At 62.0% G+C, this 56158-nt stretch carries 55 protein-coding genes (2 of these 55 only partly in view); 29 read left to right on the top strand and 26 right to left on the bottom strand.

Annotated elements, in window-relative coordinates; genetic code table 11:
• A protein-coding gene (locus J3364_RS07295; protein WP_349557699.1) for a SulP family inorganic anion transporter crosses the window boundary here: on the top strand, positions 1–1208 show its 3' portion. The gene continues 550 nt to the left of window position 1, outside the view; only the last 1208 of its 1758 coding nucleotides appear in the window; its start codon lies off the left edge, out of view; the stop codon is at positions 1206–1208.
• Positions 1209–1477: 269 nt separating this feature from the next.
• On the opposite strand, the gene J3364_RS07290 is transcribed toward J3364_RS07295, so the two are convergent.
• Genes J3364_RS07290 through J3364_RS07280 form a run of 3 tightly spaced genes read right to left on the bottom strand, consistent with a single transcriptional unit; the run spans position 1478 to position 6380 of the window.
• Entirely contained in the window at positions 1478–2581 is a 1104-nt protein-coding gene (locus J3364_RS07290; protein ID WP_349557698.1) for a DUF4340 domain-containing protein, read from the bottom strand.
• Positions 2582–2584: 3 nt separating this feature from the next.
• Positions 2585–5479: a Gldg family protein gene (locus J3364_RS07285; RefSeq protein ID WP_349557697.1), complete on the bottom strand. Its 2895-nt coding sequence runs from the start codon at positions 5477–5479 to the stop codon at positions 2585–2587.
• Positions 5472–6380, bottom strand: a complete 909-nt coding sequence (locus J3364_RS07280) for an ABC transporter ATP-binding protein (RefSeq protein WP_349557696.1) — start codon at positions 6378–6380, stop codon at positions 5472–5474. Before J3364_RS07280 ends, J3364_RS07285 begins: the two co-directional genes overlap by 8 nt.
• A 388-nt stretch (positions 6381–6768) precedes the next feature.
• Between J3364_RS07280 and J3364_RS07275 the strand changes: the two genes are divergently transcribed.
• From J3364_RS07275 to J3364_RS07260, 4 genes are all read left to right on the top strand, one after another.
• Entirely contained in the window at positions 6769–7749 is a 981-nt protein-coding gene (locus tag J3364_RS07275) for a helix-turn-helix transcriptional regulator (protein WP_349557695.1), read from the top strand.
• 122 nt (positions 7750–7871) lie between these two features.
• Positions 7872–10001 (top strand): TonB-dependent siderophore receptor, encoded by a 2130-nt coding sequence (locus J3364_RS07270; RefSeq protein WP_349557694.1) that lies wholly within the window; start codon positions 7872–7874, stop codon positions 9999–10001.
• A 151-nt stretch (positions 10002–10152) separates the two neighbouring features.
• Positions 10153–10707: an isochorismatase family protein gene (locus J3364_RS07265; protein ID WP_349557693.1), complete on the top strand. Its 555-nt coding sequence runs from the start codon at positions 10153–10155 to the stop codon at positions 10705–10707.
• A 76-nt stretch (positions 10708–10783) separates the two neighbouring features.
• Positions 10784–12142, top strand: a complete 1359-nt coding sequence (locus J3364_RS07260; protein ID WP_349557692.1) for a nicotinate phosphoribosyltransferase — start codon at positions 10784–10786, stop codon at positions 12140–12142.
• A gap of 18 nt (positions 12143–12160) precedes the next feature.
• On the opposite strand, the gene J3364_RS07255 is transcribed toward J3364_RS07260, so the two are convergent.
• The 6 genes from J3364_RS07255 to J3364_RS07230 all read right to left on the bottom strand — a co-directional run bounded on the left by J3364_RS07255 (position 12161) and on the right by J3364_RS07230 (position 20161).
• The gene (locus tag J3364_RS07255; protein ID WP_349557691.1) at positions 12161–12436 is read right to left on the bottom strand and encodes an ACT domain-containing protein; all 276 of its coding nucleotides are present in this window, start codon (positions 12434–12436) and stop codon (positions 12161–12163) included.
• Positions 12433–14154, bottom strand: a complete 1722-nt coding sequence (ilvG, locus tag J3364_RS07250) for an acetolactate synthase 2 catalytic subunit (RefSeq protein ID WP_349557690.1) — start codon at positions 14152–14154, stop codon at positions 12433–12435. Before ilvG ends, J3364_RS07255 begins: the two co-directional genes overlap by 4 nt.
• A gap of 303 nt (positions 14155–14457) precedes the next feature.
• Positions 14458–16296 (bottom strand): protein kinase domain-containing protein, encoded by a 1839-nt coding sequence (locus tag J3364_RS07245; protein WP_349557689.1) that lies wholly within the window; start codon positions 16294–16296, stop codon positions 14458–14460.
• A gap of 67 nt (positions 16297–16363) precedes the next feature.
• On the bottom strand, positions 16364–17959 hold the full coding sequence (locus tag J3364_RS07240) for a dihydrolipoyllysine-residue acetyltransferase (protein WP_349557688.1): 1596 nt from the start codon (positions 17957–17959) through the stop codon (positions 16364–16366).
• Positions 17960–17985: 26 nt separating this feature from the next.
• Positions 17986–18963 carry an alpha-ketoacid dehydrogenase subunit beta gene (locus J3364_RS07235; protein WP_123632776.1) on the bottom strand — a complete coding sequence of 326 codons (978 nt, stop codon included), beginning with the start codon at positions 18961–18963 and terminating at the stop codon, positions 17986–17988.
• Position 18964: 1 nt separating this feature from the next.
• On the bottom strand, positions 18965–20161 hold the full coding sequence (locus J3364_RS07230; protein WP_349557687.1) for a thiamine pyrophosphate-dependent dehydrogenase E1 component subunit alpha: 1197 nt from the start codon (positions 20159–20161) through the stop codon (positions 18965–18967).
• 625 nt (positions 20162–20786) lie between these two features.
• Here J3364_RS07230 and J3364_RS07225 point away from each other — a divergent pair.
• From J3364_RS07225 to J3364_RS07185, 9 genes are read left to right on the top strand one after another with little or no spacing between them, the layout of a single operon-like run.
• Complete coding sequence (locus J3364_RS07225) at positions 20787–22856, top strand: type VI secretion system Vgr family protein (protein WP_349557686.1); 2070 nt, start codon at positions 20787–20789, stop codon at positions 22854–22856.
• A complete protein-coding gene (locus J3364_RS07220; RefSeq protein WP_349557685.1) occupies positions 22853–23797 on the top strand; it encodes a DUF4123 domain-containing protein in 945 nt (314 codons plus the stop codon). The genes J3364_RS07225 and J3364_RS07220 overlap by 4 nt, the downstream gene beginning before the upstream one ends.
• Complete coding sequence (locus J3364_RS07215; protein WP_349557684.1) at positions 23794–24699, top strand: VRR-NUC domain-containing protein; 906 nt, start codon at positions 23794–23796, stop codon at positions 24697–24699. Before J3364_RS07220 ends, J3364_RS07215 begins: the two co-directional genes overlap by 4 nt.
• A gap of 33 nt (positions 24700–24732) precedes the next feature.
• Complete coding sequence (locus J3364_RS07210) at positions 24733–25695, top strand: type VI immunity family protein (protein ID WP_349557683.1); 963 nt, start codon at positions 24733–24735, stop codon at positions 25693–25695.
• Positions 25688–26062, top strand: a complete 375-nt coding sequence (locus J3364_RS07205) for a hypothetical protein (protein ID WP_349557682.1) — start codon at positions 25688–25690, stop codon at positions 26060–26062. Before J3364_RS07210 ends, J3364_RS07205 begins: the two co-directional genes overlap by 8 nt.
• A 25-nt stretch (positions 26063–26087) precedes the next feature.
• The gene (locus tag J3364_RS07200; protein ID WP_349557681.1) at positions 26088–27050 is read left to right on the top strand and encodes a type VI immunity family protein; all 963 of its coding nucleotides are present in this window, start codon (positions 26088–26090) and stop codon (positions 27048–27050) included.
• Positions 27043–27417, top strand: coding sequence for a hypothetical protein (locus J3364_RS07195; protein WP_349557680.1), 375 nt, complete (start codon positions 27043–27045; stop codon positions 27415–27417). The genes J3364_RS07200 and J3364_RS07195 overlap by 8 nt, the downstream gene beginning before the upstream one ends.
• 26 nt (positions 27418–27443) lie before the next feature.
• Entirely contained in the window at positions 27444–28406 is a 963-nt protein-coding gene (locus J3364_RS07190) for a type VI immunity family protein (RefSeq protein ID WP_349557679.1), read from the top strand.
• Complete coding sequence (locus J3364_RS07185) at positions 28399–28839, top strand: hypothetical protein (protein ID WP_349557678.1); 441 nt, start codon at positions 28399–28401, stop codon at positions 28837–28839. The genes J3364_RS07190 and J3364_RS07185 overlap by 8 nt, the downstream gene beginning before the upstream one ends.
• Here the strand turns inward: J3364_RS07185 and J3364_RS07180 are convergent.
• Entirely contained in the window at positions 28821–29996 is a 1176-nt protein-coding gene (locus J3364_RS07180) for a GNAT family N-acetyltransferase (protein ID WP_349557677.1), read from the bottom strand. The genes J3364_RS07185 and J3364_RS07180 overlap by 19 nt on opposite strands.
• Before the next feature lie 87 nt (positions 29997–30083).
• Complete coding sequence (locus J3364_RS07175; RefSeq protein WP_349557676.1) at positions 30084–30629, bottom strand: Spy/CpxP family protein refolding chaperone; 546 nt, start codon at positions 30627–30629, stop codon at positions 30084–30086.
• Between the two features lie 218 nt (positions 30630–30847).
• Here J3364_RS07175 and J3364_RS07170 point away from each other — a divergent pair, with 218 nt between their 5' ends.
• Both J3364_RS07170 and J3364_RS07165 read left to right on the top strand, forming a co-directional pair.
• Positions 30848–31534 (top strand): response regulator transcription factor, encoded by a 687-nt coding sequence (locus tag J3364_RS07170; RefSeq protein WP_349557675.1) that lies wholly within the window; start codon positions 30848–30850, stop codon positions 31532–31534.
• A complete protein-coding gene (locus J3364_RS07165) occupies positions 31531–32865 on the top strand; it encodes a sensor histidine kinase (protein WP_349557674.1) in 1335 nt (444 codons plus the stop codon). Before J3364_RS07170 ends, J3364_RS07165 begins: the two co-directional genes overlap by 4 nt.
• Here J3364_RS07165 and J3364_RS07160 read toward each other — a convergent pair.
• Positions 32821–33033 (bottom strand): hypothetical protein, encoded by a 213-nt coding sequence (locus tag J3364_RS07160; RefSeq protein WP_349557673.1) that lies wholly within the window; start codon positions 33031–33033, stop codon positions 32821–32823. The genes J3364_RS07165 and J3364_RS07160 overlap by 45 nt on opposite strands.
• Positions 33034–33118: 85 nt before the next feature.
• Here J3364_RS07160 and J3364_RS07155 point away from each other — a divergent pair, with 85 nt between their 5' ends.
• From J3364_RS07155 to J3364_RS07115, 9 genes are all read left to right on the top strand, one after another.
• Entirely contained in the window at positions 33119–33739 is a 621-nt protein-coding gene (locus tag J3364_RS07155) for a YigZ family protein (protein ID WP_349557672.1), read from the top strand.
• A gap of 76 nt (positions 33740–33815) precedes the next feature.
• A complete protein-coding gene (locus J3364_RS07150; RefSeq protein WP_349557671.1) occupies positions 33816–34337 on the top strand; it encodes a DUF4136 domain-containing protein in 522 nt (173 codons plus the stop codon).
• 13 nt (positions 34338–34350) lie between these two features.
• On the top strand, positions 34351–34701 hold the full coding sequence (locus tag J3364_RS07145; RefSeq protein WP_203141562.1) for a putative signal transducing protein: 351 nt from the start codon (positions 34351–34353) through the stop codon (positions 34699–34701).
• 44 nt (positions 34702–34745) lie between these two features.
• Positions 34746–35105, top strand: a complete 360-nt coding sequence (locus J3364_RS07140; protein WP_328797805.1) for a translation initiation factor Sui1 — start codon at positions 34746–34748, stop codon at positions 35103–35105.
• A gap of 26 nt (positions 35106–35131) precedes the next feature.
• The gene (locus J3364_RS07135) at positions 35132–35890 is read left to right on the top strand and encodes a glutathione S-transferase family protein (protein ID WP_349557670.1); all 759 of its coding nucleotides are present in this window, start codon (positions 35132–35134) and stop codon (positions 35888–35890) included.
• A 77-nt stretch (positions 35891–35967) separates the two neighbouring features.
• Positions 35968–37221 carry a D-amino acid dehydrogenase gene (locus tag J3364_RS07130; RefSeq protein ID WP_349557669.1) on the top strand — a complete coding sequence of 418 codons (1254 nt, stop codon included), beginning with the start codon at positions 35968–35970 and terminating at the stop codon, positions 37219–37221.
• 91 nt (positions 37222–37312) lie between these two features.
• Positions 37313–38179, top strand: a complete 867-nt coding sequence (locus tag J3364_RS07125; RefSeq protein WP_349557668.1) for a DMT family transporter — start codon at positions 37313–37315, stop codon at positions 38177–38179.
• Positions 38180–38280: 101 nt separating this feature from the next.
• On the top strand, positions 38281–38946 hold the full coding sequence (locus J3364_RS07120; RefSeq protein ID WP_123632762.1) for a glutathione S-transferase: 666 nt from the start codon (positions 38281–38283) through the stop codon (positions 38944–38946).
• On the top strand, positions 38933–39340 hold the full coding sequence (locus J3364_RS07115) for a hypothetical protein (protein WP_203141567.1): 408 nt from the start codon (positions 38933–38935) through the stop codon (positions 39338–39340). Before J3364_RS07120 ends, J3364_RS07115 begins: the two co-directional genes overlap by 14 nt.
• 46 nt (positions 39341–39386) lie before the next feature.
• On the opposite strand, the gene J3364_RS07110 is transcribed toward J3364_RS07115, so the two are convergent.
• From J3364_RS07110 to ppnP, 3 genes are all read right to left on the bottom strand, one after another.
• Entirely contained in the window at positions 39387–39905 is a 519-nt protein-coding gene (locus tag J3364_RS07110) for a DUF2780 domain-containing protein (RefSeq protein WP_349557667.1), read from the bottom strand.
• Between the two features lie 189 nt (positions 39906–40094).
• Positions 40095–41741, bottom strand: a complete 1647-nt coding sequence (locus J3364_RS07105; protein ID WP_349557666.1) for a fatty acid--CoA ligase — start codon at positions 41739–41741, stop codon at positions 40095–40097.
• A gap of 155 nt (positions 41742–41896) precedes the next feature.
• Positions 41897–42178 carry a pyrimidine/purine nucleoside phosphorylase gene (gene ppnP / locus J3364_RS07100; protein WP_123632758.1) on the bottom strand — a complete coding sequence of 94 codons (282 nt, stop codon included), beginning with the start codon at positions 42176–42178 and terminating at the stop codon, positions 41897–41899.
• 66 nt (positions 42179–42244) lie between these two features.
• Between ppnP and J3364_RS07095 the strand changes: the two genes are divergently transcribed.
• A complete protein-coding gene (locus tag J3364_RS07095; protein WP_349557665.1) occupies positions 42245–42751 on the top strand; it encodes a DUF4112 domain-containing protein in 507 nt (168 codons plus the stop codon).
• Between the two features lie 15 nt (positions 42752–42766).
• Here J3364_RS07095 and J3364_RS07090 read toward each other — a convergent pair whose 3' ends face one another.
• The 6 genes from J3364_RS07090 to J3364_RS07065 are packed head-to-tail and all read right to left on the bottom strand — an operon-like array spanning position 42767 to position 48566.
• Positions 42767–43099, bottom strand: a complete 333-nt coding sequence (locus J3364_RS07090; RefSeq protein ID WP_349557664.1) for a Na+/H+ antiporter subunit G — start codon at positions 43097–43099, stop codon at positions 42767–42769.
• A gap of 17 nt (positions 43100–43116) precedes the next feature.
• Positions 43117–43386, bottom strand: coding sequence for a K+/H+ antiporter subunit F (locus J3364_RS07085; RefSeq protein ID WP_203141572.1), 270 nt, complete (start codon positions 43384–43386; stop codon positions 43117–43119).
• Positions 43383–43874 carry a Na+/H+ antiporter subunit E gene (locus tag J3364_RS07080; protein WP_502882489.1) on the bottom strand — a complete coding sequence of 164 codons (492 nt, stop codon included), beginning with the start codon at positions 43872–43874 and terminating at the stop codon, positions 43383–43385. Before J3364_RS07080 ends, J3364_RS07085 begins: the two co-directional genes overlap by 4 nt.
• A 5-nt stretch (positions 43875–43879) precedes the next feature.
• Positions 43880–45403 carry a monovalent cation/H+ antiporter subunit D gene (locus J3364_RS07075; RefSeq protein ID WP_349557662.1) on the bottom strand — a complete coding sequence of 508 codons (1524 nt, stop codon included), beginning with the start codon at positions 45401–45403 and terminating at the stop codon, positions 43880–43882.
• Positions 45400–45771: a Na+/H+ antiporter subunit C gene (locus J3364_RS07070; protein WP_349557661.1), complete on the bottom strand. Its 372-nt coding sequence runs from the start codon at positions 45769–45771 to the stop codon at positions 45400–45402. Before J3364_RS07070 ends, J3364_RS07075 begins: the two co-directional genes overlap by 4 nt.
• Entirely contained in the window at positions 45771–48566 is a 2796-nt protein-coding gene (locus tag J3364_RS07065) for a monovalent cation/H+ antiporter subunit A (protein WP_349557660.1), read from the bottom strand. The genes J3364_RS07070 and J3364_RS07065 overlap by 1 nt, the downstream gene beginning before the upstream one ends.
• Positions 48567–49217: 651 nt before the next feature.
• Between J3364_RS07065 and J3364_RS07060 the strand changes: the two genes are divergently transcribed.
• Positions 49218–49472: an EF-hand domain-containing protein gene (locus tag J3364_RS07060; protein WP_349557659.1), complete on the top strand. Its 255-nt coding sequence runs from the start codon at positions 49218–49220 to the stop codon at positions 49470–49472.
• Between the two features lie 334 nt (positions 49473–49806).
• Complete coding sequence (locus J3364_RS07055; protein ID WP_123632749.1) at positions 49807–50127, top strand: EF-hand domain-containing protein; 321 nt, start codon at positions 49807–49809, stop codon at positions 50125–50127.
• A gap of 83 nt (positions 50128–50210) precedes the next feature.
• On the opposite strand, the gene J3364_RS07050 is transcribed toward J3364_RS07055, so the two are convergent.
• The gene (locus tag J3364_RS07050) at positions 50211–51023 is read right to left on the bottom strand and encodes a crotonase/enoyl-CoA hydratase family protein (protein WP_349557658.1); all 813 of its coding nucleotides are present in this window, start codon (positions 51021–51023) and stop codon (positions 50211–50213) included.
• Positions 51024–51110: 87 nt separating this feature from the next.
• Between J3364_RS07050 and J3364_RS07045 the strand changes: the two genes are divergently transcribed.
• The gene (locus tag J3364_RS07045; protein WP_349557657.1) at positions 51111–53165 is read left to right on the top strand and encodes an oxidoreductase; all 2055 of its coding nucleotides are present in this window, start codon (positions 51111–51113) and stop codon (positions 53163–53165) included.
• A 4-nt stretch (positions 53166–53169) separates the two neighbouring features.
• Here J3364_RS07045 and J3364_RS07040 read toward each other — a convergent pair whose 3' ends face one another.
• The 4 genes in view from J3364_RS07040 to J3364_RS07025 are tightly spaced (at most 18 nt apart) and all read right to left on the bottom strand, a layout consistent with a single transcriptional unit that may run on beyond the window.
• A complete protein-coding gene (locus J3364_RS07040; RefSeq protein WP_349557656.1) occupies positions 53170–54714 on the bottom strand; it encodes a polyamine aminopropyltransferase in 1545 nt (514 codons plus the stop codon).
• A gap of 3 nt (positions 54715–54717) precedes the next feature.
• Positions 54718–54942, bottom strand: coding sequence for a hypothetical protein (locus J3364_RS07035; RefSeq protein WP_123632745.1), 225 nt, complete (start codon positions 54940–54942; stop codon positions 54718–54720).
• Positions 54943–54960: 18 nt separating this feature from the next.
• On the bottom strand, positions 54961–55539 hold the full coding sequence (locus J3364_RS07030; RefSeq protein WP_349557655.1) for a hypothetical protein: 579 nt from the start codon (positions 55537–55539) through the stop codon (positions 54961–54963).
• Between the two features lie 3 nt (positions 55540–55542).
• Positions 55543–56158, bottom strand: the 3' portion of a protein-coding gene (locus tag J3364_RS07025) for a DUF350 domain-containing protein (protein ID WP_502882488.1). The gene runs 224 nt beyond the window's last position; only the last 616 of its 840 coding nucleotides appear in the window; its start codon lies off the right edge, out of view — the gene reads right to left on this strand; it ends in the stop codon at positions 55543–55545.

Here is a 56158-nt window from a genome sequence, read left to right as displayed (position 1 = left end):
TGATGGGGGTGGGCACCCTGGCGTTCCTGCTGCTGTGCCGCAAGCGGCTGAAGCCCCTGCTCAAGCGCTTTGGAGCCGGAGACCGGCTGGCCGATATCGTGTCCAAGTCGGCGCCGATCCTGGCAGTGATGGTAACGACGCTGGTTACCTGGGGGTTGGGACTGGCGCAGCAGGGGGTGAAAGTGGTCGGGCATGTGCCGGCGGGATTGCCGGATCTGAGCCTGCCCTCAATGGATCCGGGGTTGTGGCGGGAGCTGTTCGTCGGTGCGCTGCTGATCAGTATCGTTGGCTTTGTGGAATCCGTTTCCGTGGGCCAAACCCTGGCTGCAAAGCGTCGGCAGCATATCGACCCGGACCAGGAGTTGATTGGTCTGGGCATGGCCAACCTGGGTGCCGGAACGTCTGGTGGCATGCCGGTGACGGGGGGCTTTTCCCGCTCGGTTGTCAACTTTGACGCCGGCGCCGAAACCCCGGCGGCGGGCGCCTTTACGGCCATCGGGATCGCTCTGGCCACCGTCACCCTGACGCCGGCCATCGCGTTCCTGCCCAAGGCCACGCTGGCGGCCGCCATTATTGTGGCCGTATCCACCCTGATCGACCTGAAAGCTCTGGTCCGCACCTGGCGCTACTCACCGGTGGATTTCGTCGCCATGCTGGCGACGATTGTGCTGACGCTGACGTACAGCGTTGAAGCGGGCATCCTCGCGGGTGTCGGGCTGTCCATCGGGCTGTTCATGTATCGCACCTCTCGGCCGCACAGCGCGGTGGTTGGCCGGGTGCCCGGGACCGAGCATTTCCGCAACGTACGCCGCCATCAGGTGGAGACACACCCCAACGTGGCCATGCTGCGGGTGGACGAGAGTCTGTATTTCGCCAATGCGCGCTTTCTGGAAGAGTGCGTGATGGATCTGGTGAGCCGGCAGCCGGAGCTGCGGAATGTGGTGCTCGTTTGTGCGGCGGTGAACCTGATCGACGCCTCCGCACTGGAGAGCCTGGAAGCGATCAACGAACGCTTGCGGGACAGCGGCGTGCGCCTGCACCTGACGGAGGTGAAGGGACCTGTGATGGATCGGCTTGGGAAAACCGACTTTCTTAAGGCGCTTAGCGGCCGGGTGTTCCTGAGTACCTATGAGGCGTGGGATGCGTTGACGCATGAGACGCTGGTGGAGGCCGATCCCAAGGGGGTGCCGTTAGCGGTGGGCCCATAAGGCGCTGGAGATTCGTAGGTTGGGCTGACGCAGGAAGCCCAACATCGAGTGGTCCATTTCCAGGCCGGACGGCTCTCAACGCGACTTGTGTGGCTAAACCCAGGATGGAATCAGGTAGCCCGTTATTGTTGGGCTTCCTGCGTCAGCCCAACCTGCGTGTGGGGCACTCAATGCGCTGGCGAGTGACGCCCCCTTATTGATCCAAACAAAAAAGCGGGTGCCCATCCTCAATGGTGCACCCGCTTTCTGTTTGCGAGGACGGGGCCGGCTTATTCTGCCGGTTCGTCGTCCGCTTTCTTGGCCATTGATGAGGTCGTTGCCTTATCGGCCGCCGGTTTATCGTCCTTGGCGGCCACCAGCAGTGTGTCGGGCGAAGCCGCCTTCACCAGCGTCTGACCCAGCGCTGCCGTGATCCGGAACGTGCGGTCCTGATCGGACACGGACAGGAACCAGGACTCAGGCTTCGGCGTCTTGTCGGGCTTGGCCTTTGCCTTGGCGTCGTCCGCGGAGTCTGGCTTCGACTCTGCCTTGGCAAACGTGTAGGTCACCGTTTTACCGTCTGACTTGTCGAGCTGGATCGTCAGCGTCGGGTCGGCCAGGGCCTGTTTGGCCGCATCGGCATCCGCCAGGGACTGGATCCGCAGACCGGACAGCTGCCCCGCGAGGGTCGCCGCCGCCCTGGTGTCCAGCGCCTTGCCGGCGGGCAGGTTATCCACGTGCCACGGCGCCGGTGCTTTGCCTTTATCGGTGTTGTCGCTGTCCGACTTGTCCGCCGGCTTCTTGGTGGTTTGCGTCAGCTTCAGATCACCTACTTCCACCGCAGCGATCTTGTCGATTGGCGTGGTCAGGATCTCCTTGTCCAGCCAGCTGTCGCTGTCCACCGGCGCCTGGTAGGCGGCCAGCTTCACCCGGTAGATGTTGCTGTCACCCTTGAGGCGGGCGTAGGACTGGTCGGTTCCCGGCGAGCTGCCCAGGTAGACTGTGGCCACATCCTGGCCGTCACGACGCAGCACCAGACGACGCTTGAAGTCGTCCTTGGCCACCTTGAAGCGGCTTTGGGCGCTGGGTGAGGTCGCCACAGGAATGCCCTGTTTGGCCGCGACCAGCGCGTCCACCAGTTGGTTGGCCTGATCGCTGCTGGCCGGAAAGCCCTCAAGGGAGGGCAGTTGCCATTGGTCACCCTTACGTTTGATAGTCAGGGACGAGTCCGGCCCGTCCGCGATGACCATCTCGTCCAGGTTATCCAGCGACGTGCTCAGCAGAGGCTGGTCCGGCGACACATCACTGATGTCTTTGTGGGACATGTTCAGGCCGAAGGCCAGCAGGACCTGGACCCCCAGCAGAACGGCGAGTATTCGAACTGTTTTCGCCATCACTTAAACCTCCGCAAGAATCCGTTGATAGCGACGACGGTCGCCGGCTTGCACGCTACGACGCCACAACCAGACCAGCAGCAGGGCAAGGGCCGCCAGGCCATAGTTCAGGTACTCCCAGAAACGCTGGGTGTCGTTGTCCATTGGCACCAGGGTGCGGGCAAACTGGGTCTGGCCGCGCAGGGCAAGCAGGCCCGGGTCTTCCAGCGACCAGTCGATGGCGTTCTGCACCATGTCGATCGGCTTGGTATAGACCGTGCCGAGTTCCTGGGACACCAGGTTCACCATGGTGTCGGACGCAAAGGCGTTGCTGGCGATCAGCACCAACCGCGACGAATCCGGCGACTGCTTGATCACGCTGGTGAAGGTCGGCTTGTCGGCCTTCTTCTTGCCCTGGGTGTTCTTCGCGGATTTATCGCCCTTGTCATCCGCGGACTGGGCCAGCGGTGACTGGCGGTCGGCGTAGTAGGACTGGAATTGCCCCTTGATGGCCACGGCCAGCGTCTGCGCTTTGGGCTCGCCCTGGGTGGCGAAGCCAAGCTGCGGGTACCGGTTCATGTTGGGGATGGCCTGGGTGCTGTCGGTGGTCCAGGTCTGTGGCGAGCTTTCCAGCAGCCGGGTGACGTTGCGATCGCCCATCGCTTTCTGGTCGATGGTGATCGGTGAGGCCCAGCCGAGGGTCATCTGGTCCAGCGAACGGGTCACTGGATGCTTCGGGTTCAGCTCGTCGCCGCGCAGGTCCGGGAAGGGCGCGTAGGGCACCATCTGGATCTCGCGGAAGTTCATGCCGCCCACGTTGCGGGTGACGGGCACCGGCAGCGAGGAACTCTGGGCATCGAGCACCATCTTCGGCTGGATAGTCACGCCCATCTTGGCGAGCCAGTCTTCCAGACCGGATTTGGTTTTTTCCATGCTCAGGGAGCGGCCGGCGCTCACCTTGAACGGTGAGGTGGCCATCACGATCCGGCCGCCGCGCATCAGGAACTGGTCGATGGCAAAGCGCTGCTTGTCGTCCAGGTTCTGCGGGGCGAGCACCAGCAGCAGGTCGGTTTCCGCCGGGACCTTGCCGTCAGTCAGTTGGCTCTGCTTGACGCGGACATTGTCCTTCAGCGCTGTCATCAGCTTCTGGTACTGGGACTGCGGCGGCATACCACGCATCTGGCGCATGCGGGCCATCGGGTCCTGCGGCGCCACCACGGTCACCGTTTTCAGCACACCTGGAGTGAGACGCTGCAACGCGGACTTGATCGACCGCTTCATGGCGGCCTTGTCCAGCGTGTCCGGCAGGGGCACCGGCACCACGTTGTCACCGCTCTGCAGGGTCATGTTGAACCAGAACGGCTGCGGGTCGGTGAGGCTGGCGATGCGCGGCTGGTAACCGTACTGCTCGGTGAGCTGATCGCCCAGCTTGCCGCCGTTGGCGTCCGGGTCCTCAACCTGGACCGAGAGCTTGTCCTCGTGACCCTTGGCCATGTCCTTGAGAATGTCGGTCACGTTGCCTTTCAGCTGAACCAGTTCTTTCGGCAGTTTCTGCTCCGACGAGAAATAGCCGTGGAAGGTGACCGGCTGGTCGATCGACGCGAAGGTGTTATCGCCGGCGCGGTAGGTGCTGACCAGTTTGTGGATGGTGCGGGTCAGTTCGTATTCCGGGCTCTTCAGGGCGACGTCGAGTTTGTTGTCGCTCTGGGACTTCACGTCGATCAGGTCGCGGAAACCGAGCACCTGGTACTGATCGCCGTAGGACACGACCACATTGAAGTAGGCGTTGACCACCGACGACTGATAGCGGCTGGCGGTCTGGAACGGCACCGGCTTGATGCCGTACTGGGACGCCGCCTGCTCTTCGACGTCGTGATCCTTGGTGGGATCGAGGAACTGCACCTGGACGTTCTTGCCGCCGGCAATGGCGTATTCCTGCAGCAGGTCGCGGATGCGCGGCACCAGCGGCGCCAACAGGGGATGCGTCTTGTCCGAGAAGTAGCCGCGGATGACCAGCGGTTCGTGCAGCTGGTTCAGCTCATGGTAAGTGGCGTCAGAGAGAGAATACATCTGGCTCTGGGTGATGTCGGCACGGGCGCTGCTGACCGGCGTCAGCCAGGCGTTGGCGACAATGAAGTTGGCAATCGCCAGAAGGCAAACCCAGGTCCAGCCGCGGTGACGGCGATTGGTGGGGTTGCCGGCCCAGCGCATGCGTTCAAGACTCAGGCGGTTCAGTACCAGGAACACGCCGGTGATGGAGACGTAGTAGTACAGGTCGCGCAGATCGATCACGCCCCGGGTGATGGAATCGAAGCGGCTGCCGGTACCGATTTCCTCCAGAAAATGCGCGATTTGGTGACCGAACAGGTTGGTCAGCAGGCTGGAGCCCAGCAGGTAGAAGATGCCGCACACCAGGGTGGTCAGGATCAGCGACACGATCGGGTTGTCGGTTCGGCTGCTCATGAACAGGCCGATCGACAGGTAGGCCGCGCCCAGGAACAGGGTGGCCACATAACCGCCGATCACCGGGCCCCAGTCCAGCGGACCGATGAAGGACACGGTGATGGGCAGCGGCAGCGTCATGGCCAGCGCCAGGGCCAGCAGGCCCATACCCGCCAGGAACTTGCCGCCAATCAGGGGCAGCGGACCGACCGGCGAGGTCAGCAGGCTTTCCACGGTGCCGGAACGACGCTCCTCGGACCAGCTGCGCATGGTCAGCGCGCCAATGAGGAAGATCAGCAGGACGGGCATCCACTCGAAGAGGGGACGCACATCGGCGATGTTGCGGGCAAAGAAGGCCTCGCCCCAGAACACCACGAACAGGGTGACCGCCAGGAACACGCCCAGGAACAGGAAGGCGGCCGGCGAGGCAAAGAAGCCCCGGAATTCCTTGCGGGCGATCGTCATCAGATCATGCATGGGCGGTCTCCTCGTTCACCTCGGCAAAGACTTTCTCCAGATCCCTCCGTTGGGGCTCCAGCGCGTGCAGCGGAATGCCGGCACGGGTCAGGATCTCGACCACTTTGGGTGCGCAGTCCAGCGGCGCATCCAGGTGGTAGCGGCCGGGCTGGTCGTCCACCTCAGTCAGTGCCTGGATCTCTTTCAGTGCCTTCAGGTGCGGGCGCGGATCGCCTTCGACGCTCAACAGCAGACCGCCGGATTGCTGCAATTCCTCCAGCTTGGCGTCCACCACCAGTTCGCCGGCGCGCATGATCAGCACCCGCTCACAGACCGCCTGCACTTCCTGCAGGATGTGGGTGGAGACAATGACTGTGGCGTGTTTGGCCAGATCCCGGATCAGGTCCCGCATCTGGCGGATCTGGGTGGGGTCGAGGCCGTTGGTGGGTTCGTCGAGGATCAGGATGTCCGGCGAGTGCAACAGCGCCTGGGCCACGCCGACCCGCTGGCGATAACCCCGTGACAGGGTCTGGATGCTGGCGGTGGCCTTGGCCTTGAGGTCGGCCCGTCGGATGGCGTTGGCGATGGCCTTGTCGCGCTTGCCTTCCGGCACGTCATGCAGGGCGGCCTGGAAGGCCAGGTAGTCGATGACGGTCATCTCTGGCCAGACCGGGCAGTTCTCCGGCAGGTAGCCGATGCGCTTCTGCATCATGCGGGTGTCGGGGCCGAGCACGAGGTCGTCGATTTTCACGGTGCCGGCCGTGGGTTCGAGATAGCCGGTCAGCATCTTCATGATCGTGGTCTTGCCGGCGCCGTTGTGGCCCAGCAGGCCGACCACTTCACCGTGACCGATCCGGAAGCTGACATCCCTGACCGCGGTCAGGTCGCCGTAGCGGCGTGTCAGGTTTTCCACCTGAATCATGTTGGTTTCTCCGTTGATTCCTGGAATGGGTTTGCGTTTCTCCCTGCCCGCGCAGGGTGGCGGTCAGATGGGCGGTGGAGGATGGTGGTTGAGGAAGCAACGGGTTACCGGATGAACGGTCGATCTCGCATCAGTCATTGCAGATTCCGTATGTCCTGTTGTTTGAATGGGATGGCTCGAAAAAGTCCCGACGCGGTTCCGGGAACGGTCCGGTTTGGAAGGACTGATGCGTGTCACTGAAGTTCCGACCGGCAATTGAGCAAGATCAACTGTCGTCGGATGCGGGAGGCATTGGTTGAACTCACTTAAAAATGAGAATTATTTGCGGTAAATTGTGGCGCTCGGATCAGAGGCTGATAGGGCCGTTGTGACTGGTGAGGCATCTCTAATGAATTCTGCGAAAAGTGCGATTGCAGCGCGTTCTTTCCGGGTTCGGGATTTTCTCGATTTCGGGAAGCAGTACGGTATGGACTACTGCTTTGATGGCCTGACTCCAACCGATCGTGGGGTGGACTCTGGGGGCAGTGAAACCGTTGTGGCCCGCGGTCGAATCCGTGAACTGGCCCTGCCATCGGGATTCCGCTTTACCGGTTCGGAGCTGGAGATTTTCCACTCGTACCGTTCGGTGTCCCTGGGGCACGCGCCGCTGCTCATCGTGATCGTTATCGAGGGACACGTGGACCTGTCGGTCGGGGCCGTGCGCCGTTCGCTGCATGCCAGCGAGGCCGTCAGTCTGCAACTGCGCCCGGAATACGCGCTGGAAGCCTCCCAACCGGCGGGGCAGACTTTGAAGACGCTGACCCTGGCTTTCGATCCGGCGTGCCTGCATCGGGCCAGTCCCGAAAGCAGCACCCTGGCGTCCTTGCTGCAGGGTATCCGGCGTCCGGTGTTGGGCTGGCGGGTTTCGTCAGCCTTGCTCTCCCAGTTGGAGTATGCTCTGGACATGGCCGTACCGGCGCTTCAGAAAAACCTGATCCTCGAGGGACTTGCGCTGCAGCTGGTCGGCCACGGTTTGCCGGAAGAGGGCGAATTTCCGGACCGTGACCAAAACGGAAGCGCCCGCGAACGCCAGCGACTGGAAGCCGTCCGGCAATTGCTGGAGTTTGCGCCGACGGAGGAATACACCCTGGAGGGGCTGGCCCAGCACGCCGCCATGAGCGCCAGCAGTTTGCGCAGCAAGTTCCGGGCGACTTACGGTGTCTCGGTGTTCGATTACCTTCGCCAATGCCGCCTGGAACTGGGTAAACGCTATCTGGAGCAGGGCTACAGCGTCCAGCAAGCCGCCCACCGCGCCGGCTACCGGCACGCCACCAACTTCGCCACGGCCTTCCGCCGGGTATTCGGTGTGTCTCCCCGCGCACTGCATTGACCAGGGGCTTCTCGAGCCCATTTTGTCATCAGGCATACAAACCCTGTCATTCCGCATACCTATCTCAGATAAAAAAGAGAATAATTCGCATTAACGTTTTTTCATTGAAAAATGAGGTATGCATGTTCCGACCTTCCAGTTTGTCCCTTGCCGTCGCAGTTGCTCTATCCGGTATGACCGGCGCGACTGCTGTTCTTGCCGCCGGGAATCAGGACGATTCCGTTGCGTTGGATGCATTGGAAGTGACCGCCACCCGCGGGGCGACCAAAACGGAAACCCCGTTTGTTGAAACCCCGCAGTCCATCTCCGTCATCACCGACGACCAGATCGAAGAGCAGGGCTCCAAGAGTGTCCAGGAAGCCACCCGCTACACCGCCGGTGTCTTTACCGAACAGTATGGCGCAACGGCCAGCCGTTACGATGCCATCAAGCTGCGGGGCTTCGGCAGCGACAGCATCGACAACCAGTACCTGGATGGCCTGAAGCTGCTGAACGACAAAGGCACCTACAGCATCATGCAGATCGATCCGTACTTCCTGGAGCGGATCGAGGTGGTGAAGGGGCCGTCGTCCGTCCTGTACGGTCGTGCGGCGCCGGGCGGTATTGTGGCCCTGACCAGCAAGAAGCCCCTGTTCGAATCCCATTACCAGGTCCAGGCGGGTGTGGGGACGCAGGGTGAGGCCAGTCTCGGTTTCGATATCGGCAGTGAGGTCGGGGACTCGGGCAATGCGGCCTATCGACTGGTGGGGCGCGTCTATCACTCGGACACCCAGTGGGACAAGGTCAAGGAAGAGCACTACACGTTGGCGCCGTCACTGACGCTGGATCTCAGTGATGCCACCACGCTGACGCTGATGGCCTACCTGCAGAAAGACCCGGAAGGCGGCTTTTATGGCGGCTTCCCGGCGGATGGCACGCTCTACAGTCATAACGGGCAGAAGATCCCGACCGATTTCTACGACGGTGAGCAGGACTACGAAGAGTTCGACCGCGAACAGGCGATGATCGGCTATCAGCTCGAGCATCGTTTCAACGAGGTCTGGTCGGCCCGCCAGAATTTCCGATACCTGAACTCCAAGGTGGATTACGGACAGGTCTACAACTCGGGTTACTGGGTGGGCAATGAGCTGCCCCGGACCTATTTCGGCGCCGACGAAGAGCTTAATGCCCTGGCCATCGATAACCAGTTGATCGCGGAGTTCGGGTGGGGCGCGACCGATCATACCGTCCTCACCGGGCTGGATTACCAGAAACGCGACACCGATGCCGACTGGTCCTACGGTTCCGGATTCGCCGCCATCAATCCGTTTGACCCGGTCTATGGCCGTTCCGGCACCGTCGTACCCTATCAGGACAACGATCGGGAGCTGGAGCAAACCGGTGTCTACCTGCAGGATCAGGTTGCCCTGGATCATTGGCGTGTGACACTGGGCGGTCGCTACGACTGGGTGGACATCGACAACACGAGTGACTACCTCCTGACCGGTTCAACCACGCGCCAGAGCAAGGACGACGAGCAATTCAGTGGCCGTGCGGCACTGATGTATCTGTTCGATAACGGTGTTGCCCCGTACGTCAGTTACTCCGAATCGTTCAGCCCGAGCGCGAACCTGGATGAGAACGGTGATCTGCTCGACGCGACCGAAGCGGAGCAGTATGAGCTTGGCCTCAAGTACCAACCGGTCGGTACGGCGGATCGTTACAGCGTTGCGGTGTTCCAGATTGACCAGGACAACGTGGCCAACCTGATCCAGACCGAAGGCAATAACCCCAGCTACTACCGTCCGATCGGCAAGGTTCGGTCACAAGGACTGGAGCTGGAGGCCGCGACACGGGTTACCCAAAACGTCACGCTTCAGGCCAGCTACACCTACACCGACGTGGAAGTGCAGAAATCCACGATGGGCACAGAAGGCAAGACACCGGTGGCTACGCCGGAACACATGGCTTCTGCCTGGGGTTCCTACGAATTCCTGGACGGTGTGCTGAACAGTCTCAAGACCGGACTGGGTGTCCGCTACATCGGCACCAGCTGGGCCAACGAGTCCAACACCCTGAAAGTGCCGCACTACACGGTGGTGGATGCCAGCATCAAGTATGATCTGGCGAGCGTTGGCCTGAAGGGCGTCACCGCACAACTGAACGCCAACAATCTGTTCGATAAAGAGTATGTGGGGGCCTGCTACAGCGAAGCCCGTTGCTACTACGGTGCCGAGCGCAGCGTCAAAGCGAAGGTGACCTACGACTTCTAATCCCTTTCAGCCCAGGCCGGGCAACGGACTGTCCGGCCAGCCGATCCTGCCTTGCAATTTCCCCGCAAAAACCCAACGCTGTAAACAGGGATTATTGTTATCCACTTATAAACCTGTCGAGCCCTCCCCGTTTGGGGGCAAGGAGTTCAGCATGGTTGGTTCCAACGATTCGGCGTTGCTCCTGGTCGATATCCAGAACGATTTCTGCTCCGGCGGCAGCCTGGCGGTTCCCGGTAGTCAGGAGATCTTTCCCGTCGTCAACGCGGCCATTACCGACGCCCAGGACAAGCGCTGGCCCATCATCGCCTCCCGTGACTGGCATCCGGTGGACCATTGCAGTTTCAATCACCGCGGCGGCCCCTGGCCGGTGCACTGCGTGCAGGACACTCACGGCGCGGCCTTCCACCACGAACTGGATTTGCCGGCCATGGCCATTCGCGTCAGCAAGGGCACGGCTTTCGAGACCGATGCCTACTCCGCCTTCGATGGCACCCAACTGGAGCAGTTTCTGTCACGGCGTGGCATCAAGCACCTGCAGGTGGCGGGGCTGGCACTGGACGTCTGTGTACGGGCGACCGTGCAGGATGCGTTGCGGTTGGGGTTTGACGTGGAGTTGCTGGTGGCAGGCACCCGGGCGGTGGAATCCGGCCAGACCGACGATGTCCTGGATCAATTGGCGGAGGCCGGAGCCAGCGTGCGCCGCTGATTCGCTTCTGATACCCCATCCAATCTACAAAGCGACTGACAGACACACCCGACACCGGACCCGGAGGAACACGTTTATGGTCGAAGAGAAAGACCTGGCATTGCTGGTTGACCTGTACGAGTTGACCATGGCCCAGGCCTACTGGGCGGAATCCATGAACGACACCGCCGTTTTCAGCCTCTTCTTCCGTAAGCTGCCGCCGCATCGCAATTTCATGCTGGCCTGTGGACAGCAGCACATCGCCCACATCATCGAATCCCTGCGTTTTTCACAGGAACACATCGATCGTCTGCGCCGTCTGGATCGTTTCGACAACGACTTCCTGGACTGGCTGCGCCGGTTCCGTTTCACCGGTTCGATCCATGCCTTGCCGGAAGGAACGCCGGTGTTTCCACAGGAGCCGCTGCTGGAAATCGAGGCGCCCATTGCCGAGGCCCAGTTACTGGAAACCCTGGTCATGAACTACGTGCATCTGGAAACGGTGCTCGCGTCCAAGGCCGCTCGCCTGACTCTCGCCGCCGATGGAAAGCCGGTGATCGATTTCGGCACCCGCCGCATGCACGGCACGGATGCCGCTTACCGGGGCATTCGTGCGTTCCGGATGGGCGGCCTGTCCGGCACCAGCAATGTGCTGGCCGGCCTGGATTTCGACCTGCCCATCCGTGGCACTATGGCGCACAGTTTCGTGCAGGCCTGTGGTGACGAGATGGCGGCCTTTCGCACCTACGCCCGGTTGTATCCGGGGACCACGCTGCTGGTGGACACCTACGACACAGAGAGGGCCGTTGCTGACATTATCGACTGGCTGAAAGTCGAGCCGGAGGTGGATATCGGCGCCATCCGGCTGGACTCCGGCGACATGGCGGAGATGGCCATTCGCTGTCGCCGGATGTTGGACGACGCCGGGCTGACGCAGATCCGTATCCTGGCCAGCGGCGGGCTGGATGAGTACAAGATTGATGACTATCGCCGCAACGATGTGCCCCTGGATGGCTTCGGGGTTGGCACCGCCGTGGGCGTGTCCAGCGACGCCCCAACGCTGGAACTGGCCTACAAACTGACCGAATACGCCGGCAAGCCGCGCATGAAGAACTCGCCGGGCAAACAATCCTATCCCGGGCGCAAGCAGGTCTATCGTCGCCAGGACGCCGATGGCCGGTATCTCGGAGACCACATTACCCACCGTGAGGAGGCGGCTGACGGTATACCGTTGCTCATTCCCACCATGCGGGCCGGCCGCGCCATCGCGGACGCGATCCGACCGTTGGCAGAGGCCGCCGAATACTGTCGCGATGCGGTTGCGGCCCTGCCACCGGCCCAGCGAGAGCTGGATGACGCCGAGCCCTATCCGGTGGTCATCAGCGACCGCCTCAGGGATCTTCAGGCCCATACCCTGCAACAGGTGCGGCCGCATCCGCCGGCCTACGACCAGTGACCCGGAATTGATGGGGCGTCAGGCGCTCTGGCGGATGCCCGTCAGGGCCTGCTCCGGGCTTCGCAGGGAACACACCGTGTGCAGCTTCTCGATCTGGCGCCGCAGCATGTCGATGGAGCGCTGGCCGCTGAGCACCATGTCGATGGCCAGGCCTTCGGCGTCGGTGCGCACCTGCATTTCCTCGATCCGGAAGCCGCGAATACGGGCCACCTGGCACAGGCGTTCCAGCGCCGCCGGCTCAGGCTGCATACGGCAGGAGAGGGTATGGGTCATGTGATCAGTCGAGGCGGTCATGCTGCACTTTCCTTGTTTTTCGCGGTGGTTGAGGTTGGGCGCTGGCTTTCATCCAGCATGTCCCGGTTGGACGAGCCGGGTTTGACGATGGGCCAGACGTTTTCCGAGCGATCGATGCTGACATGCAGGAGCATCGGTCCGTCGTAGGCCAGGATGGTCTGGATGCCCCGACGAACCTGGTCAGTGCGCTGGATGGCCAGGGTCGGAATGTCGAAGGCCCTGGCCAGGGCCAGGAAATCCGGGTTGTCGTCCAGGTTAATCTGGCTTTCCCGGTTCTCGTAGAACAGCTCCTGCTGTTGGCGGACCATGCCCAGGCACTGGTTGTCCATGATGATCAGCTTAATGGGTAGACGATGGCGGCGGATGGTGGCCAACTCCTGGGCGTTCATCATGAAGGACCCGTCGCCGGTGACGTTGATGACCGGTCGGTCCGGGAACGCAAACTGGGCGCCGATGGCCGCCGGCAGCCCGAAGCCCATGGTGCCGAGACCGCCGCTGCTCAGGTGATTGCGGGGGTGATCGAAACGACAGTACTGCGCCACCCACATCTGGTGCTGGCCGACATCGCAGGCGACGATCGCATCCCGCGGGGCAATATCGGTCAACTGGCGCATGAATTCGGGACCGGAAATCGGCGCATGCGGGTCTTCGTTGATGGCCGCCTGGAAGCCCTGGGTCTTGCGCCAGGTGGCGCACTGCTGGCGCCAGTTCTCGATGGTCAGAGGCTGGCGGACCAACGCGTCGGCCATACCGTTCAGGATGGCGTCCAGCTCGCCGCGAATGGCCAGGTCTGCGGCCCGGAGCTTGCTGAATTCGGCCGCGTCCGTATCGATATGGATGACCTTGGCGTTGGGTGCGAAGTTCGATACCGCACCGGTGGCCCGGTCATCCAGCCGGGCCCCGACGACCATCAGCAGGTCGCAGGTGTCGACGGCCATGTTGGCCGCCTTCGAACCGTGCAGTCCGAGCATGCCCATCTGATCCGCGTTGTCGTAGCCCGGGTTGCCGATGCCCTTGAGTGTGACGACGTTGGGCAGGCGCGACGCTTTCGCAAATCGTCGGAAGGCCGATTCGGCATGGGCCAGGCTGACGCCGCCACCGCTGTAGAGCAGCGGCATGTTAGCCTCGCGCAGCATGGCGAGCGCTTCGTCGATCTCCGCCGTCGGGTCCGGCAGTGGGGTGGCGGTGGTCGGCGCCGGAGCGGCCGGCTCGCCGATATCGGTCAGCAGGATGTCCTTGGGAATATCGATCCAGACCGGACCCGGCCGACCGGATTCGGCCAGTTGCAGGGCCTCTTCCATGATGGCCGGCAATTCGGACGCCTCGGTCACCAGGTAGCTGTGCTTGACGATGCCCAGCGTCATGCCGAGCACATCCGTTTCCTGGAACGCATCGGTGCCGATCAGGCCGGAGGGCACCTGGCCGGTGATGACCAGCATCGGGATCGAATCCCGGTGGGCGTTGGCCACGCCGGTAATCAGGTTGGTGGCGCCGGGGCCGGAGGTGGCAATGCACACGCCGGTGCGGCCGCTGGCCCGGGCGTAGCCATCGGCGGCCAGGGCACAGGCCTGTTCGTGCCGGCACAGCACATGCTCGACACTCACATCCTCGGCGACCAGTGCGTCGTACAGCGGCATGATGCAGCCGCCGGGATAGCCGAATACGGTGTCGATCTGGTGACGCTGGAGCGCGTCGAGGATGTGCTGTGCGGCGTTCACGTTTGTCTTCCTTCTCGTCTGATTTTTCGAAGCCAAAAAAAAGCCCCCGGGACCTTTCGGTGCCGGGGGCTTTCGGTGTTCTGACTGGTTGTGGTTTAGCTCATCCTGTCATCCACGCAAAAGCCCCCGGTTGGCACCACGACCACCAGGACTAGCTTTACGATGACGACGACAGCGTTGAAATTCATGGAATCAGTCTTTTGACCACAACAGTTTGATTGGCAAAAACATAACCTGAGGTTCTGCCTGGGAGCAACCCTTTTTTTACAGAAAGAGGAAAATTGGGACGTTGCGCAGATGGTGTCAGGCTTTTTCAGCCCTTGGATTCTTCGGGTAGTAACGGTCCGGCAAGCGCTCGATGTGGGGGAAGAAGCGCGTGTCCTTGTAGGGCATCTTCATGAAGCCGGACACGCCCAGCCCGGTGATCTGGTTGACGGCGGACAGAATATCGTCCAGATACCGGCGGAATTCCGCCTCCCGGTCGGGATCCAGCAGCCGGTAGTGGCTGTGGATCTTCAGGTGGCGGGGCAGGGCCTCGAAGATGATCATACCGGTGTGGTGGATCGTGTTCAGGGCTTCCAGGGCCTGGATGATGGTGTCCGGCAGGACCAGGAACTCCTCCGGGTCGGGGCCGTCCTCGAAGTAGGAGTGAACCCGGGAATCGTCCTCGATCTCCGGGGCGGCGCTGACCTCATAGGGCAACTGCATCTCCGGTGCAATCCGGAAGGGCTGCTCGGGATTGTCCCGGTCGACGTGCAGGGTGTCCCGGGCGTTGAACAGGCAGCTCTTGAAGATCCCCTGCCGGTAGATGGCCTGGGCCAGACTGACCATGTTGTTCACCGCCGTGACGAACGCGTCCCGCAGCGACGGATCGTGCAGGTTCAGGGACGTATCGACGTAGATGCCCTCGGTTTCCCAGCGAATCGCCAGGCCGCCCTCCACCGGGTACTGGCCGAGTCGGCTCACCGCGGCGAGGAACGCCTTTTCGGTTTCCCCCATGCCCTGCATGAAATTCTTGTAGTAGCGGTCGAGCTGCACATCGTTGACGTCGCTCAGGGTTTCCGGCGCACCTTCCTCACGCAGGAAGGCCTTGCGCGAACTGTAGACGACCGTGTCGATTTCCCGGTCGGAGTGGCGAGTCCAGACGGGCACCATCGGGCTGGGCGGTGAATCCGGCAGGTCGATCATGACGGTGCGCGCCATCCGCGGCATTTCCCGCAGGTAGTAGTCGCCGGCCTTGCGGCGCGTGTCCGGGTCCGGGTCAAGCAGGCCGTCGAGCATGCGCGCAAACTCCATGGGTAACCCCAGCGATGTGGCCGGAATCGCCCGATGGCCGAAGCGGCAGGACTGACCGGAGGCCAGGGCGTAGAGCGTTCCGGCAGCGCCCTGTTCGTCGAAGCGCGGGGACGACAGCCCGCCGTAAAGCTGTTCCTCGCCGATGAAGTAGACGTCTCCCAGGCGGGCGTTGGTCTGCTGGAGGTTATCGGACATCAACTCCATGACGTTGGCGGTGACGAACTGCTGGTTGGCGTCCAGCTGTGCATACACGGCAGATCCCCAGTCGATCAGGGCGATGTTCTCGGTCTCGGCGTCGAAGACGAGGTTGGAAGGCTTGATATCGCCATGGACGATGGGGCGGCCGGCGGGGCCGGACTCCAGGCGCAGGTTGCGCAGGATGTCGGCCAGTTGGTCGGCGATGCGCATTACCAGGCGCGGCCGCAGGCGGCCCTCGCGCAGGGACACCTCCTCCAGGTTGATGCCGGGCGCCCGCTCCATCACCAGGATGGGCTGGTTGCGGGCCCGCTGGAAGGCAATCAGTCGCGGCACGCGGGGGTGCTCGACCTGCTCGAGGATATAGGCTTCATCCTCAAGCCGGTCCTGCAGGTGCCGGGGCAGGTTGACGCGCGTGAACTTGAAAACGTGCTCCAGGTCGCGCGCGCCTTTCAGGGCGAGTCGTCCGGAGAAGACAAACCCGTAGGCGCCCTTGCCGATCATTTCGATGTCGCGATAGCCCAACTGGCGGAGCTGGTCGGTACACAGCTCGACCCAGTCCTTCAGCTTTTTGGCATCGTCCTGGCTGAGCAGGTAGATCGACTGCTCTTCCGGGATGTAGAACTGTTGCAGTTGGGCCTGTTGCGACATTCGGGGCTTCTCCAGCGCCCCGGCTCAGTGGCCGGGGCAACACACCATCAGTGGTTATCAGGCCTCATCAGCCGAGATGAAGCAACATGGTTTGCGGTGACTCCAGGTAGCTCTTCCAGAGGTTGCTGAAGCGGGCCATCGTGCCGCCGTCGATGATGCGGTGATCGCCGCCCCAACTGGTGGTCATGATCGCCCGTTCCACCACCTGGCCATGGGCGTCGAATCGCGGCAGCTTCTGGGTTCGTCCAAGAGCGACAATCGCCACTTCCGGCGCGTTGATGATGGGCGCGGCGTAGGTGCCGCCCAGCGCACCAATATTGGAGATGGTGATGGTGCCGCCCTTCAGGTCCTCCTGGCTGACGCGCCCGGATCGGGCCGCTTCGGTCAGGCGTGCGACTTCATCCGCAATCTCCAGCAGGGTCAGCTGTTCGCAGCCTTTGACGTTGGGGACGATCAGGCCAACCTTGCTGTCCACGGCCATGCCGATGTTGCACTGCGGCTGGTAGTGGATTTCGGTGACGTCCTCGTTGATCTGGCTGTTGAGGATTGGATACTCCTGAATCGCCAGCGCCATGGCTTTCATGATGAACGGCATCAGCGTCAGGCGGCTGCCGCGGGCCTCGGCCTCCGGCTTGAGCTGCTGGCGCAGGGCCAGCAGGTCGGTGACGTCGATGTCTTCACTGAAATTGAAGTGGGGAATGGTCGACGCCGATTCCACCATGCGTTTGGCCATGACCGCCTGCATGCCCCGGATCGGTTCGACGCGCACCTCTCTTGGGGCGGTGCCGGCGCGACGGGCCTGCGGCTTCTCTTCCGTGGCTGCTGCAGTGGCGGCCTCGCGAGCAGAAGGCTGGGGATTTTCCAGGTGGTTCAGCACGTCGGCCTTGAGCACGCGGCCGTCCTTGCCGGTTCCCGGAATGTCCGCCAGCGTCAGCTCGTGTTCCCGGACCAGGCGCCGGACGGCCGGACTGGCCGGGATGCGCTGACGTTCGCCGGACTTTGCCTGGGCGGGGGTCTTGCTCGCCGGTGCCGGTTCAGTGGCCTGGGGACGCGACTCGGCTTGAGGCGTCTCGCCATCGTCGTCGCGGTCGCGAGGTACGAACGCGAATAGCGGGGAGTGGACCCGGGCCAGCTCGCCCGCCTGGTAATACAGCTGGGTAACGCGGCCGGCCTTGGGGGCGGTGATCTCCACCATGGCCTTGTCGGTGGTGACGTCCACCACCGGCTGGTCCTCTTCGATCTCGTCACCCTCGGCGACGCGCCACTCCACCACCTCGCACTCGACGATGCCTTCGCCGATGTCCGGCAGGATAAAGTCTTCGGTCTCGCCATCGGCCGAGGGTGCCGTCTCGCCCTGATGTTCGGGCTCGGCAGCTTCGGCGGTGTCGGTCGCCTCTGCCTTTTCCGGTGCCGGGGCGTTGTCGCCGTCCACTTCCACCAGCTCAAACAGTGGCGCGTGGACCTTGGCGATGTCGCCTTCCTGATGATATAGACGCGTCACGCGCCCCTTGTATGGGGCGGGGATTTCCACCAGCGCCTTGTCGGTCATGACTTCGGCGACCGGCTGGTCCTCTTCGATGATATCGCCTTCGCTGACCAGCCATTTGACCAGCTCGCACTCCACGATACCTTCGCCGATATCGGGCAGTATAAAATCACTCATGGTTGCTCTCCTGTGCTGGCAACGATCTAGAATTCAACGCTTTCCCGGATGGCCTCGTAGACCTTCAGGTGATTGGGCAGGTGCTCTTTTTCCAGCACCAACGGGAAGGGGGTATCCATCCCGGTAACCCGTGCGATGGGTGATTCCAGATACAGGAAGCAGCGTTCCTGGATAGTCGCGGCGATTTCGCCGGCAAAGCCGCCAGTCAGCGGCGCTTCATGAGTGACCACCAGGCGACCGGTCTTCAGGACCGATTGCGCGACGGTTTCCACATCCCAGGGCAGAATGGTGCGCAGGTCGATGACCTCGCAGGAGATGCCTTCTTTCTCGGCCTGTTCGACCGCCTGCTCGATCACCTCCATTTGCGCGCCCCAGCCCAGGACCGTGATGTCGGTGCCTTCCTTGACGATCTCGGCCTCGCTCAGCGGAAGCTCGTATTCCCCTTCCGGAACCTCGCCGACCGACGCCCGGTAAAGGCGTTTGGGTTCGAAGAAGAGGGTCGGGTTGGGATCATGGATCGACGCCAGCAGCAAGCCCTTGGCCTGGTGCGGGTTACGGGGCACGACAATCTTCAGGCCGGGGGTGTGGGCAAAGTAGGCTTCCGGCGACTGGGAGTGATACAGGCCGCCGGCGATGCCGCCGCCGTAGGGCGCCCGAATCGTCAAACCGCCCACGTTGAACAGGTTGCCGGAGCGGTAGCGGTACTTGGCCGACTCGTTCACGATCTGGTCGAAAGCCGGGAAGATGTAGTCCGCAAACTGGATTTCGGCCACCGGCGTGGCGCCCTGGGCCGCCAGGCCATTGGCGAACCCGATGATGCCCTGTTCCACCAGCGGTGTGTTGAAACAGCGGTCTTTGCCGTACTTCTGTTGCAGGTGGCTGGTGGCCCGGAAGACACCGCCGAAAACACCGACGTCCTCACCAAAACACAGCACCCGGTCATTGGCCGCCATCGCGATGTCGAGGGCATCGTTGATGGCCTGCAGCATGTTCATCTTGGCCATGTTATGCCCCTCCTTTTTTGGTCTCTGATACCGCGCCGGCGCTCTTGGGATAGGCGTCCGGGTACTTGCGGATATGCGCCTTCAGCTTCTCGAACTGACGGTTCAGGGACGGAGGGACCTCGTCATACACGTCGGTAACGAGGGATTCGAGCGGGGGTGGCGGGCGCTTCTGGGCGCGCTTCATGGTCTCCAGGACTTCCTTGCGGAGGCTTTCCTGAAGCTGCTTTTCTTCGTCCTCGCTCCACCACTTGTGCTTCATCAGCCAGCGCTGCATGCGCAGGATCGGATCTTTCTCGCGCCAGACGGCTTCCTCGTCCTTGCTGCGATAGCCGGACGGGTCGTCCGAGGAAGAGTGAGCGGCCAGACGATAAGTCATGGTCTCGACCAGTACCGGCCGGTTTTCCTCGACGGCCAGCTTGCGGGCGGCCTTGGTGGCCTCATGGACGGCCAGGATGTCGTTACCGTCGACCCGGATCACGTCCATTTTGTAGCCGTAGGCACGCGGGGCCACCCCGTCAGCGGCGAACTGCTCGGTGGCCGGGGTAGAGATGGCGTAACCGTTGTTCCGGCACAGGAAAATCACCGGCACCCGATGGACGGCGGCCATGTTCAGCGCGGCGTGGAAGTCGCCTTCGGAGGCGGCGCCTTCGCCGAAGTAGGTAATGGTGCAATGGCCGTCGCCGGCCAGCTTCTGCCCGTAGGCATAGCCGGTGGCCTGGGGAATCTGGGTGGCCAGCGGGGAGGAGATGGTCATGTAGTTGAGCTTGCTCGACCCATAGTGAACCGGCATCTGACGGCCCTTGCCGTAGTCCAGTTCATTGCCGAACAGCTGGTTCATGAACTCATCGATGCTGAAGCCCCGATAGGCCAGGGCGCCTTGCTCCCGGTACTGCGCCATGATCATGTCGGCGTCGTCCAGGGCGGCGGCACTGCCGATCACGGCCGCTTCCTCACCCGTGCATTGCATGTAAAAGCTCAGGCGGCCCTGACGCTGGGCGGCAAGCATGCGCTCGTCCAGGACACGGGTCATCACCATCGCCTTGTAGATGCGAAGGGCTTTTTCCTTATCGAGGTCCGGCTTCTTACCACCCTTGTAGAGCGTGCCGTCCTGCTTCAGGAGCTTGAAGGTGGGAATCCGGAATTCCGCACCGTCGGTAAAGACCGGAGAGTAAACAACCTTGGATTTTGTTGTTGTCATAGTCCTCTTCCTGGGGTAATGGCTTGAGGAACAAAATGCCCCTTGTGAGGGCATCGTTGTCAGTCGAGCGTTCACTGAACGATCAGTGCGTCCGGGCCATACAACACCCTCACACCCTGATCATCAGGATAGCTCTTTTACGTCCACGCATCGGGTTTGGGTAAAACCGTCTGGTCGAGCGCAGAGTTGACCTTAACGTAAACTGCGAGATTTGCACAGACTTTGATCGTGACAAAATTCAGGGTGCTTCTGAGGAGCGTCCCAGGGTTGGATTGGACTTTCTGCTCTCCGCGCTCGCGGGGATGAATCGTTGTAGGTTCAACGGTTAGCTCCTGAGTCCGGCTGTTCCCAGCGCTCGCGGGGGTGGACCGGCATCAGACTGGAAATCTGGCGGTAACTTCGCCCGCTCCCCACGCCAGCGGGTATGAACCATACGACGATGACGGCCAAGAGATCGAAGTAGATTGTTCCTCGCACTGGCGGGGTGGGCCGTGCTGACTTCCTTGTTGTTTGTTGTGAGCAAATAGTCCTTATTGCCAAGTTCGGGCTCGTCTTATATCGTTGATGCCGTTTTAGGCTGTCACCGTGCTCAGGAAGAGCGCTTTGTGATTTCAAGGAAGAGACGATGCGTGATTTCACTGGTTTGCAGTTCACGGCCCGCCTTGGGTCGTTGCCCGACGATACCTTTGTCGTTGTGGCCTTCGAGTTGAAAGAAGCCCTATCCCGACCGTTTAAACTGACCCTCAAGCTCGCCAGTGCCTTTGCCGACATCACCGCCAGCGATGTGCTGGACAAGGGCGTGGAACTGGTGGTCTGGCAGGACGGCCAGGCCCTGCGCAACGTGCAGGGGATCGTCACCGCCTTCAGCCGGGGCGACAGCGGCCACCGCCGCACCCGTTATGAAGTGGAAGTGCGACCCGCCCTGTGGCGCCTGGGGCTGATGCACAACAGCCGCATCTTCCAGCAGCAGACGCCGGATGTGATTCTCGGCACCCTGCTGGACGAACGGGGGCTGGTGGACAAGACCTTTGATCTGAAGCGGACTCCGCAAGAACGGGAATACTGCGTCCAGCACCGGGAAACAGACTTAGCCTTTCTCCACCGCATTGCCGCCGAGGAAGGCTGGCACTACCGCTTCGATCCGACCACCGCCGGTCAGCCGATCGTGATCGCCGATCATCATCGGGACGCCCCGCAACTGCCGGAAGTGGGCTACAACGCCACGTCAGGTGGTTCCCACAAGACCCCCTGCGTCTTTAAATTCAGCTACACCGAGACCGTCTCCGTCGCCGGCGTGGCGATGAAGGACTACACCTTCAAGAACCCCGCCTACGCGTTGATGCACGAGGCCAATGCGGCCGACCTCGAGAACCAGCGCAGCGACTACGAACACTACGACTACCCCGGAAGATTCAAGGCCGACGCTTCCGGCCAGCCCTACACCGAAGCCCGACTGGACAGCCTGCGCAAGGAAGCCAGCCTCGGAAGTGGCGAGAGCAACCGCCCGGACTTCAGCGCCGGGGCCAAGGTGACCCTCAATGGCCACAGCACCGACAGCCTCAACCGGGACTGGCTGATCACCACCGTCACACACACCGGCAAGCAGCCCCAGGCGCTGGAAGAGGAAGGGGGTTCCGAGCCCACCACTTACAGCAACACCTTCCAGAGTGTGCCGGGGGATACCGCCTGGCGGCCCGAGCCACCCCAACGCCCGATCATGGACGGCCCGCAGATCGCCATCGTCACCGGCCCCCAGGGCGAGGAGATCCACTGCGACGAGCACGGTCGGGTCAAGGTCCGGTTCCCCTGGGACCGCTACAGCCAGAACGACGAGCACAGCAGCGCCTGGCTCAGGGTCAGCCAGGGCTGGGCCGGGGGCAGCTATGGCTTTATGGCGTTACCCCGCATCGGGCACGAGGTCATCGTCTCCTTCCTGGATGGCGATCCGGACCAACCGATCATCACCGGCCGCACCTACCACGCGACCAACACGCCGCCCTACGCGCTGCCGGAGCACAAGACACGGACCACCCTGAAGACCCAGACCCACAAGGGCGACGGCAGCAACGAACTGCGCTTCGAAGACGAGGCGGACAAGGAACAAATCTACGTCCACGCCCAGAAGGATCTGGACCTGCTGACCGAGAACGACCGCACCGAGGTGGTCCACAACAACAGTCACCTCACCGTTGACAACGACCGCTACGCCCACATCAAGGCCAACGACCACAGCACGGTGGATGGGGAGAAGCGGGAGAAGGTCGGGAAGGACATGAGCCTGACAGTCGGCGGCACGTTCCACCAGACATCCGGCACCGCCACCCTCAGCGAGGCTGGCAGTGAAGCCCACTACAAAGCCGGCGCCAAAGTCGTCCTCGACGCCGGTGCCGAACTCACTATCGCCGCCGGCGGCAGCTTCCTGAAAGTCGACGCCAACGGCGTCACCCTGTCCGGCCCCACGCTCAAGATCAATACCGGTGGGGCGCCAGGGAGCGGTTCCGGGCCCAAAGCCGAGGCCCCCATCACGCCACAGGATCTGACCGGGGCGACTCACCAGGCCACGGCTCCCGTCTTCCAGCCCACCGGCTTTGCCGAAACGGAAGGCCAGGCCCTCGCACTCAAGCAGGCGGCGGTGAACGGCAAACCCTTCTGCAAGGTCTGCTCGGAGCGACTGAAACAGCGGAGGAAGGCATGACCTGGCCCTTCCACGACCACGCGCCGGCTTATGCGATCATCGACATTGCACTGCCGCAACTCCGGGAACAGTGGTACGCCAGGGCCGGTTCACCATCCAGCGTCCCCCTTTACCTGGATACCCCGCTGGCGCACCTCACCGACGTCTCGCCAGTACTCACGGAGATCGATGCGGATTCTCCGTTCCTGCCGTGGGTCGCGGAGCATCGCCCCGACCTGAACTGGGGCGTCCTGTTCTGCTCGACCGCCAATCTTAACGACATCGCAGCGCATTTGCGCAAGACCCTGACGGTCATCGATACCGATGACGACGAGATCCTGCTGCGCTTCTATGACCCGGATGTCTTGCCCCTCTTCTGGCAGGCCCTGTCACCGGGTGAGCAACAGCTATTCAGCGGACCCGTTACAACGTGGGCGGCGCGTCGGACCGGGTCCATCGATGACTTGTGGCAGGGCGATCCGCCGAAGGAGCCTGGGCAAACCGATTGGGCGAATCTGGAAGCGCCCTGGCTGACCTTGACCGACCGGCACCAGGCCGCACTCCAGCCGCTCTATCACCGCCACCTCCGGCAGGCGCTTCTGGTTAAACTGCAGAAAACCATGGCCTGGCGCATCATGCACCTGTCACCCGGTTTCCTGGAGAGTCGCATCGACGAGGCCCTCCACGCCCTGTACCCGTGGGATGCTATGCCGGACACGGATATCGCCCTGGCGTTCTGCCGGCTGTGCATGGAGCAGTGTTCCCACTTCCACCAGTCGCCTCGTGCGCAAACGAGCCTGCGACAGTCTCCGCTGACTGATGCCCTGGCTGCGCTGCAAGGCGATATTGCGCAACAACCGGAGCACTACACTCCATTCCATGACCCGGCCTGGATGCCGGCGTTCGATGAATCCGCACTCACGGCCAAGCGCCGGGCCAATCGCTGGAGCAATCAAGGATGAGCGGAACGCAAAGTTGTCCCCTGAGCAACGACATTACCCCCAAGCTGGCCTTTATCTGCAGCTTCGTCTGTTTTTGCAGCGTTAACCCCATGCAGTCCCGGACTGGCCGCAACATGAAGCAGATGTGCGTGGACAATGCCCTGGATGCGGTGAACGAAGCGGCGGATACGGGCATCCGGCCGCAGGTGGGGTACTACATGCCAGAAAACGAAATGATGGCTCCGCAGCCACTGATGCTGAAAGACCGTAGCGGTCAGGAGACCAACGCCCCCATCCGCAATTTCGGCCACATGATCAACCGCATCCGTCGTCTCAAGACGCCGGCCACGGCCCTGGTCAAGGACGAAGTGGAAAGTTACACCAAGGGCGAACTGCGGATCCCGGATGCCGTGGTCCTCAAGGACCCCTGCCTGCCGCCGACCCAGGACAACCTGTTGGGGGTGGTGGAGGTGAAGTTTCGGGGGGATCGATGGGGGAAAGGGCAGAAGAAAGCATATGAAAGAATTGCAGGACCCGAAGCCGGGTTGCATGAGCTGAATGAAGATACCTGCAAATGCGATGGGACCGAGCAACAACTGGAACCGGATGACAGCCTACAACCAGCCAGGGACCTGTTCGAGCAAGAAGAGGAGAACAGTTTCGGCGACACGCTGCTCCTGGGGCTGGAAGTGGCCGCCATCGGAGTTGCTATAACGGCCCTGGCGCTGGATGATGCCACCGGTGTAGGCGCGGCGGACGATGTGTTGATGGCTCCGCTGGGCGCTCGTGCCGCATTTCAAAGCGCGCGGCTGGCTCGGGGCACTTCGACTGTAGTTCGCGGCAGCCAGGAAGCTGCGAAGCTGGTGTCGGAACGCATGCACCTGCTGCGTCCCGGCCTGGAACGCATCGGCGCTGCCTTCTAGAACACAGGGACCGGCCACCAGAAGGAAATTACCGTGGATGAACTGAAAAAACTGATGACTGTGGAAGACGCCGACGGCGTCATGCTCAAGCTCTGCCTCCAGGTGGAGATCTACTTCCGCAACGCCTGGCACCCGGACACCCGCCGGGCGCTGCTGGACGTGTTCAACGAATACCGGGAGTACTTCGGCGCCGACTTCCAGTGGACCACCAACCCCAACACCGGCCGCTGGAAAAGCCTCAAGAAGACCCCGTACCCCTATCCCGACGAGTGGCTGGCCGACGTGCCCCAGGATGAAGAATGGGAATTCGTATTCCATGGTGGAAAGCGCAAGACCGATGCGTCGGATATCGACTTTGTAGCCCTCGGCGGGGGGCGGGCCAAAACCATCGAGGATCACCCTCTCTGTGAGCGCCGCTCACTCTCATACCTATACTGCCACTTTCCCATCGATTTCTTCGCCGATCGCGACGAAAAACTCCCCGGCGTTTTTCGTCGCTGGTGCGGTCATTTGAACGCCGAGCAGGCGTATGCCGGCTTCGGGCTGGCGATGTCTCATGGTTATGAAACGCGGGTGGAGCCTCTGGTTTATCAAATGGGAGAGCGTTTCCCCGGGTTGAACATCGGTTCCGACACGGCCCACTCGCGCTATTTGGTCGATAGCATCAAGACCCCCAACTGGCTTACGGCCCTCTGCCAGCCCTATGTGGACCAGCTTGGCGGCGAGGCGGCGTTGCGTCAGCTCCTGCCGGACGGCTGGGTCAGTGCCTACGACGGGGGCCTTATTGTCCAGGCGGGCGATAAACCGCTGTTGGGCGACGCCGAGCAGGGCCTGGATGTCGCCCCTTACCGGCTGGCCGCGCAGGTGCTTCGACCCATTCGATCTACTAATCACGGCGGCATTGCCTTCGGCCGAGTCGATGGCAAAAAGGTCTATCATACTCAGGAGTATCGAGCCTGGCTCGCCCGCTTCGATCAGGAGAGTTCCGATGAGTGATGTCCTCGATCTTGGCCTGATGCCGGCCCAGTGGTTCCCCGATATCGAGCTTGAGACCCTCACGGTTGATGGCGATGCCATTAACATCACCGGTGTGGGGGAGTGGGCCCTCCAGGGCGACCTGGTGCTCTTCGAAGGCCAGGGCACCCTGCGCCTCCAACTGGAAGAGCCGCCCCGGATCGAGATCCAGGATGGCGAGCAGTGGGTCGACCTGCCTGTGAAGTATCTGGAACATGTCACCGCGGTGGCCTACCTGCAATACGACCGCTCCAGCCGGGCCGTGGCCGTCCACGCCCGGGCGGGGGACAAGGCGGCCCGGGTAAAGCTGTCGGGAGTCTTGCAGTCCGTCACCTGGACACCGACCTGAACAGACGCTATCGAAGATACCTGTCATGGATGACCTCACCCCACCAATGACCGTGGAAGACGCCGACGGCGTCATTCTCAAGCTCTGCCTCCAGGTGGAGATCTACTTCCGCAATGCTTGGCTCCCGGATACCCGCCGGGCAGTGCTGGAGGCGTTCAACGAATACCGGGAGTACTTCGGCGCCGACTTCCAGTGGACCACCAACCCTAATACTGGTCGCTGGAAAAGCCTCAAGAAGACCCCATACCCCTATCCCGACGAGTGGCTGCCGGACGTGCCCGAGGACGAAGAGTGGGAGTTCGTATTCCATGGTGGAGAACGCAAGACCGATGCGTCGGATATCGACTTTGTAGCCCTCGGCGGGGGGCGGGCCAAAACCATCGAGGATCACCCTCTCTGTGAGCGCCGCTCACTCTCATACCTATACTGCCATTTTCCCATCGACTTCTTCGCTGACCGCGACGAAAAACTCCCCGGCGTTTTTCGCCGCTGGTGCAGTCGTCTGAACGCCGAGCAGGCCTATGCCGGCTTCGGGCTGGCCATCTCCCATGGCTATGAGTACCGCGTGGATCCTCTGGTGTACCAGTTGGGCGAGCGTTTTCCGGGCTTAAACCTCAGTGATCGGATTGGTCACTCAACGGACCTGGTAAAAAGCATCAAGACTCCCAACTGGCTCACCGCCCTCTGCCAGCCCTATGTGGACCAACTCGGTGGCGAGGCGGCCCTGCGTCAGGCGCTGCCGGACGGCTGGGTCAGTGCCTACGACGGCGGCCTTATCGTCCAGGCCGGCGACAAGCCGCTGCTGGGCGACGCTGAGCAGGGCCTGGATGTCGCTCCCTACAGAAAAGCCGCCCGGGTGCTCCGGCCCATTCGTGTGACCGATCACGACGGCATTGCGAACGGGCGTATGGACAACGAGCAGGTCTATAACGCCCCCGAATACCAGGCCTGGCTGGCCCGCTTCGACCAGGAGGCGCCCAATGAGTGAAACCCTCGACCTCGGCCTGATGCCGGCCCAGTGGTTCCCCGATATCGAGCTTGAGACCCTTGGCGTCGACGGCGATGCCATTAACATCACCGGTATGGGGGAGTGGGCCCTCCAGGGCGACCTGGTGCTCTTCGAAGGCCAGGGCACCCTGCGCCTGCAACTGGAGCAACCGCCCCGGATCGAGATCCAGGATGGCGAGCAGTGCGTCGACCTGCCTGTGAAGTATCTGGAACATGTCACCGCGGTGGCCTACCTGCAATACGACCGCTCCAGCCGGGCCGTGGCCGTCCACGCCCGGGCGGGGGACAAGGCGGCCAAAGTCAGGCTGTCCGGAGTTTTGCAATCCGTCACCTGGATACCCGCCTGAATAGAGGAGCCCCAAAGAAACCTGTCATGGATGACCTCAAACCACCAATAACCGTGGAAGACGCCGACGGCGTCATGCTCAAGCTCTGCCTCAAGGTAGAGATTTACTTCCGCAACGCCTGGCACCCGGACACTCGCCGGGCGTTGCTGGACGTGTTCAACGAATACCGGGAGTACTTCGGCGCCGACTTCCAGTGGACCACCAACCCCAACACCGGTCGCTGGAAAAGCCTCAAGAAGACCCCGTACCCTTATCCCGACGAGTGGCTGGCCGACGTGCCCCAGGATGAAGAATGGGAATTCGTATTCCATGGTGGAAAACGCAAGACCGATGCGTCGGATATCGACTTTGTCGCTTTGGGGTGCCGCGGATACGAGAACGAAGAGGAGGCACCTCTCTCTGTTGAGGGGGAACTCTCATATCTCTACTGCCACTTCCCCATCGATTTCTTCGCCGATCGCGACGAAAAACTCCCCGGCGTTTTTCGTCGCTGGTGCAGTCGTTTGAACGCCGAGCAGGCGTATGCCGGCTTCGGGCTGGCGATGTCTCATGGTTATGAAACGCGGGTGGAGCCTCTGGTTTATCAAATGGGAGAGCGTTTCCCCGGGTTGAATATCGGTTCCGACACGGCCCACTCGCGCTATTTGGTCGATAGCATAAAGACCCCCAACTGGCTTACGGCCCTCTGCCTGCCCTATGTGGACCAGCTTGGCGGCGAGGCGGCGTTGCGTCAGCTCCTGCCGGACGGCTGGGTCAGTGCCTACGACGGAGGCCTTATTGTCCAGGCAGGTGATAAACCGCTGTTGGGCGACGCCGAGCAGGGCCTGGATGTCGCCCCTTACCGGCTGGCCGCACAGGTGTTTCGACCCATTCGATCTACTAATCACGGCGGCATTGCCTTCGGCCGAGTCGATGGCAAAAAGGTCTATCATACTCAGGAGTATCGAGCCTGGCTCGCCCGCTTCGACCAGGAGACATCCGATGAGTGAAACCCTCGACCTTGGCCTGATGCCGGCCCAGTGGTTCCCCGATATTGAGCTCGATACCCTCACGGTTGATGGTGATGCCATCGACATCACCGGTGTGGGGGAGTGGGCCCTCCAGGGGGATCTGGTACTCTTCGAAGGGCGGGGCACCCTGCGCCTGCAACTGGAACAGCCACCCCGGATCGAGATCCTGGACGGTGAGTCGTGGATTGGCCTGCCGGCGGATTACCTGGAACACGTGACCACGGTGACCGACCTGCGATACGACCGCTCCAGCCGGGCCGTAACTGTCCACGCCCGGGCAGGAGACAAGGCGGCCAAAGTCAGGCTGTCCGGCGTGCTCCAGTCCGTCAACTGGATGCCCGTTTTGGCTCAAGGAACTCCTATCGGTTTACGCGCTTTCACCAGTCCGACCAGTCAGCGATCCTGCCGATAGGGCAGTGCCTCCAGCGCCGCATCCCGGTAGCGCTCGATATCGTCCGCTTCTTCGGCGCAGAAATCCGCAATGGCTTCGGCAAAGCCGGGGTGGGCGACCCAATGCCAGGAGTGGGTCAGCTGCGGCTCGAAGCCGCGAACCAGTTTGTGCTCGCCCTGGGCGCCGGCATCGAAACAGCGCAGGCCACGTTCGATGGCCAGTTCGATGCCCTGGTAGTAGCAGGTCTCGAAGTGCAGGTGCTGGTATTCCTCCAGGCAGCCCCAGTAACGACCATATAGGGTGTCTTCGCCGATCAGGAACAGGGCGCCGGCAATCATTTCGCCGTCTTTGACCGCCATGATCACGTGCATCTGTTCCGGCTGGTGATCGCGCAGGGCCTGGAAGAATTCCCGATTGAGATAGGGGCGCTGACCGCGTTTGAGGTAGGTGGCCTGGTAGAACACGTGGAATGCATCCAGCACGTGGTCAGGCAGCTCGGCGCCGGGGAAATGGGCGAACCGGATGCCCTGATCCGCCACCTGGCGGCGCTCCTTACGGATCGATTTGCGTTTGCGCGACGTGAGCCGGGCCAGGAAATCCTCGAAGTCGGCGTAGTCGCGATTGAACCAGTGGAACTGGCAGCCCTGGCGGTGCAGGCGATCCGGCGCATCCAGCAGGGCCTGGTCATTGGCATTGGGAAACAGCAGGTGCCAGGAATGGCAGCCCAGTTCAGCAGCGGCCTGATCCAGCAGGTGGTGCAATGCATCGGGTGTCAGGCTTTCGCGCAGTTCGGCATCGAACAACAGACGGCGACCCTGGGATGGGGTGAACGGCACCGCCATCAGAAGCTTCGGGTAGTAATCCAGGCCGTAGCGGGCATAGGCATCGGCCCAGCCCCAGTCGAAGACGTACTCGCCCATGGAATGGGATTTCCGGAAGGCCGGGATGATGCCGGCCAACCGGTCGCCCTGGAAGAACATCAGGTGGGCCGGTGCCCAACCGGTGTCGGCCGTCGTGCAGCCGCTGTGTTCCAGGGCGGCAAAGAACGCATAGCGCAGGAAGGGGTTGCCTGTGCCGCTTAAGAGGTCCCAGTCCGCCGCACTGATGTCGTCGATGGAGCGGGCGACCACCAGGCGAAGGGGCGGAACGTCACGGACAGATGTGGAGATGTCGTTCATTGGGGATCAGGGAGCTCGTGAGTTGGACGCGCTCCCTAACCATACGCCATTTCATGACCTTCGATCACTTCCGCATTGCCGTGGGCATTAGCTGCGATCATCCAGGTCATGCGGTCCATGGCGGTGCATGCCCGAGTGATCCGGCCGGCCGAAGAACGCACGTTCCTTCTGCATGTTGGCCCAGGCTTCACGCTGATCGGCCGTCAGTACGTTGTAGATGGCCCGATATTGATCAGCCCGGCCTTCCACGCGTTGGCGGGCCGCTGCGGAGGCCTGTTTGGCCGCGGCATCGACCCGGGCCTTGTAGTCCTCGCTGTTGGGGTCGCCCTGGTTCAGCATGGGGCGATCCTGCTCGCGCATCGTCTGGAACCGGGCCTGGCGCTCGTCACGGGCCTTCTTGAAGGTATCGAGGATCTGGCTGCGCTGGGATTCGGTCAGGTTCAGGCGTTCGGCCATCTCTTCAAAGCGCTGCTTCATCCGGTCTCCCTGGTATCCCGGGCCCTGGTGGTGGGAGGACATGGGTGTATCGCCGTAGTGGTCGGCGCGACGGTCTCCGGACCAGGCCAGTGGGCTGGCGGCCAGCGTTGCGGTGATGATGGCCGGGATGAGCAGACGACGGTTCAGGGTTTTCATGATGATGCTCCTTGATCTCTGGGGTGGCAGCCTCGCGCTGCCCTTGTCACTTGTCATGCTACGCGCCGCTGTGTCAGCCGCTGTCAGGCCGGTGTAAAGGTTGCGTAAAGTTGCCGGGGGGGCCGCGCGCGCGTGCTAGACTGCGTTGCGGACAAAGGAAGCCCGGCGGGCCGGGCATCGGGTTGTTTTTCTCCGCTTTCTGAGGTGAGGTTCCGGCAATGCAGAGCCGTATTCTTCTGGTCGAAGACGACGATGAACTGCGCGTGCTGTTGGCGCGGTATCTGGCCGGGCAGGGTTTCACCGTCCGCGAGGCGACCACCGGAAACGAGGGTCTTGCCATGGCGCAGGAGGAACGGGTGGACCTGGTGGTCCTGGACATCATGCTGCCGGACATCAACGGGCTGGAGGTCTTGCGCAATCTGCGGGTCCGTACACGACTGCCGGTCATTCTGCTCACTGCCCGTGGAGAGGAAACCGATCGCATCGTTGGTTTTGAAGTCGGCGCTGACGACTATATTCCGAAACCCTGTAATCCCCGTGAGCTGGTGGCCCGAATACAGGCGGCATTGCGCCGGATTGCCTGGGACCAGGAACGGCCGTCGGACCAGCCCCGATGTCTGGGCGATCTCCGCATCCAGCCAGATCAGCGGCGGGTCTATCAGAATGGAAGACCGGTGGACCTGACCGCCACCGAATACGAAATTCTGCAGGTGCTGCTCAATCATGTCGGTTCCGTCGTGCGCAAGACCGACCTGATGCAGTGGGCCCTGGGGCGGCGTCTGACGCCTCATGACCGGACGCTCGACATGCACCTGAGCAATCTGCGCCGCAAGCTCGATCCGGAGGGGGAATCCCGGATCGAGACCGTACGCGGCCTGGGATACAGCTACCGGAGTGTGGAATGAAACGGCGTTTTTACTGGCCGCTTTCCTGGCGGATCTTTTTCCTGGTGTGGTTTGCCATGGCGCTGGCGGTGGTACTCAGTAACGTGGCCGTCCAGGAGCTGGCCCGACAGGAGCGTCACGAGCTCGAGCAGCGAACGGACCTGCGGCAATTGGCAGAGCGGGCGGTAAAGCTTCGCGAGTCGGGGCATCCGAGGGATGCCTTCCGGCTGCTGCGCGAACAAAGCGAACGCGAACACCTCCGGCTACTGTTGGTCGAGGGCGACGGTTTACCTCAGGACAGTGACGGTGACCGGGAAATGGCGCCCATGCGCCACGGCGGGGTCTTCCTGGGGAGGCAGCCATTCCAGCCTGCCGTGATCACGGCCTCTGACGACTATCGCCTGATCGTCTGGCCCCGGGCCGGCGGCGATGGCTGGCTGGATCCACGCCTGTTCCGCTCGTTCGAGTTGGCTCTGACGTTCCTGCTGATTACCCTGGCCTGCTGGTGGATTGCCCGCCGGATCAGTCGACCGCTGCGGGATGTGGAGGCAACGGCGCGGTCGATTGCCGCCGGCGATGGCTCGCTGAGGGTCAAGGATAAAATCGCGAATCGCCGTGATGAAATTGGCGCACTGGCGCGGGCGTTCAACGCCATGACGGACCGGCTCTGCGCGCTGCTTGATCGTCAGCAGCAACTCCTGCGGGATATCTCCCACGACTTGCGCACGCCCCTGGCGCGCCAGAGGGTGGCCATCGAACTGGCGCGGGACAACAGCGTGGGCGATCCGGAAATCCTCGACTCCATCCAGCGCCAGAATGAGCGCCTGGAAGCGATGACCGCCCAGATCCTGACGCTGCACCGAGTGGGGCAGCAGGGGCAGTCCATGGCCCAGGAGCCGGTCAACATGACCCGGGTGCTCAATGAGGTGTTGCAGGGCGCCACGGATTACGCCGAACATCAGCGTGTTGACTGTCACCTGGAAATTGCCGACGAGGCCCGCAATGCCACCGTGTTGGGGGATGAGGCCCTGATTCACCGGGCGTTGGATAACGTGCTGCAGAATGCGCTGGATCACACGCCACCGGATCGCGCCGTGAACATTCACCTGATGCTGACGGATCGTTGGCTGTCTTGCGAGATTGCGGACCAGGGCCCGGGCGTTTCGGAAACGGACCTGCCCCATCTTTTCGAACCCTTCTTCCGCTCCGACCAGGCCCGTGGCGGTCAGGGCTGGGGCCTGGGGCTCGCGATCAGCCACGACATCATGCAGGCCCACGATGGCCGGATTTCGGCCAGCAATGGGCTGTCAGGTGGGTTGGTCGTCCGGCTCGACTGGCCGGTCTTCACCTGAGTCGTCGGTCGAGGGACGCAGGCGCTCAACACCTTCGAAAGCGATCCCCTCGGCCAGCTCCTCCTCATCAAACCGAATGCCGCAACCGGCCTTGACGGTCCGCGCCGCCGGTGCTGTGCCGGGCGCGGTACTGTCAAAATCGTCACTTTTTTCATCGTTTTGGCGCATGTCGATTCCCCGGTCACACTGTTACTATCCGGTGATACGGTCTGTTCCGGTTGAACGGACCTGCTGAACAAACACAACAGGTCGCATGTCCAAAGATTATCCCATTCCCGCCGAATCGATCGAGCGGGAAATCGACATCAAGAAGAGCCGCTTCATCGCCCGGGTGGCGCCGGTCAACAGCCGGGAAGAGGCCATGGCCTTCCTGGAGCAGGCGCGGGCGGATTTTCCCGATGCCCGCCACCATTGCTGGGCCTATCAGATCGGCCGGCCCGGCGCCGCGACGCAGGCGGCCATGAACGACGACGGCGAGCCCTCGGGCACGGCCGGCAAGCCCATCCTGAATGTGATCCAACACAAGGATATGGGCGATATCATGGTGGTGGTGATCCGCTATTTCGGCGGCATCAAACTGGGGGCCGGCGGTCTGGTCCGGGCCTATGCCGGCGCGACCGAGGCGGTACTGTCGGATGTGACGCGGCGCACCCAGGTTCCGGTGCGCCGGCTGGCGATCACACTGGATTTTGCATTGGAACAGCCGGTCCGACACTGGTGCGGCCAGCATGAGGCGCACGTCGAGGACGTGGGCTATGGTGAAGGTGTATCCATGCAGGTTGCGGTCCCGGAGGCTTCTGTTCAGGCGTTTGTCGCCTTCTGTCGGGCCGAGGGGGTGACGCTGCCAGTGACCGAAGAAGATGACTCCGAATAGGGAAGAGTCACGTATGCGCTTGAGAGTGACGTGCTGAGAGGGACTGCGTTTCCAGACTGATACAACGGAGGAAACTATGCGCTACCTGGTCTTGGTGATGTGTCTGGGCTTGCTGTCGGGCTGTGCCAGCATCGTGTCGACCGACTACGATGCCGGGGCCACGTTCAGCCAGTACCAGACGTGGGCGTTCGCCCCTGACAAAGGGCAAAGCAATTACCTGAGCCTGGACGGCGCCCGGGTGGAAACCGCGCTGGAGCGCGAATTGCAGGGCGAATCCCTGAAAAAGGCGGACCCGGCCACGGCCGACCTGCTGGTCACCTACCGCGTGGAAGAAGCCGAGAAACTGGAAAGCAGTGGCTTCACCTACGGCCTGGGCTTCGGTCGCAGCAATTGGGGCTGGGGTGTGGCCACCGCGCCGGATGTGCGCCAGGTAAAGCAGGGCAAGCTGGTGGTGGAACTGGTGGATCGCTCCACCCAGAAAGTGGTGTGGCGAGGCGTCAGCCGCCGTTACCTGGACGAGCGCCAGTCACCGGAAGACCGGGTCGAACTGATCGACGAAGTGGTGACGGCCATGTTTGAACGCTACCCGCCGGCCTGACCGGCAGGTGACCATGAGCTGGGTCACAGTCGCCCGTTATTCGCTGCCCTTTGAGGCCCACATGGCGCGGGCGCGCCTGGACTCCGAGGGCATCGAGTCGATGGTGGTAGACGAGCACACCATCGGCATGCAGTGGCTATTCTCCGACGCCATGGGCGGTGTTCGCCTGCAGGTGGACGAGGCGCTGGAGGATCGGGCCCGGGCTATTCTGGACGAAGACCGCTCCGACCTGGTTGACGAATCCATTGCCCCAGGCCAGGCCTCGCGGGATTGCGGGGACATTCCACCCCTGTCGAGACTGGCCGACACCCGTCGCCGCAAAGGCTTTTTTCTGGCGTTCCTGTTCTGGTTTATCGGCTCGTGAGGTAGGGTCTGCCCGGTCATACTTTGTTTGTTGTTGGAGATCGTATTTTGAAGAAGAACGCATCAGGGGGCCTGGTCTTTTCAACGGATCAGGGCAGAATGTGCCCGGATTGCCGGCAGCCCCTGTCGGACTGTACCTGCGGAGAACCCCAGGCGCCGGCCGGTGACGGTGTGGTTCGTGTCAGTCGCGAAACCAAGGGCCGCAAGGGCAAGGGCGTGACGCTGATCACCGGTATCCCGCTGGCGGGCAAGGCACTGAAAGATTACGCCAAGGTTCTCAAGGCGCGCTGCGGCACCGGCGGAACGGTCAAGGACGGCGTGGTGGAAATCCAGGGGGATCATCGCGACCTGCTGGTGCCCCTGTTGAAGGAAAAAGGCTGGACCGTCAAAAAGGCTGGCGGCTGAGTTCGCCCAACAGGAACGGAACGCTTATGGCCAAACCCGTGCTTTATCAGTTCCCGGTCTCCCACTATTGCGAGAAAGTCCGCTGGGCCCTGGATCACAAGAAAGTGGACTACGAGGCACGCAACCTGCTGCCGCTGTTCCACATGCCGGTCATCTTCCGTCGGACCCGGCAGAACAAGGTGCCGGTGCTCAAGCTGGACGGACGCTACATCGCCGATTCAGCCACCATCATCCAGACGCTGGAGGAGCGTTTCCCCTCGGCACCGGCCCTGTTTCCGAAAGAGGAGTCCGAACGGGAAGAGGCGCTGGAATGGGCGGCGTTTGCCGATCGTGAGATTGGCCCGCACATGCGCCGGACCGCCTACTATTTCCTGCTCGATCATCCGCACCTGATGTTCGAGATCCTGACAGAAGGGCAGAATACGGTGGGCCGCATGGCCTTTCGCACCAGTCAGCGGATGGTGATTCGTGCCATGAAAGAAGGCATGGGGATCACCGAGCGCGGCTACACGCGTAGCAGGGATCGCCTGATAGGAGCGCTGGACCGTCTGGACAATGCCCTGGCGGACCGGTCGTATCTGGTGGGCGAGCGCTTCAGCGTGGCGGACCTGACCGTGGCGGCGTTGCTCTCGCCCCTGGCCTTGCCGCCAGAGGCGCCGTTCCAGTTCCCCGGGGAGATCCCGCCGGAGTTGCAGCAGTTCCTGGATGAGTTTGCCGAACGCCCCAGCGTTGAGTGGGTTCGGCGGATGTACCGGGAGCACCGCGGGCGACCGGCCAAAGCCTGACCCGACACTATCAATACGGTTATCCTGAGTGCCCCTGCCGGAAGCGGGGGCGTTTTTGTTTGTTCAAGGAATTACTCATGCACATGTTTGTTCTCGGCGCGGGTGTGGTCGGTACGGCCACCGCCTGGTACCTGCGCCAGGCCGGGCACGATGTGACGGTGGTGGACCGTCAGCCCCGGGCCGGACTGGAAACCAGCTACGCCAACGGCGGCCAGATTTCCGTATGTCATGCCGAACCCTGGGCCAACCCGGCCACACCGGCAAAAATCCTGCGCTGGCTGAATCGCCCGGATGCCCCCTTGCGGTTCAAGCCCCGTCTCGACCCGCACCAGTGGCGGTGGGCCCTGTCGTTCCTGCGTGAGTGCCTGCCGTCCCGGACCGAGTACAACCTGCGCCAGATCGTCAACCTGGGCCTGTACAGCCGGGCGCAGTTGCAGGCGTTACAGGCCTCCCTGAACCTGGATTACGACCATCTCACCCGCGGTATCCTGCATCTCTACACCGATCAGGCCGAGTTGGAGCAGGCGCGGGAACCCGCCTGCCGAATGCGGGAGTTGGGGTGTCAGCGGGATGTGATCGACCTGGAACGGATGCTGGAACTGGAACCGGCCCTGGCGTCGGCGCGGGACCAGCTGGTGGGAGCCACCTACACGGCGGACGACGAATCCGGCGACGCCCATCGCTTTACCTGGGCGCTGGCGGAGCGGGCCGAGGCGGCCGGCGTGCGCTTCCTCTACAACACGGACATTGTCGGGATCGATGCGGAACACGGCGATATCCAGGGGGTGCGCGTTATCCAGGACGGCCACCACGACCGGCTGGCGGCAGACGGTTACGTGCTGAGTCTGGGCAGCTTCAGCGCCTGGCTGGGGCGGTCCGTCGGCCTGCGGCTTCCGATCTATCCTGCCAAGGGGTATTCGATCACGGTGCCGGTCCGCTCACGTGAGGCGGCCTATTCGGTGAGCCTGATCGATGACGAATACAAGCTGGTTTACTCACGCCTGGGGGACCGACTGCGGATCGCCGGGACGGCGGAGTTGAACGGGTATGAACGGCATCTCGATACGATGCGCTGTCAGGCCATCGTGAAACGGGCGGCGTCGTTGATGCCGGACGCCGGCTATTGGGACAAGGCGGAATTCTGGAGCGGACTGCGACCGCTGACACCGTCCAACGTCCCGTATATTGGCCGCACGCGCTACCGTAATCTCTACCTGAATACCGGACATGGCTCCCTGGGATGGACCCATGCCTGTGGCTCGGCCTCGGCATTGGCGGATATCGTCGGCGGGCGCAAACCGGAAGTGGATTTTGCCTTTGCCGCCGGATAGGGCCCTAAAGTTCAATACCAAAAGCGGCCCGGGCTGATAGCGTCACAGGGTGTTTCGGACTAAAAATAAAAAACAACCAAAAGGAGAGGGTATGGCGTCCCCGGGTTCATTGCGAATTGTCGTGCTGACGGTCCTGGCCATGCTGGCGTTCGCCGCCAACTCAGTACTCGGCCGTCTGGCGCTGGATTCCGGAACCATCGATGCCGCCTCCTTCACCTTCATCCGATTGTTGTCCGGGACCTTGATGCTGGCCCTGCTGGTGCGTCTGCGCAAAGCATCCGGCAACGACAACAGCCGCGGCAACTGGCTGTCCGGCGCCATGCTCTTTCTCTACGCCATCTGCTTTTCCTACGCCTACCTGTCGCTGAATACCGGGATTGGTGCGTTGATCCTGTTCGGCATGGTACAGCTCACCATGATCGGCTGGGGGCTGGTGCGTGGTGAGCGTCCGTCGATGATGCAGTGGACCGGCTCGGTGATGGCCGTCGCCGGACTGGTCTATCTGCTGTCGCCCGGCGTCACCGCGCCGTCGCTGGTCGGGGCCCTGCTGATGGCGCTGGCCGGCGTGGGGTGGGGCGTGTATTCGCTGCGCGGCCGCGGGGTGAGTCAGCCCCTGCGGGTGTCCGCCGACAATTTCCTGCGCGCGGCGCCCATGGCGCTGGTCGCCCTGTTGTTTGCCATGCCGTCCTGGGAGGTGGATCTGCACGGCGCCGTGCTGGCGATCCTGTCCGGAGCCGGCGCTTCCGCCATTGGCTACGCCATCTGGTATACCGTGCTGCCCTCGTTGAGCGCCACCCTGGCCGCCAGTGTCCAGCTTTCGGTACCGGTGATCGCTGCGGCGTTCGGGGTCATCCTGATGGCCGAACCGGTCACGCTGCGTCTGGTCGTATCCACGGTGGTGATCCTCGGTGGCATCGGTCTGGTGATCCTGTCGAAACGTCCGCCGACGCCCCGGTGATCCACAACCGGTCACGGATCGAATAACGGACGGTCGAAACGCGGCTCCAGATTCCGTAAATTGTCTCAGCGAGTTGCTTACTTACCCTGCAGGGAGGCTGAATGCTCACCGTCCACCACCTGAATAACTCCCGTTCCCAACGGGTTCTCTGGATGCTCGAGGAAATCGGGCAGCCCTACGAGATCAAGCGTTACCAACGCGACCCCAAGACCATGCTGGCTCCGGCCAGCCTCAAGGAAGTCCACCCGCTGGGCAAGTCACCGGTGATCACCGACGGTGACCTGACCATTGCCGAATCCGGCGCCATCATCGATTACCTGGCCCATCGCTACGACACGTCTCTGCTGCCCGAGCCGGGCACGCAACAGTGGATCGACTACACCTACTGGCTGCATTACGCCGAGGGTTCCCTGATGCCGCCGCTGCTGCTGCGACTGGTGTTCGAGAAAGTGAAGACCAATCCCATGCCGTTCTTCGTCCGCCCGGTGGCCAAGGGCATCGCGGACAAGACCAACGAGATCTTCATCTCGCCGCAGATCCGCAACCATATGGACTTCGTCGAGAATCATCTTTCCAGGAACGAGTGGTTCCTCGGTGATACGCTGAGTGCAGCTGATATCCAGATGAGCTTCCCGCTGGAAGCGTCCCTGGCGCGTGGCATTGTCGGTCGCAACCGTCCGGCGATCCGCAACTACGTGAAACGGTTCCAGGCCCGGCCGGCCTACCAGCGGGCCCTGGAGAAAGGAGGCACTTATGATTTTGCGTAAATCCGGTGTACGGACTGCGGCGCTAATATCGTCCGTCCTGCTGCTCGGGGGCTGCGCCGCCATGCAGCCGGACCTGACCGACAAACAGCGCGCCAAACTGCAGGGCAGCCTGCAGAGCCAGTTTGGGGCATACCAGGACTGCATGGTGGCCCAGGCGGATCCCTATGTGACGGTGACATCGGCACCGCCTTCGGATATTGCCGAGGCGGCCCAGGGGGCTTGTGATGGCGCTTACCAGGCTTATGAAAAGGCGGTCGTCCGTTATTTTACATCGGTGGTGTCGGGATCCGGGCAGGACGCGGCTCGTCAGCGGGCGCATGAGCATGCCGCCGAAGCCGGGCTGCAGACCCGGCGTCAGATCATCAAGCGTGTACTGGATCAGCGTCCCGAGTAGTGGGGCGTTGTCCGTTGCAAAGGGCCGCCAACGGCAGCCCCGGTTGTCAAGCCGATGACGACGGCATCCACAAGGAGCTGAGGTTACCCAGCATCTCTGTGCCCACGCCCTGGCCTTTGAGGAAATCGAGCACCAACGGTGCGAACTGGTCAATGGCGCTGGACTGCAGCCCCAGCGCGCTGAAGGCCTTCTCCACGCCGTCCATCGACGAGATGTTCGATAACGCAGAACTCAGCAGGTTGTTGGACTGATCTCCAGAACCGCCCAGCAGGCTACCCAGGCCAGAGACCCTGTCATTGATGTTGTCGAACGAGGGGGCGCCGAGCTGGCTCTTGGCCAGTTGCAGCAGGGCGCCCGCGCCGCCGGCTGCCTGGGTCTCGGTGACGCCCAGTTGATCCTGGATGTTGTTGACCAGCGTACTGGCCTCACCGGTGACTTTGACCGCCTCTTCGGGCATCAGCCCGCCAGCCGACTCCAGTTTGTTACCCAGGTCCAGGGCACCAACGGACGGCGCCAGCAGGTAAAGGCTCGAGACAATCAGAAAGCGTTTGAGAATGGTGTTCATGGTGGCTCCGGCATGTCCATTGTGGGAGAGGAGGGGAAGACGTGGGACACACTGCAGGCTCCGTCTTCGCAACGCATAGTCAGTCTTATATATAAGGACTGTGTCGCTGGAATGAAAGTTCCTCCGGGTTACGGAAACGCAAGAATAGGGCGGGATTGCCGACACCCGCAGCGGGGTGCCGGCGTCGGGTCAGGCCAGCTCGTCGCGGATCAGTTTCTTGTTGATCTTGCCGACGCTGGTCTTGGGGATGTCGTCCACAAAATCGATCTGCCGCGGGATCGCCCACTTGTTGATCTCGCCGCTGTCGACGAACTGCTGCAGGTGTTGCTGGATGTCCTCCAGGCTTGCCTGCTGGCCCGGGATCAGCACAATCAGCGCGTGTGGGCGTTCGCCCCATTTATCGTCCGGCACGCCGACCACGGCGGCGGCTGCGACAGCCGGATGCTGGCTGATCAGGTTTTCCAGATCGAGTGATGACAGCCACTCGCCGCCGGTCTTGATCACGTCCTTGATGCGGTCGCGGATCATCAGCGTGCCGTCCGGATCGATGGTGCCGACATCTCCGGTATGGAGCCAGCCGCTTTCCCACAGGGCTTCGCCTTTCTCCGGCTCCTTGAAGTAGCCCTGGGTCAGCCAGGGCGTGCGGGCCACCACTTCGCCTTTGGAGACCCCGTCGTGGGGCTGTGGCTGCCCATTGGCATCGATGACTTCCAGATCCACCATCGGGTTGGCGATGCCGGTTTTCACCCGTTTGCTGATCTGTTCATCCAGCGGCAGCTTGGCGTCTTCCTCGGTGAGGTAGGTCGTGCTCAGCAGTGGACAGGTTTCCGACATGCCGTAGCCGGTATACAGATGAATGCCCAGTTTCGAACCGGCGCGGCACAGGCCCTCGGTCATTGCACTGCCGCCGATCAGCACGTGCCAGTTGCTCAGGTCGGCAGTGTTGATGGATTCGGTGTCCAGCATCATCTGCAGGATCGTGGGCACGCAATGGGAGAAGGTGACCTTGTGCTTCTTGAGCAGATCCACCAGCAGCTCCGGTTCATAACGGCCCGGATACACCTGCTTCACGCCCATCATGGTGGCGGCATAGGGCACGCCCCAGGCGTGCACGTGGAACATCGGCGTAACCGGCATGTAGACGCTGTTGGAGCGCAGTAACGGCATCTGCTCGTTGAAGCCCAGGGTGCCGGTCTGGGTCAGGGTGTGCAGAACCAGCTGGCGATGGGTGAAGTAGACGCCCTTGGGGTTGCCGGTGGTGCCGGTGGTGTAGAAGGTAGTGGCGACGCTGTTCTCGTCGAAATCCGGAAAGTCGAAGTGGTCGTCGGCCTGCGCCAGCAGGGTTTCGTATTCCCCCTTCACGTTGTCGAGTGACGTGCTTTTCGCCGAATCGTTGTCGGTAAGCTGGATATAGCCCTTCACGGTTTCCAGATTGTCGCTGACCTGTTCCAGCAGCGGCACGAAATCGTCATGAACCAGCACCAGGTCGTCCTCGGCGTGGTTCATGGTGTAGACCACCTGGTCCGGCGACAGGCGAATGTTCACCGTGTGCAGGATGGCGCCAATCATCGGAATGGCAAAGAAACACTCCAGGTAACGGGGCGTGTCCCAGTCGAGCACCGCGACGGTGTCGCCTGCCTGGACGCCGGCGGCGGTCAGGGCGTTGGCCAGCTTGTGGATGCGGGTCACCAGGTCGCTGTAGGTGTATTCGCTGCGGTCTGCGTAGACAATCTTCTGGTCGGGGGCGTAGCGTGGTCCGGAAAGCAGTAACCGTTTGATCAAAAGCGGGTAGTTATAGGCATTACTGACCGGCGGAATTATTTTTGTCTGCGCCATCGTGAAACAACCTCTTCATTTTTCGGAAGTGAGTTTTATTTTGGTTGTAGAGGTAATCTGACACAGTTCACGAAAAAGGCAAGGCTGGAAAAGTAAGGACGAGGCAGGATCGGGAGGGGAGTCGGCGGCACCCAGGGCGCCGCCACAGAAAACCGTTACTCGTAGGTGCAGAGATACGCCGTGTCGACGTCGGCCTTGGCCTTGAAGCTGGCCTGGCCGGCCACTTCAAAGGTTTCGCCTGCACCGTAGGTCATCCACTTGTCCATTCCGGGAAGGAGGACCTCCAGGGCACCACTGATCACCGTCATCACTTCTTTCTTGGTGGTGCCGAACTCATACTCACCCGGGCTGATCACGCCCACGGTGGCCGGCAGGTCCGCCGTCTGGAAGGCAATGGACTTCGCGTTGCCATCGAAGTATTCGTTCACTTTCAACATAGAGATGTCTCCTGAAAATCGGATCGCCTACTATACGGGAAATTGTTGGCTCTTGGATGAAAAAATATGGTTGATCACAGGCCGCCGAATACCCCGCCAGCCCCCCAGGAACGGGAGAAGCTGGAGAGCGCGCTGGCCCGCCTGGAAAGCTCGGCCCGGCTTCTGGACAGCCAGTTCCGGATTCCGTTCACCCGCATCCGTTTCGGACTGGATCCGCTGATGGGGTTACTGCCCGGCATCGGCGATGCCGCGGGGCTGGTCCTGTCGTTGTACCTGATGGTCGAGGCCGCTCGCCTGGGCGCCGGCACCCGCCAGGTGACGCGGATGGCGGGCAATGTCCTGTTGGAGTTTGTCATCGGCATCGTGCCGATCGTGGGGGATCTGTTCGATTTCGCCTGGAAGGCCAACGACCGCAATGCCGCCCTGTTGCGCCGTCACATTGAAAAGCGGCTGGATCCCGGCCCACGGCGTCGACCCTGGATCCAGTACACGCTCATCGCCGTTTTCGGGGCGTTGTTGCTGTTCCTGCTGGTGATGATCTGGCGGGCATTGTTTGTCGCCAGCGGGGCATAACAGGCCGGCGTTCGCTTACTGGTCCCAGGGGTGTCCCTTGGTGCCTTCCATGCGATCCACCTTCAGGTGCATCGCCGCCTTCGCCAGCATGTTGGCGCTGATCGGTGCCGTCAGGAACAGGAACATCATGATCAGGATTTCCTCCACCTCCAGCGATTTGTCACCGAACGAGAAGAAGATCATGGAACTGAACACGATGCCGCCGACACCGAGCGTGGTGGCCTTGGTCGGGGCGTGCAGCCGGGTGTAGAAATCCGGCAGCGACAACAGGCCGATGGCACCGGCCAGGGCAAACAGGCCGCCGGTAATCAGCAGCACGACAATCAGTATTTCCAGGGCAATGTGCATGGGGCCTCCGTCGTTGCCTATTCGATCACGCTGCCGCGCTTGAGGTGTTTGGCCAGCGCGATGGTGCCGACAAATCCCATCACGGCGATCAACAAGGCCGACTGAATATACAGCCGGGAGTGGATCAGCATGCTGAACAAGACGATCAGCGCGATGGCGTTAATGTAGAGGCTGTCCAGGGCGAGAATGCGATCCGGGGCATCCGGCCCCTTGAACAGCCGGATCACGTTCAGGATCACTGCCAGGGTGACCATCGCCAGGGTGATTTCCAGTGCGATCGTAATCATTTGAATATCTCCCGCAGCGGGCGTTCGTAGTGTTTCTTGATGGTTTCCACCAGATCGGCTTCGTCGTCCATATCCAGCACGTGTATCAGCAGCAGGGTGTTGTCGTCGCTGATGTCGGCGCTGACGGTGCCTGGAGTCAGTGAGATGGTGCCGGCGAGGGTGGAAATCGCCAGCGGATGCTCAAGTTCCAGCGGGAAGGCCACAAACGCCGGCCGCGGTTTGCGCGTCGGGTTGAGCACCAGCAGCGCCACGCTGATGCTGGCCACGACAATGTCCCACAGGACCCGCACAATGTAGGTCAGGAAGCGGAACGGCCGACGGATCGCCGGGTTGTTGGGCCAGAAGTTCCGCGTGAACAGGGGTAGCAGCCAGGCCAGGATCAGGCCCAGTACGATGCTGCCACCGCTGATGCCGTTGCTGAGCGCCTGCCAGATCAGGAACAGGGTGACGCTCAGCATCGGGTGCGGCAGGCCGAAACGACCATTCAATGCGTTCATAGTGAATCCCCCCGACTGACCACCGGCGTCTGTAATATCTCGATGTAGGCCGATGGCGTGTGCAGCTGCTCGGCGGTGGCATCCGCATACCGACTGATGGGACCGGCGAGGGCGACAATGACCAGACTCAGGCTGATCAGCGCGCCCGCCGATACGGTCACCGGCAGCGTCAGGTGCCCCGGATCCTTCACGTGGCCTTCCACGTTGCGCCAGAACACGATGCTGCCGGCCCGGCTGTAAGCCACCACGGTCAGGAAGCCGCCGATCAGTATGACACTCCAAAGCCAACCCATTTCCGGGCTGGGTTTGACCGACTCCAGGATCAGCACTTTGGCGAAGAAGCCGCTCAGTGGCGGCAGTCCGGCAGCGGCGGTCGCACCGATCAGGAACAGCACACTGAGCAGGGTCCGGCTGCGCATGCGCGGCGCAGTGACAATCCGGTCTGCGGCACTGCCACGTTGACGGGCGATCAGGTCGGTCACCAGGAACAGGCCGCCGACCACCCAGGTGGTGTTGAGAAGATAGAACAGGGCGGCGGACGTGCTGGCCTGGGAATGCAGGCTGATGGCCGCAAGCAGGGTGCCGACGGAAATGATCACCTGCCAGGCCACCAGCTTGCGGAGACCGTCAGCGCCCAGCGCGCCGATAACGCCGAACGCGAGGGTGACCAGCGCCAGCGGGAACAGCCAGTCCATGCCCAGGTTGGCCAGCGGACCGGCCTGGTCGCCAAAGATCAGCGAGTAAACCCGCAGGATGGCGTAGATGCCCACCTTGGTCATCACCGCAAACAGGGCGGCCACCGGCGCCGTGGCATTGGCGTAGGCCTTGGGCAGCCAGAAGCACAGCGGCAGCAGGGCGGCCTTGAGTGCGAACACCACCAGCAACATCATCCCGGCAGCCCGCACCAGCGGCAGGTCTTCCGGCGCCACCTGGGGCACCTTGACCGCCAGGTCGGCCATGTTGAGCGTGCCCACCACGCTGTAGAGCAGCCCCACGCTGATCAGGAACAGGGAAGAGCCGATCAGGTTGAGCACCACGTAATGCAGCCCGGGCACCGTGCGGGTCGTCCCGCCGCCGTGCATCAGCAGACCATAGGAGGCGATCAACAGCACCTCGAAGGCGACGAACAGGTTGAACAGGTCACCGGTCAGGAAGGCGATGTTCAGACCCATGAGCTGGAACAGGAACAGCGCATGAAAGTGCCGGCCCTGGGCATCGGTACCGCGGATCGAGTAGATGTGGCAGAAAAAAGCCAGCAGCGCCGTCATGAACAGCATCAGCGCGGACAGGCGGTCCAGCACCAGCACGATGCCGAACGGCGGTGCCCAGTTGCCCAGCGCGTAAGCCCGGTAGGTGCCGTCATCCGCCAGCAATAGCAGGCTGATGGACACCACCAGGATCAGGGTGGTCGTGGCCAGGCCAAGCGTCCGGCGCAGGCCCAACGGGGCAAAACTCAGGAAGATCTGGAGGATCCCTCCCAGCAACGGCAACAGGATGGGGGCGGTCAACCAGTGATTCATCGAGTCTCCTCCGGAGCTCTGTCGGCGCCGGGTTCGGGCCAGAGGGCTTCTTTCTGACCGTCCACATGGTCGTCACCGGTGTCGGCGCGACTGCGCAGGGCCAGAACCACGACGAAGGCGGTCATGGCGAAGCCGATGACGATCGCTGTCAGGACCAGGGCCTGGGGCAGCGGGTCGGTGTAGTTTTCGGTGCTTCCGATGATGGGCTGGCCGGCGGTGACCAGTCGCCCGGTGGAGAACAGGAACAGGTTCACGGCGTAGGACAGCATGGTCAGTCCCACCACGACCGGGAAGGTCCGCGCACGCAGAATGAGATAGACACCGGAAGCGGTCAGGGTGCCGATGATGAGGGCAAACAGAATTTCCATTACGAGTCCTCCGGCATGGCATCGGATTTGATGGACAGGCGTCCCAGGCTCGCCAGGATGGTGAGCGCGGCGCCGACAACGGCCAGGTACACGCCAATATCGAAGGCCATGGCCGAGGCCAACTCGAAGTCACCGACCACCGGCCAGTGAATATGGCTGAAGGTGGACGTCAGGAACGGGAAGCCGAAGGCGAAACTCGCCATACCGGTCACCGTGGCGGCCAGCAGCCCCAGCCCGATGGGCGTGCGCAGGCTGAACGGCATGCGCCGGTGGCTCCAGCGCATGCCACTGGCAATGTACTGGACGATCAGCGCCACCGAGGTTACCAGGCCGGCAATAAAGCCGCCGCCGGGCAGGTTGTGCCCGCGCAGGAAGATGTAGACCGACACCATCAGCGCCAGTGGCAGCAGCGGCCGGGAAATCTGCTGCAGCATGGTCGGGTGGGCGTCCGTGGACCAGGCGTGCCCCTGGCCGTCCGTCGGCGGCGCCGTCAGCTTGGTGTCGCGCAGCATGGCGAAGATCCCCAGCGCGGCAATGCCCAGCACGGTGATCTCGCCCAGGGTATCGAAGCCCCGGAAATCCACCAGGATCACGTTGACCACGTTGGAACCCCCGCCGCCGGAGACGCTGTTCTCCAGGAAGTAGCTGGAGATGGAATCGAACGGTCGGGTCAGCATGGCCAGGGTGACCAGGAACATCCCTGCGCCGGCCAGCAGCGCGATCACGATATCCCGCCAGCGCCGGAAGCGGCTGGCTTCCATTGGCGTCCAGGAGGGCAGGTAATACAGCGCCAGCATCAGCAGTACGATGGTGACTACTTCGACGGACAGCTGGGTCATCGCCAGATCCGGAGCCGAGAACCGGGCAAAGCCGAGCGCCACCATCAGCCCCACGACACTCAGCAGAATCAAGGCATACAAACGTTCCCGATGCATGGCGGCTGTACCGAGCGCGCAGACGATCAGGATCACACCGCCCATGGCTGTGGGGGCATCGATCGGTGAAATACCCATCGAGCCGATCGACACGCCCAGGTCGACCACCGGGTAGAGCGCGACCACGATGGCCGCCCCGATCAGCAGCATGGCATAGCGTTGCAGTGAGCCGTTTTCGATCAGGGCCGTCAATGCCCGGGCTTTTTCGGAAATTCGGGCAACAATCGCCTCAAACACGGCTTTCTCGTCGATCTCCCTGAAACGGGCGTGAAAGTCGAAGAATTTCTGGCGCTGGGTGTACATCAGCAGCCCGCCGAAAAAGGCAATGAAGCTCATCATCAGCGGCAGGTTGAACCCGTGGATCACCGCCAGCTGGTAGTCGGGTACGTCGCCGGCGAGTGTAGCGGCAGACGCGGCATTGAGCAGTGGCCCTACAGAAATGGCCGGGAACACCCCTACCATCACACAGGCGAATACCAGGATCTCCACCGGAATCTTCATGTAGCGCGGCGGCTCGTGAGGCGGGTAGATCGGCAGGTCCACCGGTTTGCCGTTGAAGAATACGTCGTGGATAAAACGGGCTGAGTAAGCCACCGCAAAAATCCCCGCCAGGGTGGCGATCACCGGAGGCAGGTAGGCCCACAGACCCGGCAGGTTCAGCTCCAGCGACTCGGCAAAGAACATCTCCTTGGAGAGGAAACCGTTCAGCAGCGGTACCCCGGCCATGGAGGCCGCGGCCACCATCGACAGCGTGGCGGTGTAGGGCATGAACTGCCATAGCCCATTGATACGGCGCATGTCCCGGGTGCCGGTCTCGTGGTCGATAATGCCGGTGGCCATGAACAGCGACGCCTTGAAGGTGGCGTGGTTGATGACGTGGAATACGGCGGCCACGGCAGCCAGCTTGGTCCCCATGCCGAACAGCAGGGTAATCAGGCCCAGGTGGCTGACGGTGGAGTGCGCCAGCAGGCCTTTCATGTCGTGTTTGAACAGGGCCACGTAGGCGCCCAACAGCAACGTCACCATGCCGGTAAAGCTCACCAGGTAGAACCACTCCGGTGTGCCGGCCAATACGGGATAGAGCCGCGCCATCAGGAAAATGCCGGCCTTGACCATGGTGGCCGAGTGCAGATAGGCGGACACCGGCGTGGGGGCCTGCATGGCGTGAGGCAGCCAGAAGTGGAAGGGAAACTGGGCGGATTTGGTAAAGGCCCCCAGTAGCACCAGCACCAGGATCACCGGATAGAGTGCGTGGGCCTTGATCAGGTCCGCCGCGGCCAGGACGTTATCCAGCTCGTAGCTGCCGACCACCTGACCAATCAACAGCACGCCGGCCAGCAGGGCCAATCCGCCGCCGCCGGTGACCGCCAACGCCATGCGGGCGCCGCGCCGGGCATCCTGTTTGTCGTTCCAGAAACTGATCAGCAGGAAAGACACCAGGCTGGTCAGCTCCCAGAAGATCAGCATCAAAATCAGGTTGCTGGATAGCACGATACCCAGCATCGACCCCATGAAAGTCAGCAGCAGGGAATAGAACTTGCCGACATTTTCGTGCTTTTTCAGGTAATAGCGCGAGTACAGGATGATCAGCAGGCCGATGATCAGGATCAGCAACGCAAACAGCAGGGACAGGCCGTCCAACCGGAAACTGAGGGACAGGCCGATATCCGGCAGCCAGCTGTGGGTCTGCACCAGAACGTGACCGGCTTCGAGCGCCGGCCAGAGCGGATAAAGGGCCGCCAGGGCGACGACCGGCGGCACCGACGAGGCAATGGCAATCGTTGTGCGCCCGGCCTGGGCAAATAACGGCGCCACAATAGCGCCCAGGAAAGGCAGTAAAACGACCAGCGCGAGGGTCATTGAAACCTCATTCTTCTTGATTCGTGGATGCTGACGCTCATCGACAGGAGCAGCCTGAGTTTAGCCCTCAGACAAACGCCCTGCACAACATCAGCGCAATCGACTTGAGATCAGCGGGCGCTGGGCGGATCGGGGAAATAGGGGAGGCGGCCGGGACGCAGGGGGATAAAGGCATCCGGCTCGGCATGGGTCATGATCGATGTACGGGGCGGTTCGGACATGAATGCTCCGTTAGGTGAGTCCGGGGATTCGGGCTCATCCTCGTTAATCCTGAGCGATGATGATACGTGGCGTGACCGGCAGGTCAAGCAATTGCGGCGATTGCGGACGGCTTACAGATGTTTCATTGGCCAGTGACGACGTTGGCGTCTTCAATAGATGCAGGGTTTTCGGTGAATCCAGATGACGTGGACAGCCGTAGCCCCATGTAAGCCTGCCGTGGAATTTTGCGGTCGCGGTTGGGCTGTCGAGGCCGGTGTGTGCCGGTCAAAAGCGACGAGTCATAAAGTGCCACCACAAGAAAGAGGCGTTATGAAGATCAGGACGATAACGTTCGCTGTCACTGCATCGATGATGATGGCTGCACCGGCCGTCTGGGCCGGCAGTATGAGTCAGGAAGGTTCCAGCCATGCGGATCGCCAGGAGTCGGGAATGAGCCATGGTCAAGGGAAGGCGATGCAAACCATGCACGAAGATTTCGATACCCTGGATGCCAACAACGATGGCGCGATCACCGAAGACGAGCTGAACGTCTACGGCAGCACCGCAGCCGGCATGGGTGACACCGAGGCCGAGCGCAACCGTATGATGCTCAAGGCCCGTGATCGCAATCAGGATGGCAAGATTACCCGGGGTGAGTTCCAGAAAGGGGCTGACGCCGAAAAACCCGCGGATATGAAACAGTAGCGGTCCAATTCCTATCTGATTCCGACGATTGAGCCCGGCTTAGGTCCGGGCTTTTTTAATCCGGATATCCGAGCAGCGTCAAGATTCGCGCGAATGATCGTGCTTTGGTGGTTGCCGATTGCACCAGCTTAAACTTCAATAGGAATGACAGCCGCCATAATCCGGTTGGGTTTCAATGACCGCACAAGCGCGCTGTCGAAGACCAGGCCCGGTGGCAGTCGAACCTGGGTGTCTTAAACCCCGATCAAATGCAGTCCAGCCGTTTTGATCTCTGTTGCATGACGTGGAGTCGGTTCACCCTCGCTGTGAGGCGGCTTCAGGCAGGAGAATCATTATGAAAATCTGGATGTTCCCCCTTGTCGTTCTGTCGTTCGCTTTTTCTACTCTGACCTACGCCGGGGATGCCGGCGACAAATCGGGCGGCGAAGCCGACCGGATGAGTGAAAAGATGGGGCACGCGCCGACCTTTGAGGAAATGGATAAAAACGGTGATGGCATGATCAGCGAGGATGAGCTGAACGTTTATGGCAGTTCCGCCGCAGGCAAGGCCCACTCCGAAGAAGAAAGCCGGATGATGAAGATGCATGAAATGGATACGGACGGGGATGGCAATATCAGTAATGAAGAATTCGAGAAAGGCATGATGTCCAAGTAATCGCGCATTGGAATGCAGGCACCCGGGCGCCGAGTCCGGGTGCTTCTGCCCGATCATTCTTTACCACTCTTTGACATCACGGATCAGAAATTTCGGCGATCCCCGTATTCTTTATCGGGTTGTCCACTGTTGCGCGCGATCGCGGTGCGTTGGTTGGCGCGGGCAATGATCTTCTTCTGCAGTCGGGTTTCCCAATCCAGACTGGTTTTGTCATCGGCCTGCCAGGCGCGATTGAACAGCAGCTTGGCCGCGGCCACGGCATCCGGCGACTGCTGCGCCAGGGTGTCGGCGAAAGCATAGGCTTCGGCCACCGGATCGTCGCAGACGCGGGTCACCAGCCCCATTTCCTTCGCTTCGTTGCCGTTGAACCGGCGTGCCGTCATGGTCAGTTCCTTGGCCAGATCGATGGGGATCAGCTCGGGCAGGGTGACGGTCAGGCTCATGTCTGGAATCAGTCCCCACTTGGCTTCCATGATGGAAAATTCGCAGTCCGGCGTGGTGTAGCGGAAGTCCGCGCCAAGGGCGATCTGGAAACCGCCGCCGAAACAGTAGCCGTGGGTCGCGGCAATAACCGGGGCCGGTACCTCACGCCAGAGGTAGCCTACGTCCTGGGCGAGGTTGCTGACCCGGCGACCGGGTTTGACCAGGAGCTTGAGAAAGTTGACCGGTTTCTTGCTGACGCCTTTCACATCCAGACCGGAGCAGAACGCCTCGCCGTTGCCCTTGAGCACGATCGCGCGCACCTGCCGTTCCTTGCGAAGTGTGCGGGCAGTGGCTGCAACGGCTTCGAACATGGGCATATCCAGCCCGTTGTACTTGTCCGGCCGATTGAGTGTCACGGTGGCGATACCGCCCTCGATGTCGAGCAGGACCCGATCTGATTGATTATTGGCCATAAATACCACGTTTCTTATCCATTAGTCGTAGACGGGCATGCTACCATGTCGGCTCCTGATGAGAACGCGATAAAAGGGCACCGAGACATGACAACCGCGTATCCCAATCTTCTCAAGCCCCTCGACCTGGGCTTTACCGAACTGAAGAACCGGGTGCTGATGGGCTCCATGCACACCGGCCTGGAAGACCGCTTCTGGAACACCCACAAACTGGCCCGCTATTTTGCGGAACGGGCCGAAGGCGGCGTGGGGCTGATGGTGACCGGTGGCTTTTCGCCGAACCTGGTCGGGCAGTTGGCCCCGCTGTCGTCCACCATGAACAACCGGGCCACGGCCTTCCTGCACCGCCAGGTCACCGGCGCGGTCCACGAAGCCGGCGGCAAGATCTGCCTGCAACTGCTGCATGCTGGGCGCTATGGCTATCAGCCGTTGATCGTCTCGGCCTCGGCCACCAAGGCGCCGATCAGTCCGTTCAAGGCGCGGGCGTTGTCCACCAAGGGCGTCGAGCGTCAGATCGACGATTTCGTCAACGCGGCGAAACTGGCGAAGTTTGCCGGCTACGACGGCGTCGAGGTCATGGGCTCGGAAGGCTACTTCATCAATCAGTTCCTGTGCGAGCGGACCAACAAGCGCACCGACAAGTGGGGTGGCCCCTACGAAAACCGGATGCGTCTGCCGGTGGAGATCGTGCGCCGCATGCGTGAAGCGGTAGGGCCGGAGTTCATCATCATCTACCGGCTCTCCATGCTGGATCTGGTGGAAGGCGGCCAGACCTGGGATCAGATCGTGACCCTGGGTAAAGCTATCGAGCAGGCCGGTGCCACCATCATCAACACCGGCATTGGTTGGCACGAAGCCCGGGTGCCGACCATCGTCACCTCGGTTCCCCGCGGCGGCTTTGCCGATGTAACCGCCAAGTTTTATGGCGAAGTGGACATCCCGGTCTGCACCACGAACCGCATCAACACGCCGGAAAAAGGCGAAGAGATCCTGGCGGGCGGCAAGGCGGACATGGTGTCCATGGCCCGGCCCCTGCTGGCGGACAGCGAGTTCGTGCGCAAGGCCGAGCAGGGCCGGTCCGACGAGATCAACACCTGCATCGCCTGCAACCAGGCGTGCCTCGACCACGTGTTCCAGGCGAAGAAAGCGTCGTGCCTGGTCAATCCCCGAGCCTGTCATGAAACCGAATTGACGCTGACGGTTGCTCCGGTCCGCAAGCGCGTGGCCGTGGTGGGTGCCGGCCCGGCCGGATTGGCAGCAGCGACTACCGCAGCCAAGCGCGGCTATTGGGTCACCCTGTTCGAAGCGGACGGCGACATCGGCGGGCAGTTCAACTACGCCAAGCGTATTCCCGGCAAGGAAGAGTTCTACGAAACCCTGCGCTACTACCGACGCCAGATCGAGCTGCTAGGCGTCGACCTGCAGCTGAATACCCGGGTGGATGTCGAGGCCCTGAAAGCCAAGGGCTTTGACGAGGTGATCGTCGCCACCGGCGTGCGGCCCCGCACCCCGAAAATCGACGGCATCGACCACCCCAAAGTGCTGGGCTATCTCGACGTGCTGCGCCGCAACAAGCCGGTGGGCAAGACTGTCGCGGTGATTGGGGCCGGCGGTATTGGCTTCGACGTCAGTGAATTCCTGACCCACGATTTCAATCATCAGCCGGAAGGCGAACAGGTCAGCGTGCTGGCGTGGCAAAAGGAGTGGGGGGTAAACCCCGAGTTTGAAGGCCCCGGCGGTCTGGCAGAACGGGAACCCACCTCGTCACCCCGCAAGATCTACCTGATGCAACGTAAGACCACCAAGGTTGGCAAGGGCCTCGGCAAGACTTCCGGCTGGGTCCACCGCAACAGCCTCAAACACCGTGACGTGGAAATGCTGCGGGGTTGCTCCTACGATCGGATTGACGACGAGGGGCTGCACATCACCGTCACCGAAAAGGACGGCGGGCCGGGTGAGAAGCGGGTGCTGGCGGTGGATAACGTGGTGATTTGCGCGGGTCAGGAGTCGTTCCGCGAGCTCTTTGACCAGCTTTCCGGCGCTGGCATCCAGGCCCATCTGATCGGCGGTGCCGATTTGGCGGAAGAGCTGGATGCCAAGCGGGCCATTCGTCAGGGCACGGAAGTGGCTGCTGCGATCTAGGGCATCAATGCCAGTACTGCCAACCGTTCATGTAGTAATCGTGAACGGTTGGGTTGTCCAGGGAGCTGACCTGCACATCAGCTTGGGGTTTCAGGTCACGTGCGAACGTCAGGGCTTCCCGGAAGCTGGTCTTGTCCAGATAGCGGGTGTCGACCAACGGCGCCTTTGGCGTCAGCGGTTGGGCGCTGGTCCTGGCAAAGACAAACCCCCATTCCCCGAAGGACGGAACCTGCACGTGGTAGGGCGTCACCGTCGTGAACCCCGCCGCCTTCACCGAGTGGTCCACGGACCAGAACGCGTTGGTGGCGAAGTAAGGGCTGGTGGCCTGTGTTGTGAATATCCCGCCGGCGTTCAGGTGCTGACGGACCAGCCTGTAGAACTCCCGGCTATACAGCCGGGCCAGCGAGACGTTGTTGGGGTCGGGCAGGTCCGCAAGGATGACGTCGTATTTGCTGTCAGTATCCCTGAGGTAGACCATCGCATCGCTTGAGATCGTGTTGACGCGAGGATTGTTAAGGCTGTTCCGGTTCAGCTCGGTCAGACGCGAGTCATGGCGGGCCAGGTTGACCACGGCCGGATCCAGGTCCACCAGGGTGATGTGCCTGATGCTGTCGTACTTGAGCAGCTCACGCGCGGCCATGCCGTCGCCGGCGCCCAGCAGCAGGACGTTCTCCGGATCCGGATGCTGTGACAGCGGAATATGGACCAGGGCGTCGTGGTAGCGGTATTCGTCCACTGACGAGAACTGGAGATTGCCGTTGAGAAACAGCCGCAGGTCGTCCTTGTACTGAGTGAGCACAATGGTCTGGTAGGGCGTCTGCTTGCGATAGACGACTCGGTCGCTGTACAGGCTGTTGCTCCAGTCCGCCACCAGCCATTGGGAAATGCTGAGCAGGACCACCAGAAATCCGGTGACCATCGTGCCTGAAAGAGTGAGCAGCCGCTTTCGGCTTAGATCGAGCTGGGGCGCGAAGTACCAAAGGTTCAGCAGACCCAGGGCGATGTTGATCAGGCCAGACACCAGGGACGACTGGAACACGCCCAGCCAGGGCAACACCGCAAACGGGAAGGCGATGGTCGCCACCAGCGCGCCCAGATAATCCAGCGACAGGACGTTCGACAGGTTCTTGGCGAGGATGTCCTGGTTTTCCAGCAAACGGGTGAGCAGCGGCACCTCGAGCCCCGTCAGCACCCCCACGCCCAGGATCAGCAGGATCATGATCGGCTGGACCAGGTCCGTGTAAGCGTAGGCGAGATACAGCAGTGGGACGCAAAGTCCACCCAGGAGCCCCAGTACCAGCTCCACGGCGATGAATGCGAACAGCAGGTTGCCATTGATCCACCGGGACAGCCAGGACCCGAGCCCCATCGCCGCCATATAGACGCCGATGGTGATGGAGAACTGGCGAATGCTGTCGCCCAGGAAGTAGGACGCGGTGGTGCTGATCAGCAGTTCGTAGATGATCGAGCACAGTCCGGCGATCAGGATCGAGCCAATCAGCACCCGCTTCTGACGGTTTGCTCTGTTGTCGGATACGTCGGTTGTCATGACTTATTTACCGTAATGGATGCCCGCGCCACGATCCCCCGGGCCGCCGAGACTGCCGTTACGCAGGCTGCGGTTGGGGTAGTAGCTCGGGCCCCCGAAGTACCAGAAGGACGGGCCGTGGCTGTACCCGTTGTAGCCGGTGTAGCCGTACCCATCGTTACTGAATGAGAAGAGCGCAAGATAGATCACGCCAAGCAGGGCCAGCGTGACGCCTGTTCCGAGTCGCATGGGGGAATTCCTTTCCAATCAGTGTTCGCGAAGCGCCGCCAGGGGACTGGTTCCGCCGCCGATGAAGCCGAGGACGAACCAGGCGATGATGGCAATGATGCCGGCGGCCAGGTGCGGGATGGGGCTGAAGGACGCCGTCTTCACGCTGACGGCAATGTTGCCGGTGCGCTTTTGCCCGCTGCTCAGGTTGCTTTCCGGCTTGACCTTCAGGTAGTAGTCACCGGCCTTGGGGACCGTGACGCGGGCCTTGTAGGTGCCTTCGGATTCCCGCCAGTAGTAGCCGTCGGAGTCGTAGCCGTCCTCAGACCAGAACTCGTCACCGAAACCGGTGAGGTAGCGTTTCTGATCGTCCAGCAACTCCAGGGTAACGTAGCTCCAGTGGTTGAGCGGCAGGTTCTGCCGGACGCGGACACGCAGGATGGTATTGGGCTCATCGATGTGGATGGGGCCAAGGGTGCCGCCCGCTGCAAGGACGGTGTCGCTGACTTTCGGCTGTCCGCCGACGAGGTTGATCACCAGGGATGTGAAGAGCGACAGCGCCGCGAACAGGAAAAGCAGTCGACGAATGATGGCTTTCTGGGATTTGGTCTCGGTCATGGTTCACCCGATCATGAAATACAGGACGGCGGCAAAACTGATGGCGCTGGCGAACTCCAGGAGTCCCGCGCCGGTATTGCGGTCTTGCGCGATTTCGCGATTGAGGTCATCCCGGCTGATCAGGACCTTGTCAAAGAACAGCCGCGCGCCAATCAGGTAGATGAACACGCCCAGGATGTTGATGCCGAGCCAGGACAGGTTGGCCGTCCAGCTGACGAAGTCGTCGTTCGTGGCGGCCATGATGACCAGGCTGATGGCGACCATGCTGCCGCCAAACCCCAGGCCCGCGGCGAGATTCGCGCCCGCGATCTCATCCTGGATACGGTAGGGGGTCAGCCACTCGTAAAGACGACTGAACAGCAGCAGCGCTATCTGGCCGATGGCGTAGAAGACCAGGGCCGTGATAACGCCGCCGCCTTCTCCGTGAATTGCTCCGGCGACGACAAACGCCGACGCCAGATAGTTGGCGCCCTGGACGACGCCGGCCGCCTTGTTGTGATCGTCACGGATGGCCACCGCGATAGAGAATTCGTGCAGGATGAAGCGGTCATTAAGGTAACGGGAGACCGTGAGCAGAACCAGGCCAAGACAGGTATAGCCGGCCACCACCGCCAGGTCC

Origin of the sequence: Marinobacter sp. NFXS9, from assembly GCF_040148665.1 — a bacterium.
GTDB lineage: Bacteria > Pseudomonadota > Gammaproteobacteria > Pseudomonadales > Oleiphilaceae > Marinobacter_A > Marinobacter_A mangrovi.
This window is presented reverse-complemented; position numbering and strand designations above follow the sequence as displayed.

Coding starts and splice junctions, on each gene's coding strand:
- J3364_RS07175 (WP_349557676.1), bottom strand. CDS start 30,629: ATGAAAACCCTGAACCGTCGTCTGCTCATCCCGGCCATCATCACCGCA.
- J3364_RS07235 (WP_123632776.1), bottom strand. CDS start 18,963: ATGGCCAAGATGAACATGCTGCAGGCCATCAACGATGCCCTCGACATC.
- J3364_RS07085 (WP_203141572.1), bottom strand. CDS start 43,386: ATGATTACGATCGCACTGGAAATCACCCTGGCGATGGTCACCCTGGCA.
- J3364_RS07185 (WP_349557678.1), top strand. CDS start 28,399: ATGAGTGAAACCCTCGACCTTGGCCTGATGCCGGCCCAGTGGTTCCCC.
- J3364_RS07180 (WP_349557677.1), bottom strand. CDS start 29,996: ATGAACGACATCTCCACATCTGTCCGTGACGTTCCGCCCCTTCGCCTG.
- J3364_RS07195 (WP_349557680.1), top strand. CDS start 27,043: ATGAGTGAAACCCTCGACCTCGGCCTGATGCCGGCCCAGTGGTTCCCC.
- J3364_RS07135 (WP_349557670.1), top strand. CDS start 35,132: ATGGCCAAACCCGTGCTTTATCAGTTCCCGGTCTCCCACTATTGCGAG.
- J3364_RS07170 (WP_349557675.1), top strand. CDS start 30,848: ATGCAGAGCCGTATTCTTCTGGTCGAAGACGACGATGAACTGCGCGTG.
- J3364_RS07105 (WP_349557666.1), bottom strand. CDS start 41,741: ATGGCGCAGACAAAAATAATTCCGCCGGTCAGTAATGCCTATAACTAC.
- J3364_RS07120 (WP_123632762.1), top strand. CDS start 38,281: ATGCTCACCGTCCACCACCTGAATAACTCCCGTTCCCAACGGGTTCTC.
- ppnP (WP_123632758.1), bottom strand. CDS start 42,178: ATGTTGAAAGTGAACGAATACTTCGATGGCAACGCGAAGTCCATTGCC.
- J3364_RS07270 (WP_349557694.1), top strand. CDS start 7,872: ATGTTCCGACCTTCCAGTTTGTCCCTTGCCGTCGCAGTTGCTCTATCC.
- J3364_RS07115 (WP_203141567.1), top strand. CDS start 38,933: ATGATTTTGCGTAAATCCGGTGTACGGACTGCGGCGCTAATATCGTCC.
- J3364_RS07220 (WP_349557685.1), top strand. CDS start 22,853: ATGACCTGGCCCTTCCACGACCACGCGCCGGCTTATGCGATCATCGAC.
- J3364_RS07090 (WP_349557664.1), bottom strand. CDS start 43,099: ATGCACATTGCCCTGGAAATACTGATTGTCGTGCTGCTGATTACCGGC.
- J3364_RS07150 (WP_349557671.1), top strand. CDS start 33,816: ATGCGCTACCTGGTCTTGGTGATGTGTCTGGGCTTGCTGTCGGGCTGT.
- J3364_RS07045 (WP_349557657.1), top strand. CDS start 51,111: ATGACAACCGCGTATCCCAATCTTCTCAAGCCCCTCGACCTGGGCTTT.
- J3364_RS07060 (WP_349557659.1), top strand. CDS start 49,218: ATGAGCCATGGTCAAGGGAAGGCGATGCAAACCATGCACGAAGATTTC.
- J3364_RS07065 (WP_349557660.1), bottom strand. CDS start 48,566: ATGACCCTCGCGCTGGTCGTTTTACTGCCTTTCCTGGGCGCTATTGTG.
- J3364_RS07230 (WP_349557687.1), bottom strand. CDS start 20,161: ATGACAACAACAAAATCCAAGGTTGTTTACTCTCCGGTCTTTACCGAC.
- J3364_RS07075 (WP_349557662.1), bottom strand. CDS start 45,403: ATGAATCACTGGTTGACCGCCCCCATCCTGTTGCCGTTGCTGGGAGGG.
- J3364_RS07245 (WP_349557689.1), bottom strand. CDS start 16,296: ATGTCGCAACAGGCCCAACTGCAACAGTTCTACATCCCGGAAGAGCAG.
- J3364_RS07215 (WP_349557684.1), top strand. CDS start 23,794: ATGAGCGGAACGCAAAGTTGTCCCCTGAGCAACGACATTACCCCCAAG.
- J3364_RS07110 (WP_349557667.1), bottom strand. CDS start 39,905: ATGAACACCATTCTCAAACGCTTTCTGATTGTCTCGAGCCTTTACCTG.
- J3364_RS07205 (WP_349557682.1), top strand. CDS start 25,688: ATGAGTGATGTCCTCGATCTTGGCCTGATGCCGGCCCAGTGGTTCCCC.
- J3364_RS07260 (WP_349557692.1), top strand. CDS start 10,784: ATGGTCGAAGAGAAAGACCTGGCATTGCTGGTTGACCTGTACGAGTTG.
- J3364_RS07030 (WP_349557655.1), bottom strand. CDS start 55,539: ATGACCGAGACCAAATCCCAGAAAGCCATCATTCGTCGACTGCTTTTC.
- J3364_RS07035 (WP_123632745.1), bottom strand. CDS start 54,942: ATGCGACTCGGAACAGGCGTCACGCTGGCCCTGCTTGGCGTGATCTAT.
- J3364_RS07145 (WP_203141562.1), top strand. CDS start 34,351: ATGAGCTGGGTCACAGTCGCCCGTTATTCGCTGCCCTTTGAGGCCCAC.
- J3364_RS07055 (WP_123632749.1), top strand. CDS start 49,807: ATGAAAATCTGGATGTTCCCCCTTGTCGTTCTGTCGTTCGCTTTTTCT.
- J3364_RS07285 (WP_349557697.1), bottom strand. CDS start 5,479: ATGCATGATCTGATGACGATCGCCCGCAAGGAATTCCGGGGCTTCTTT.
- J3364_RS07190 (WP_349557679.1), top strand. CDS start 27,444: ATGGATGACCTCAAACCACCAATAACCGTGGAAGACGCCGACGGCGTC.
- J3364_RS07040 (WP_349557656.1), bottom strand. CDS start 54,714: ATGACAACCGACGTATCCGACAACAGAGCAAACCGTCAGAAGCGGGTG.
- J3364_RS07050 (WP_349557658.1), bottom strand. CDS start 51,023: ATGGCCAATAATCAATCAGATCGGGTCCTGCTCGACATCGAGGGCGGT.
- J3364_RS07160 (WP_349557673.1), bottom strand. CDS start 33,033: ATGCGCCAAAACGATGAAAAAAGTGACGATTTTGACAGTACCGCGCCC.
- J3364_RS07095 (WP_349557665.1), top strand. CDS start 42,245: ATGGTTGATCACAGGCCGCCGAATACCCCGCCAGCCCCCCAGGAACGG.
- J3364_RS07165 (WP_349557674.1), top strand. CDS start 31,531: ATGAAACGGCGTTTTTACTGGCCGCTTTCCTGGCGGATCTTTTTCCTG.
- J3364_RS07280 (WP_349557696.1), bottom strand. CDS start 6,380: ATGATTCAGGTGGAAAACCTGACACGCCGCTACGGCGACCTGACCGCG.
- J3364_RS07240 (WP_349557688.1), bottom strand. CDS start 17,959: ATGAGTGATTTTATACTGCCCGATATCGGCGAAGGTATCGTGGAGTGC.
- J3364_RS07125 (WP_349557668.1), top strand. CDS start 37,313: ATGGCGTCCCCGGGTTCATTGCGAATTGTCGTGCTGACGGTCCTGGCC.
- J3364_RS07275 (WP_349557695.1), top strand. CDS start 6,769: ATGAATTCTGCGAAAAGTGCGATTGCAGCGCGTTCTTTCCGGGTTCGG.
- J3364_RS07200 (WP_349557681.1), top strand. CDS start 26,088: ATGGATGACCTCACCCCACCAATGACCGTGGAAGACGCCGACGGCGTC.
- J3364_RS07225 (WP_349557686.1), top strand. CDS start 20,787: ATGCGTGATTTCACTGGTTTGCAGTTCACGGCCCGCCTTGGGTCGTTG.
- J3364_RS07255 (WP_349557691.1), bottom strand. CDS start 12,436: ATGACCGCCTCGACTGATCACATGACCCATACCCTCTCCTGCCGTATG.
- J3364_RS07130 (WP_349557669.1), top strand. CDS start 35,968: ATGCACATGTTTGTTCTCGGCGCGGGTGTGGTCGGTACGGCCACCGCC.
- J3364_RS07155 (WP_349557672.1), top strand. CDS start 33,119: ATGTCCAAAGATTATCCCATTCCCGCCGAATCGATCGAGCGGGAAATC.
- J3364_RS07290 (WP_349557698.1), bottom strand. CDS start 2,581: ATGGCGAAAACAGTTCGAATACTCGCCGTTCTGCTGGGGGTCCAGGTC.
- J3364_RS07070 (WP_349557661.1), bottom strand. CDS start 45,771: ATGGAAATTCTGTTTGCCCTCATCATCGGCACCCTGACCGCTTCCGGT.
- J3364_RS07265 (WP_349557693.1), top strand. CDS start 10,153: ATGGTTGGTTCCAACGATTCGGCGTTGCTCCTGGTCGATATCCAGAAC.